General features: G+C 40.8%; 38 protein-coding genes and 1 tRNA gene (1 of these 39 cut by a window edge). 17 read left to right on the top strand and 22 right to left on the bottom strand.

The window, feature by feature from the left end; all coding sequences use genetic code 11:
• Positions 1 to 447 precede the first annotated feature (447 nt).
• The 4 genes from ACU0NF_RS08540 (at position 448) to ACU0NF_RS08525 (ending at position 3942) form a co-directional block, all read left to right on the top strand.
• Positions 448 to 588: a hypothetical protein gene (locus tag ACU0NF_RS08540; protein WP_228259869.1), complete on the top strand. Its 141-nt coding sequence runs from the start codon at positions 448 to 450 to the stop codon at positions 586 to 588.
• 539 nt (positions 589 to 1127) lie between these two features.
• The gene (locus ACU0NF_RS08535) at positions 1128 to 1328 is read left to right on the top strand and encodes a hypothetical protein (RefSeq protein WP_131386580.1); all 201 of its coding nucleotides are present in this window, start codon (positions 1128 to 1130) and stop codon (positions 1326 to 1328) included.
• A gap of 662 nt (positions 1329 to 1990) precedes the next feature.
• The gene (icd, locus tag ACU0NF_RS08530) at positions 1991 to 3244 is read left to right on the top strand and encodes an NADP-dependent isocitrate dehydrogenase (protein ID WP_131386578.1); all 1254 of its coding nucleotides are present in this window, start codon (positions 1991 to 1993) and stop codon (positions 3242 to 3244) included.
• 194 nt (positions 3245 to 3438) lie between these two features.
• Positions 3439 to 3942 carry a M23 family metallopeptidase gene (locus tag ACU0NF_RS08525; protein ID WP_445660816.1) on the top strand — a complete coding sequence of 168 codons (504 nt, stop codon included), beginning with the start codon at positions 3439 to 3441 and terminating at the stop codon, positions 3940 to 3942.
• On the opposite strand, the gene ACU0NF_RS08520 is transcribed toward ACU0NF_RS08525, so the two are convergent.
• On the bottom strand, positions 3915 to 5135 hold the full coding sequence (locus tag ACU0NF_RS08520) for a YbfB/YjiJ family MFS transporter (protein ID WP_445660815.1): 1221 nt from the start codon (positions 5133 to 5135) through the stop codon (positions 3915 to 3917). The genes ACU0NF_RS08525 and ACU0NF_RS08520 overlap by 28 nt on opposite strands.
• A 228-nt stretch (positions 5136 to 5363) precedes the next feature.
• Here ACU0NF_RS08520 and ACU0NF_RS08515 point away from each other — a divergent pair, with 228 nt between their 5' ends.
• Entirely contained in the window at positions 5364 to 7340 is a 1977-nt protein-coding gene (locus tag ACU0NF_RS08515) for an acyltransferase family protein (RefSeq protein ID WP_445660814.1), read from the top strand.
• Between the two features lie 52 nt (positions 7341 to 7392).
• Here ACU0NF_RS08515 and ACU0NF_RS08510 read toward each other — a convergent pair whose 3' ends face one another.
• Positions 7393 to 8823 carry a pyridoxal phosphate-dependent aminotransferase gene (locus tag ACU0NF_RS08510; RefSeq protein ID WP_445660813.1) on the bottom strand — a complete coding sequence of 477 codons (1431 nt, stop codon included), beginning with the start codon at positions 8821 to 8823 and terminating at the stop codon, positions 7393 to 7395.
• 228 nt (positions 8824 to 9051) lie between these two features.
• On the opposite strand from ACU0NF_RS08510, the gene msrB reads away from it, so the two are divergent.
• The 3 genes from msrB to ACU0NF_RS08495 all read left to right on the top strand — a co-directional run bounded on the left by msrB (position 9052) and on the right by ACU0NF_RS08495 (position 10472).
• Complete coding sequence (msrB, locus tag ACU0NF_RS08505) at positions 9052 to 9471, top strand: peptide-methionine (R)-S-oxide reductase MsrB (protein ID WP_445660812.1); 420 nt, start codon at positions 9052 to 9054, stop codon at positions 9469 to 9471.
• Positions 9468 to 9950, top strand: coding sequence for a glutathione peroxidase (locus tag ACU0NF_RS08500; protein WP_445660811.1), 483 nt, complete (start codon positions 9468 to 9470; stop codon positions 9948 to 9950). The genes msrB and ACU0NF_RS08500 overlap by 4 nt, the downstream gene beginning before the upstream one ends.
• 72 nt (positions 9951 to 10022) lie before the next feature.
• A complete protein-coding gene (locus ACU0NF_RS08495; RefSeq protein WP_445660810.1) occupies positions 10023 to 10472 on the top strand; it encodes an energy transducer TonB in 450 nt (149 codons plus the stop codon).
• Between the two features lie 42 nt (positions 10473 to 10514).
• On the opposite strand, the gene dapC is transcribed toward ACU0NF_RS08495, so the two are convergent.
• The 6 genes from dapC to ACU0NF_RS08465 all read right to left on the bottom strand — a co-directional run bounded on the left by dapC (position 10515) and on the right by ACU0NF_RS08465 (position 17569).
• A complete protein-coding gene (gene dapC / locus ACU0NF_RS08490) occupies positions 10515 to 11684 on the bottom strand; it encodes a succinyldiaminopimelate transaminase (RefSeq protein WP_445660809.1) in 1170 nt (389 codons plus the stop codon).
• Between the two features lie 24 nt (positions 11685 to 11708).
• Entirely contained in the window at positions 11709 to 14375 is a 2667-nt protein-coding gene (gene glnD / locus ACU0NF_RS08485) for a [protein-PII] uridylyltransferase (RefSeq protein ID WP_445660808.1), read from the bottom strand.
• 30 nt (positions 14376 to 14405) lie between these two features.
• Positions 14406 to 15620 carry a formate-dependent phosphoribosylglycinamide formyltransferase gene (gene purT, locus ACU0NF_RS08480; protein ID WP_445660807.1) on the bottom strand — a complete coding sequence of 405 codons (1215 nt, stop codon included), beginning with the start codon at positions 15618 to 15620 and terminating at the stop codon, positions 14406 to 14408.
• 126 nt (positions 15621 to 15746) lie between these two features.
• Positions 15747 to 16376, bottom strand: coding sequence for a hypothetical protein (locus tag ACU0NF_RS08475; RefSeq protein ID WP_284066412.1), 630 nt, complete (start codon positions 16374 to 16376; stop codon positions 15747 to 15749).
• Between the two features lie 100 nt (positions 16377 to 16476).
• Entirely contained in the window at positions 16477 to 16824 is a 348-nt protein-coding gene (gene ygaH, locus ACU0NF_RS08470; RefSeq protein WP_284066413.1) for an L-valine transporter subunit YgaH, read from the bottom strand.
• Positions 16814 to 17569 (bottom strand): AzlC family ABC transporter permease, encoded by a 756-nt coding sequence (locus tag ACU0NF_RS08465; RefSeq protein WP_284066414.1) that lies wholly within the window; start codon positions 17567 to 17569, stop codon positions 16814 to 16816. The genes ygaH and ACU0NF_RS08465 overlap by 11 nt, the downstream gene beginning before the upstream one ends.
• 101 nt (positions 17570 to 17670) lie before the next feature.
• Here ACU0NF_RS08465 and ACU0NF_RS08460 point away from each other — a divergent pair, with 101 nt between their 5' ends.
• The gene (locus tag ACU0NF_RS08460; protein WP_131383702.1) at positions 17671 to 18153 is read left to right on the top strand and encodes a hypothetical protein; all 483 of its coding nucleotides are present in this window, start codon (positions 17671 to 17673) and stop codon (positions 18151 to 18153) included.
• A 263-nt stretch (positions 18154 to 18416) separates the two neighbouring features.
• Positions 18417 to 18575 (top strand): hypothetical protein, encoded by a 159-nt coding sequence (locus ACU0NF_RS08455; RefSeq protein WP_445660806.1) that lies wholly within the window; start codon positions 18417 to 18419, stop codon positions 18573 to 18575.
• A 134-nt stretch (positions 18576 to 18709) separates the two neighbouring features.
• On the opposite strand, the gene ACU0NF_RS08450 is transcribed toward ACU0NF_RS08455, so the two are convergent.
• Positions 18710 to 19411 carry a Crp/Fnr family transcriptional regulator gene (locus tag ACU0NF_RS08450; RefSeq protein WP_131318701.1) on the bottom strand — a complete coding sequence of 234 codons (702 nt, stop codon included), beginning with the start codon at positions 19409 to 19411 and terminating at the stop codon, positions 18710 to 18712.
• Between the two features lie 96 nt (positions 19412 to 19507).
• Between ACU0NF_RS08450 and ACU0NF_RS08445 the strand changes: the two genes are divergently transcribed.
• On the top strand, positions 19508 to 20044 hold the full coding sequence (locus tag ACU0NF_RS08445; protein WP_131318703.1) for an Mpo1 family 2-hydroxy fatty acid dioxygenase: 537 nt from the start codon (positions 19508 to 19510) through the stop codon (positions 20042 to 20044).
• A 63-nt stretch (positions 20045 to 20107) separates the two neighbouring features.
• Here the strand turns inward: ACU0NF_RS08445 and ychF are convergent, their stop codons facing one another.
• The 8 genes from ychF to ACU0NF_RS08405 form a co-directional block, all read right to left on the bottom strand.
• On the bottom strand, positions 20108 to 21199 hold the full coding sequence (ychF, locus tag ACU0NF_RS08440) for a redox-regulated ATPase YchF (RefSeq protein WP_131318705.1): 1092 nt from the start codon (positions 21197 to 21199) through the stop codon (positions 20108 to 20110).
• 112 nt (positions 21200 to 21311) lie between these two features.
• On the bottom strand, positions 21312 to 21971 hold the full coding sequence (locus ACU0NF_RS08435) for a methionine ABC transporter permease (RefSeq protein WP_131267831.1): 660 nt from the start codon (positions 21969 to 21971) through the stop codon (positions 21312 to 21314).
• Positions 21952 to 23022, bottom strand: a complete 1071-nt coding sequence (locus ACU0NF_RS08430) for a methionine ABC transporter ATP-binding protein (RefSeq protein ID WP_445660805.1) — start codon at positions 23020 to 23022, stop codon at positions 21952 to 21954. The genes ACU0NF_RS08435 and ACU0NF_RS08430 overlap by 20 nt, the downstream gene beginning before the upstream one ends.
• A gap of 11 nt (positions 23023 to 23033) precedes the next feature.
• A complete protein-coding gene (locus ACU0NF_RS08425; RefSeq protein WP_445660804.1) occupies positions 23034 to 23870 on the bottom strand; it encodes a MetQ/NlpA family ABC transporter substrate-binding protein in 837 nt (278 codons plus the stop codon).
• A gap of 4 nt (positions 23871 to 23874) precedes the next feature.
• Positions 23875 to 24705, bottom strand: coding sequence for a MetQ/NlpA family ABC transporter substrate-binding protein (locus ACU0NF_RS08420; RefSeq protein WP_445660803.1), 831 nt, complete (start codon positions 24703 to 24705; stop codon positions 23875 to 23877).
• Positions 24706 to 24720: 15 nt separating this feature from the next.
• Positions 24721 to 26145, bottom strand: a complete 1425-nt coding sequence (locus tag ACU0NF_RS08415; RefSeq protein ID WP_445660802.1) for an LLM class flavin-dependent oxidoreductase — start codon at positions 26143 to 26145, stop codon at positions 24721 to 24723.
• Positions 26145 to 27368 carry an SfnB family sulfur acquisition oxidoreductase gene (locus tag ACU0NF_RS08410; protein ID WP_445660801.1) on the bottom strand — a complete coding sequence of 408 codons (1224 nt, stop codon included), beginning with the start codon at positions 27366 to 27368 and terminating at the stop codon, positions 26145 to 26147. The genes ACU0NF_RS08415 and ACU0NF_RS08410 overlap by 1 nt, the downstream gene beginning before the upstream one ends.
• 11 nt (positions 27369 to 27379) lie before the next feature.
• Positions 27380 to 28582: an SfnB family sulfur acquisition oxidoreductase gene (locus ACU0NF_RS08405; protein ID WP_445660800.1), complete on the bottom strand. Its 1203-nt coding sequence runs from the start codon at positions 28580 to 28582 to the stop codon at positions 27380 to 27382.
• 380 nt (positions 28583 to 28962) lie between these two features.
• Between ACU0NF_RS08405 and ACU0NF_RS08400 the strand changes: the two genes are divergently transcribed.
• On the top strand, positions 28963 to 29727 hold the full coding sequence (locus ACU0NF_RS08400; RefSeq protein ID WP_445660799.1) for a glutathione S-transferase family protein: 765 nt from the start codon (positions 28963 to 28965) through the stop codon (positions 29725 to 29727).
• Positions 29728 to 29800: 73 nt separating this feature from the next.
• Here ACU0NF_RS08400 and ACU0NF_RS08395 read toward each other — a convergent pair whose 3' ends face one another.
• The gene (locus ACU0NF_RS08395; RefSeq protein WP_445660798.1) at positions 29801 to 31483 is read right to left on the bottom strand and encodes a beta strand repeat-containing protein; all 1683 of its coding nucleotides are present in this window, start codon (positions 31481 to 31483) and stop codon (positions 29801 to 29803) included.
• A gap of 388 nt (positions 31484 to 31871) precedes the next feature.
• Here ACU0NF_RS08395 and ACU0NF_RS08390 point away from each other — a divergent pair, with 388 nt between their 5' ends.
• On the top strand, positions 31872 to 32342 hold the full coding sequence (locus ACU0NF_RS08390; protein WP_445660797.1) for an Lrp/AsnC family transcriptional regulator: 471 nt from the start codon (positions 31872 to 31874) through the stop codon (positions 32340 to 32342).
• A gap of 119 nt (positions 32343 to 32461) precedes the next feature.
• Here the strand turns inward: ACU0NF_RS08390 and ACU0NF_RS08385 are convergent, their stop codons facing one another.
• Together ACU0NF_RS08385 and ACU0NF_RS08380 are read right to left on the bottom strand one after the other, a co-directional pair.
• Entirely contained in the window at positions 32462 to 33211 is a 750-nt protein-coding gene (locus ACU0NF_RS08385) for a YebC/PmpR family DNA-binding transcriptional regulator (protein ID WP_445660796.1), read from the bottom strand.
• 113 nt (positions 33212 to 33324) lie between these two features.
• Positions 33325 to 33888 carry a 1-acyl-sn-glycerol-3-phosphate acyltransferase gene (locus ACU0NF_RS08380; RefSeq protein ID WP_445660795.1) on the bottom strand — a complete coding sequence of 188 codons (564 nt, stop codon included), beginning with the start codon at positions 33886 to 33888 and terminating at the stop codon, positions 33325 to 33327.
• Positions 33889 to 34691: 803 nt separating this feature from the next.
• Here ACU0NF_RS08380 and ACU0NF_RS08375 point away from each other — a divergent pair.
• The 3 genes from ACU0NF_RS08375 (at position 34692) to ACU0NF_RS08365 (ending at position 38368) form a co-directional block, all read left to right on the top strand.
• Positions 34692 to 34768: transfer RNA gene (locus ACU0NF_RS08375), tRNA-Ile, on the top strand.
• Positions 34769 to 35224: 456 nt separating this feature from the next.
• Entirely contained in the window at positions 35225 to 37429 is a 2205-nt protein-coding gene (locus ACU0NF_RS08370) for an OsmC domain/YcaO domain-containing protein (RefSeq protein ID WP_445660794.1), read from the top strand.
• Positions 37430 to 38143: 714 nt separating this feature from the next.
• Positions 38144 to 38368, top strand: coding sequence for a hypothetical protein (locus ACU0NF_RS08365; RefSeq protein ID WP_445660793.1), 225 nt, complete (start codon positions 38144 to 38146; stop codon positions 38366 to 38368).
• A 124-nt stretch (positions 38369 to 38492) separates the two neighbouring features.
• On the opposite strand, the gene bioB is transcribed toward ACU0NF_RS08365, so the two are convergent.
• Together bioB and queG are read right to left on the bottom strand one after the other, a co-directional pair.
• On the bottom strand, positions 38493 to 39482 hold the full coding sequence (gene bioB / locus ACU0NF_RS08360; protein WP_445660792.1) for a biotin synthase BioB: 990 nt from the start codon (positions 39480 to 39482) through the stop codon (positions 38493 to 38495).
• A gap of 284 nt (positions 39483 to 39766) precedes the next feature.
• Positions 39767 to 40879 (bottom strand): tRNA epoxyqueuosine(34) reductase QueG, encoded by a 1113-nt coding sequence (queG, locus tag ACU0NF_RS08355; RefSeq protein WP_445660791.1) that lies wholly within the window; start codon positions 40877 to 40879, stop codon positions 39767 to 39769.
• Positions 40880 to 40902: 23 nt separating this feature from the next.
• On the opposite strand from queG, the gene ACU0NF_RS08350 reads away from it, so the two are divergent.
• Positions 40903 to 41724, top strand: partial view of an NAD(P)H-hydrate dehydratase gene (locus ACU0NF_RS08350; RefSeq protein WP_445660790.1) — the 5' portion only. It continues 666 nt past the right edge of the window; only the first 822 of its 1488 coding nucleotides appear in the window; its start codon is at positions 40903 to 40905; its stop codon lies beyond the right edge, outside the window.

The following is a 41724-nucleotide window of genomic DNA, read 5'->3' as shown; positions in this document are numbered from 1 at the left end:
ATTCAGCATTGTACGAGGCATAGCGAGAGTAAAATTGGGTTTGGCGATTTAATTTTACTACCTCGCTATTTTTTTAAGCAACAAATGTCAACAGACCCTAGTCTGCTTAATATTTCCAGAGTTCATCATGCTATAGGATTTTTCTTTTTTTATTGCTAGTCACTGCATAAACTCTTTGCCTGCATTTTATGATCAATTCCATTTATGAAACTTTCTTAAATTTTGGCAATCAGATGCGACTTCACTCCCGACACAGGTTGCTCATTGTGGCTTCTGAAATCCAAAAGACTGCGATAGATAATCTTGGTGCATTCAAGAGTTAAGCTTTCATTGTGTATATAATAATTTACATATAGTACAAAAAATAATCAAAAGTGGTTTGGAAAGCTACAAATTTGAATGATAGTTTAATATTCATATATCTATTTTAATAATGTGAGGTGAGTAATGAAAATGTTGGCCTTATTGAGTGCAGGTATAGTAGCGAGCTATTGTTATAAAACCGTGAAGACTAACCAGCAGAATTCATTAAAATCTAATTTTGATGAAATTATAAAACAATCTTTACTCAGAGATTTCATGGCCTAAGCAAAATTAAGTTTAATAAAACTGTTATATAAATGATTGAATTAAAGAACGGGTTATGAATTTTGCAATAGAATTTGTTAAATGTTTAAAATTTGGACAAGTAATTAAAAAATATAACTTAATTGGAACATTTGGAAACAGAGCAGTTATATAAAACCTACTTATTAAATAGGTTCTCAATGATATCTTTCTTTTATTCCAATAACTTGAAAACAAAAATTAGAAAATTGTGAATTAAAAAGCCTACTTAAGTTGAGAGAGTTAAGTAGGCTTTTTATTAATTTTAAAATTGAATTTTAATGTAATATTTTCCACCTAAATCCATCCCACTTTTTATATATTTTTTTGACTTGGATCTATGTCACTTTTAAGTCACTTGTAGTGGATCGATTTAAATGAATACCAGTATCTGGGCAGTTTTATTAGCTACCCATCTATTCTAAAGTGTGAGTTACATAAATGATAATTCTTAACTATTGAATAACGTGGTTAAGTGTTTAACGATAATATTCTCTTGGTTAAATAAGTGATGGATCGCGATGATAGATGATGAAAAGCCCTTGGATTTCGATGACGATGAAGAACCTCTAGATCTTGAGGATGAAGAATTTATCGATGACAAGAAAGAGGATGAGATGTACAACACGATTACCAAAGATGGTTCAAGTGTTGATCCTGCTGATGATGAGGGACATCCTAATCGCCCTGAAGATGGCGATCTCATCGAAGATGAAGAGTAATCAATTTTGTGTAGAACATAAGCCCAATTCAATATTGGGCTTTTTATTGTCTGTAAAATGAACATAAAAAAGCTAAGATAACAGCAGTTTTACGCTTGCCACTTTAGAAATTAACAACAAAAAATGCCCATATAAATGCGATGTACCGTGTAAAACTTATAGCATTGAAATTTCTGGATCTTCAAATAATAGTATGGAGCTTTTGGATTGCTTTAGTATTACCCCAACTGGGTTGCATTAGAAAAACGATCCGACAATTTTGACTGATGGTGGATATATTTATATATCACCATCGCTAAAATCTAGGTTACTTTGAAAATACCGGTTTTACACCCAATGCGAATAGATTGAAAAAGATTAGAATTATTTTCATATACAGTCAGTTATAGTCTATGTTGAGTAGATAAATGTAGATTGCTAAAGAATTAAAAATTAAGACATAATTCAAAATAATGATTTTATAAAAAAGATTACTTTAAGAATGCTCAATACTGGAGCATTGAGTTTTATTTTATGGAGAAATGGCGTTATTTCACCTATAAATCTCGGAACCATGTAAATTCGATTAAAGTAATGTGTGTGAAGATAAGTTGAAAGTATTGCATGTTGGCGATTATTTTCTAGATTCGCCAGAGAGAATAACAATAGGGAGAACAAGTACAATGGGTTATCAGAAGATCATAGTGCCTGTGGATGGTAGTAAAATTACCGTAAAGGCAGACTTGTCACTGAACGTTCCTAACAATCCCATCATTCCCTTCATTGAAGGCGACGGTATTGGTGTGGATATTACACCAGCAATGAAAGCAGTGGTTGATGCTGCAGTTCTAAAAGCTTACGCTGGCAAACGTTCAATCGAATGGATGGAAGTTTATTGCGGCGAAAAAGCGGACAAAATCTACGGTACTTACATGCCGGAAGAAACATTTGAAGCGCTTCGCGAATTTGTTGTTTCTATTAAAGGTCCATTAACAACACCGGTTGGCGGTGGTATCCGTTCTCTCAATGTTGCTTTGCGTCAAGAATTGGACCTGTATGTATGTGTACGTCCAGTGCGCTGGTTCGAAGGAGTTCCTTCTCCAGTTCAACATCCTGAACTGACTGACATGGTGATCTTCCGTGAAAACTCTGAAGATATCTATGCCGGGATTGAGTGGAAAGCGGATTCACCAGAAGCCAAAAAAGTCATCAAATTTCTGAAAGAAGAAATGGGCGTGACTAAAATCCGTTTCGAAGAAAACTGCGGGATTGGAATTAAGCCGGTATCTAAAGAGGGCACTCAACGTCTTGTTCGTAAGGCAATTCAATTTGCGATCGACAATAATAAGCCTAGCGTGACTCTCGTGCACAAAGGCAACATCATGAAGTACACCGAAGGCGCGTTCAAAGAATGGGGTTATGAAGTCGCCCTTGAACGTTTTGGTGGTGAACTGCTTGACGGTGGCCCATGGGTACGCATCAAGAATCCTAAAAACGGCAAAGACATTATCATTAAAGATGTGATTGCTGATGCGTTCTTGCAACAAATCCTGATGCGTCCTTCCGAATATTCAGTCATTGCGACGCTGAACCTGAACGGTGATTACATTTCTGATGCGCTTGCAGCTGAAGTGGGTGGTATTGGCATTGCTCCGGGTGCAAATATTGGTGGTGCAATCCAGATGTACGAAGCCACTCACGGCACTGCACCTAAATACGCAGGCCAGGACAAAGTAAACCCAGGTTCAATTATCCTGTCTGCTGAAATGATGCTTCGTGACATGGGCTGGACTGAAGCGGCCGACTTGATTATCAAAGGAGTTTCTGGGGCGATTGCTGCAAAAACGGTTACTTATGACTTCGAGCGTTTAATGCCAGATGCGACTTTGTTGCGTTGTTCAGAATTTGGTCAAGCAGTCATTGAAAATATGGAATAAGTTTAAATCCTGAACCACATGTTAGAAAGCCTGCACTTGCTGCAGGTTTTTTATATTTACAGAAATCATATTTCATTCAATAGAACTAAAAATCTAATATGAAATGGATTAAATCACTTTAATTCTTGAAATTAATGCATCAGCATCGAAAAATATTCACAAAGATTTTCTGCTTCAGTTTAATGATTACATTCATGCTGCTTTCAGGTTGTCAGCCACCGCCCTCTGGTGAAGCAGCAGGCATGCGTTATCCCATTTTATACATGCAATTGCAAAAAATGGAGTTGCCGGCCCAACTTGCAATGCCGGTTGAGAATATTAAACCTCGCCAGATTAATGACACATGGGGAGCTGCGCGTAGTGAAGGGCGTCAGCATGAAGGTATTGATATTTTTGCTAAGCGAGGAACACCGGTACTCAGTGCAACACAAGGAATTGTCTCTCGGGTCGGCACTAACAATTTAGGCGGTAAAGTGGTTTGGGTTACAGGCCCGAATTTAAGCCGGCATTATTATGCACATTTAGATGAGTATGCTGACCAGATTCAAGAAGGTGACTGGGTGGAAGTCGGTGAGGTCATTGGTTATGTAGGAAATACAGGCAATGCTAAAAATACCCCGCCACATTTGCATTATGGCATTTATGTGGATGGGCAAGGGGCAATCAATCCTTATCCATATTTAGTGTCATCTTCTTGAAAAGTGGTCACTTCATTGCTTTGTTCAGTGGCTTTGGATTTAGCTGAACATGTATGCCAAACCAATTGTAGCGTTCCCAATAATAAAACCAGAGCAGCCAGAATAAACTGTTGCTGGTAGGTCACCCCGAAATGTTGCAGTGTGCTAAAACTTAAGCCACCAATTAGCTGTACCGAGGCAAAACACAGCGTGGCAATACTCCAGAGCTTTTTATAAGCCAGGCCATAAAGCTGTAAAATGGTATAAGAGGTTAAAAAAACCACTGCCGGATTGAGCATTCCTGTAAGAAAAGAGGAAGTAAAAGTCAGAAAAGGACTTAACTTTAAAACCGCAATAAAAATAGCCAGAATATAAAGGCTGTAAAGTATTTTTAGTGCACTGAAATTTCCAAATTTTTTAGCCAGTATATAAGCTGAAAAAGCGCCCAGCGCACTGCCTAAGCCATAGAGTATCCAGTTAAGATTGATCCAAAACAGATTCAGTCCCAGCTCATGGTCGAGATAGTCAATCCAAAACAGGGAATGAGGGATATAGGCAAATGCACTGCAAGCGTACACGATCAGCAAACTATAAAAAAGATTGTTAAGTTTTACTTTGCTGGTGGTGGCGATGGTTTGTGCAGATAAACGATGCTTAAACTTTTGCAGCAAAATACTTAGGCAAATACAGATAATAAGCGCGAATCCACATAAAATCAGCCAGGCTGTTTGTATCGAAATCCGGTCTAGATAAGGCAAGAAAAGTGTAGCCAATAAAACCCCAAGCCCAATACCGCTAAACCCGATAAAATTGATTTTAAAACGGTCCTGAATGTCGCAGCATTGTGCCACCACGCTAGGTGACAAGATCATCAATAATCCGCCACTTATTCCCGAAATCACACGCCAGAAGATATACCAAGGCTGAGGAAAATCTGCAAAAGCACAGCACATTAAACTGAACATGCCTGCGATTGCAGCACTTTGGATATAGAAGGTCATGATTTTAGTTTGGGGAAGTTTCATGGCCCAAAATGCACCTATCAGATAGCCGAGTAAATTGGCACTGCCCAAAAGACTGGCAAAACCCACTGACCAGTCAAATGCTTCGCGAGTGCTGGGTAATAAGGCAGTATAGGAAAAACGCAAAATGCCAATTCCCAAGCACATGCTTAAGCATAAAAAAATACTGAGCTTGATATTATTTGAGGACATCCGTGTACTCGTAACTATTTTATATTGATTCAGCCCTATAAATAGCATGAGTAAAGAACAATAAATAGGTTCAGAACTTACAAACCCTATAAAAATAGCTGCTTGGGTCATTTAGCAATATTGAATGCTGGTCTTATCAAATTGGGTCACATAAACCCTTTAGTTTGAAAATTGAATTTTTTCAGTATAAGCATACAATGCCGCTACTTTATTGTACTTTTTGGCATTATGAATTTCTCCTATCGCGCTGATATTGATGGCTTAAGGGCGATCGCTGTTTTATTGGTGATTTTTAACCATATCGGATTATCTTTCTTTTCTGGAGGATATATTGGTGTGGATGTCTTTTTTGTAATTTCAGGTTATTTAATTACCCTCATTTTAACCCATGAGATCCAATCCAAACGATTTTCCATCGCACGCTTTTACAAAAAACGTGTGGTACGTCTAGCACCTGCTTATTTTACCGTACTCAGTGTCGTGAGTATCATTGCATGGCAGGTCATGCTACCTGGTGAGTTGACCCAATATTTTGACAGTGTCATGTATGCCACCCTGCTCATGGCGAATATTTATATGCGCAATGAAGTGGGAGATTATTTTAGCCAAGGTGCTGAAGGTATACCGTTACTGCATCTATGGTCGCTGGGGGTAGAAGAACAGTTCTATATTTTCTGGCCTTTATTGTTATTACTGCTTGTTGGAAAGGTGTCGCGTAAATATACCTGGGCTGTAATCACCACATTAATTGTCACTTTACTGTTTTATGCCCAGCACAAGTTGACGCAAAATGCAGAGAAGGCCTATTACAGTATGCCGGTACGTGCTTTTGAGTTGCTGATTGGTGCGTTGATTGGCTTTCTGCCACAGCTCAAACTGCCGAAAAAACTGGTACAAAGCCTGGTCTGGGTCAGTTTAATCATCTTGTTTGCGACAGCCGTGTATTTTGATCAACAAACGCCGTTTCCTGGCGCAATGGCGCTCATACCATGTCTGGCAACAGCACTGATTATTTATCTGGGCCAATGCTCACCGTCAAGCAATGTTTTACTGAGCAATCGTTTAAGTACCTGGATTGGAAGAATTTCTTATCCTTTATATTTATGGCACTGGCCGATTATCGTGTTATTCGGCATTTATATGCAGCCATTAAATACTGAAAATCAGGTAGTGATTGTACTCTTGTCGATCATGCTGGCATTTTTGACCTATCAACTGATTGAAAAACCGAGCAAACGTTTTGTGATGGCAGCGAATTACAAGGTGATTATTATCGGTTTTCTGCTGCCAGCCATATGTTTTATCGCTATTGCCAAGATAGTCGATATCAAGGAAGGTTTCCCAGACCGGTTTCCACAGTCTGTCCATAACAAGCAGGAGGCACTCAATTCATTTGCGCATGTGATCCGAAATAAATGTATGGATATTGCGGATCCGAAAGCTTTACCAGACTCGGATGATTGTGTATTGGGTGATGCTAAATCTAACATCGATTTTTTATTAATCGGTGATTCTCATGCCAATGGTTATACCGCGATGCTGGATGTATGGGCCAAAGATGCGAATTTGCGCGGCTATGACGTCACGCAAAGTTCAACTTTCTATTTACCCGGGGTGCAGCGTTCAGAAGCGAATTTTAACCGCTGGAGAAAACTCGACAAGTTCGCGTTCAGAAATGATGCCATTACTGCCCATCTTGCTCAAACACATTACCGAACCATTATCTTGGCAGGTTCCTATGTGCCGTATTTTAATGATAAAGTGAAACTGGAAGATGGTGTCCATCATTCCAATGCAGAAATATTTAAAAACGGTTTTATGAAAGCTTTGAAGATTGCTTCTCAGTCCAGTGATCAGGTGATTCTGCTGAATGATGTACCGCGCCTGGATCAAGACGGGGTGCCGGCAGACTGCAATTTGCGCAATGAAATTTTAAATACGCATGTCTCATGTACTGTGTCGAGAAAAAATTATGAGGCCCAGTTGGCTGCTTTTAATCACATTGTTGCCGAAGCAAAACTGAAATACCCTGACCTGAAAATCATTGATCCAACCAAGGTTATCTGTAATCAGCAGATGTGTAAAATTATGATTAATAATGTGCCTTTATATCGAAATAAAGACAGCAATCATATTAATGATCAGGGTTCTCGGCAATTAGGCATTGAATATTTAAAACAGTATGGCAATCCGCTTAAAAATTAAAAGCAAGCATAAAAAAACCGCGTTATAAAACGCGGTTTTTTAATATTTGAAATTAACGCATTTTTGCCAAGAAACGACCTAAACGAGTAATCGCTTCACGTAATTCATTTTCGGCAGGCAAGAACACCACACGGAAATGATCCGGAGTCGGCCAGTTAAAACCGGTTCCTTGCACCAGTAACACTTTTTCAGCACGCAACAAGTCGAGCATGAATTTTTCATCATCTTCAATTGGATAAATTTCCGGGTCCAATTTAGGGAAACAGTACATGGCACCTTCAGGTTTTACACAAGATACACCCGGAATCTCATTTAACATTTCCCAGGCAATATTGCGTTGTTCATATAAACGACCACCCGGACGGATCAGGTCATTAATCGACTGGTAACCGCCTAAAGCAGTTTGAATTGCGTATTGCGCCTGATGGTTGGCACATAGACGCATCGAAGCGAGCATGTCCAAACCTTCAATATAGTCTAGCGCACGTGATTTATCACCGGTAATGGCCATCCAGCCTGAACGGTAACCTGCAATACGGTACGCTTTAGACAAGCCATTGAATGAAATACATAACTGGTCACCGGCAAGTGCAGCAACAGAAACATGCTCAATGCCATCATAAATAATTTTGTCGTAAATTTCGTCAGCGAACAAAATTAGGTCATATTTTTTCGCTAAAGCAACAATTTGCTCAAGCACATGACGTGGATAAACAGAACCAGTTGGGTTATTTGGATTGATAATCACGATACCACGTGTATTTGGGGTGATTTTGCTTTCCATATCCGCAATGTCAGGATACCAGTAGTTTTCTTCATCACATTTATAGTGAATGGCTGTACCACCCGACAAGTTTACCGCAGCAGTCCATAAAGGATAATCCGGCATTGGAACCAGCATTTCATCGCCATCATCCAGCAAGCCTTGCATTGCCATGACAATCAGTTCAGACACGCCATTACCGATATACACATCATTGACCTGCATATTCAAAATGCCTTTTTGCTGGTAATACTGACAAATCGCTTTACGCGCAGGGAAAATCCCTTTCGAGTCTGTATAACCCACGGCATTGGGTAAGTTTAAAGCCACATCATTAATAATTTCTTGTGGCGCTTCAAAGCCGAATGAGGCGGGATTACCGATATTAAGTTTAATAATTTTGTGACCGGCTTCTTCCATTTCATTGGCCGCTCGTAACACAGGTCCGCGAATGTCGTAGCATACATGCTCGAGCTTAGACGATTTCTTAATTTCGCGAGGGGTTTGGAAAGTGTTCGGCATTTTGATGTTCTCGGAAGGAGTGGAGGTCACTTTTGCATAACGATATAAATAACTTTTAAATGTCTCAGTTGTTACTAAATCAAGATTGTGTTCATCCCGAAGTAAAGCAACAATTTTTTCGTGCGTAAATCCTGCCTGTTGATACTGTTTAATCAAAGGAAGCAAATTTTTAAAAATAACGCTCTTTTTTTGCGACATTTTTTAATCCTGAGCAAGCTTATGACAAAGATTAACACTAAATTTGCTCACAAAAAAGCATTTCTTAAATAAACTGCTCACTCTATTTTTAACTATTGCTTACTTTTTGCTTTTTAGGGAAATTATAGGTCTTTTGTAAAATGTTAATGAAAGACTAGAAATTTAAATATGAATGACGTAAATATAGGATTATTTTATTTTAAATAGCAAGAAAGAAGGTACGTAGCCATGGGAAAACTCAATAAATCAGACCGAGAATGGCAAAGAGAGTTATCACCTGAAGAGTTCCGTATTACACGTCAAAAGGGAACAGAGCCTGCATTTACAGGTAAATACTGGAACACAAAACAAGATGGTACTTATGTCTGCCGTTGTTGTGGTGAGCCGTTATTTAGCTCAGAAACAAAATACGATAGTGGCTGTGGTTGGCCAAGTTTCTATAAAGCCTTAAATAATTCTGCAATTGAAGAACATACTGATACGACACACGGTATGGTGAGAACAGAAATTGTTTGTCATCATTGTGGCGCACATTTAGGCCATGTTTTTGAAGATGGTCCACAGCCAACAGGGTTACGCTATTGCGTAAATTCAGCTTCATTAGAATTAAAAACACAAGAAAAAAATGACGAGGAAACCTATCCATGACCAACATTTATCAGTTTGAGGCTGAGTTGTTAGATGGAAAAAATAAATCATTTGCTGATTATGAAGGCAAAGTTTTATTGATTGTAAATACTGCCAGTAAATGCGGTTTTACCCCCCAGTTTGCAGGTCTTGAAAAGTTGTATGAGAAATACAAAGATCAAGGCTTGGAGGTTTTGGGATTTCCCTGTAACCAGTTTGGCGGACAAGACCCCGGATCCAATGATCAAATCGGGGCTTACTGCCAAAAAAATTATGGCGTAACCTTTCCGATGTTTTCAAAGGTCGATGTTAAAGGTTCAGAAGCGCATATTTTATTCCGTTATTTGACCAATAACAGCAAAGGAATTCTAGGCAATGGGATCAAATGGAATTTCACCAAATTCTTGATTGGTAAAGATGGCAAAGTGTTAAACCGTTTTGCACCAACCACCAAGCCTGAAGACCTGGAAAGTGAAGTGCAAGCGGCTTTAGCCAAGTAATTTTTTCTGATTTGGAAAAATATATAGGGCGATCCATGGATCGCCCTTAATTCATTTATATTGTGTAGGCGAATGTCAAAAAAGCAATTTTTCCCTAGTTTAACTGCTTTGGTATTGGTGAGTACGCCAAACCCAGTATTTGCAAATGATCAAAAAATTGATGCATTGTTGCAAGATTTAACTACGCCACAAAAAAACTATGTGCCGTCAGCATTGGATTATAAGATTGATCCAAAACTGCTGAAGAAAAGTTATGAGGTCAATTGGTTAATTCCGCCAAAATTTAATTTTACGGCAACAGAATTAAAGGCTGCTCAATCACCAGTAAAAGTGAAAATGACCGTGATAGCCAGTAGCGGAATAATTGCCAAAGTCGAAATATTGAAAAGTACAGGCTCAAAAGTACTGGATGCTAAAGTGATTGATGCGTTAATGCAGGCAAAACTTGAATCTATTGCAATGGTTGACCGAAATATCACTTACAGCTTAATTCATGAACTGGAAATAAATAATCCACTGTAAAAACAGTGGATTATTATGAATCAGATTATATTACTTAATAGATTAGAGAATGGCTTTTAGGCGCTGAATTGCTTCTTCACATTGGGCAATATCCGCAACCAAGGCTAAACGCACATGGTTTTCACCCGGATTGCCTTGTTCGGTATCACGCGACAGGTAACGTCCAGGAAGCACTTTAATATGCGCTTTTTCCATCAGCATTTTGGCAAATGCTTCATCATTGTCGACTTTTAACCAGTAATAAAAACCTGCATCTGGTTTTTTGAGTGGCAGTAAATGACCCAGTTCTTTTTGGAACAGATCAAACTTAGCCCGATAAAGTTTACGGTTTTCTTCCACATGTACTTCATCGTCCCAAGCAGCAATAGACGCCAGCTGATGTTGAACCGGCATTGCTGCACCATGATAAGTACGATATTGCAAATAAGGCTTAAGTAAGGCTGCATCACCAGCAACAAAACCTGAACGCATGCCCGGCAAGTTTGAGCGTTTAGAAAGTGAGTGGAACACAACACAGTTTTTATAGTCATCACGTCCAATCTCAGCGCAGACTTCCAGTAAGCCGACTGGTGCTTCATCAAACCAGAGTTCTGAATAACATTCATCTGAAGCAATCACAAAGTCATATTTGTCGGAAAGTTCAATCAATTTCTTGAACTGTTGTTTAGACAATACCGCACCGGTTGGATTGCCTGGTGTGCAGACAAACAGTAATGCTGTTTTTTCCCAGACTTCCGCAGGCACGGCATCAAAATCACCGAGGTAATTGTTTTCTTCGGTACAGTTAATGAAATACGGTTTTGCACCGGCAAGCAAAGTTGCACCTTCATAAATTTGATAAAAAGGGTTTGGCATTACCACATACGGCGCATCTTCACGGTTCACCAAAGCTTGAACAAAAGAGAAGATTGCTTCACGTGTTCCTGAAACAGGAAGAACATTGCTTTCAGCACTCATACTGTTCAGCTTGAAACGACGGGTCAGCCAGTTAGCAATGCTTTGGCGCAGCTCTGGCAAACCTTTACTGTTCGGGTAAGTCGATAAATGCTTAAAGTTGTCAATAATTGCTTGTTTTACAAACTCTGGTGCAGGATGCTTCGGTTCACCAATCGATAATGGAATGAGTGGTAAATCGGCAGGTGTAATATCCTGAAAAAGTTTATTTAACTTTTCAAAAGGATAGGGGTGCAATAATGACAAACTTGAGTTCATGAAATCGATACCGCTTAATTTAAGTTAATGTTGTCCAGAGACTTGATTCGAGGCTTCATCGAGTGCTGATTTTAATTGCACAGCAAAAGTTGCAGCTTCTGAATCGGACATTGGAATGCCATCTTTTTTAGTGACAAAGAAAATATCTTCTGCGCGTTCACCCAGCGTTGCAATTCTAGCAGAGTGAATATCCAAACCTTGCATCATAAATAGACCGCCTATTTTTGCCAGTAAACCGGGATGGTCAAGCGTTGCTATTTCCACCATGTTTTGCTGTAACGCAGCATTCAGGGTAATGTCGACGGTATTTTCAATATCGAAATGGCGTAACTGGCGTGGAATACGACGTTGCATTAAACCCGGATATTTATCTGATTGACTGAGGGCTTTGACCAAAGCTTCAATCACGGTCTCTTCGCGTTCAGGGTCGGTCAGCAAGGTACCAAAACGGTCGAGAACCACATAAGTATCTAAACTAAATGCAGTGCTTGCAGTAATAATTCGCGCATCTTGAACATCCAGATTCATCCGGTCAAATACAGCAACGGTGGTGGCAAATAAATTGGGCTGATCTTGAGTGTAAATAAAGATCTGCACTGCATCCTGGGCAAATTGGCGATGGGCACGCATTAACACCAAAGGTTCAGTGTTGTTGCCATGTTGCAAGATGGCACGGGTATGCCAGGCAATTTCATCTGCCGATTCTTTAATGAAATATTCATCGCCCAGTTCCTGCCAAATGGTTTCGACATCATAGAGAGAGAAGTCATTGACCAGCAGTTCACTGGCAGCAAATTTGGTGTCTTCAATCAGCATTTGATAATCGACAGGACGCCCAAGACCGGTGCGAATCACATCACGGGCATGGGTATAAAGCTGGCGCATCAGCGATGAACGCCAGGTATTCCAGAGTTTCGGATTGGTCGCGTTAATATCTGCAACAGTTAATGTGTACAGATAATCCAGATGTTCCATATCACCGAGTTTTTCAGCGAAGGCTTGCACCACGTCTGGATCGGAAATATCTTTTTTCTGCGCAGTCATGGACATGAGCAAATGACTTTGAATCAGCCATGCGACCAGGTTGCATTCACGCTCGGTAAAGCCATGTTTGCGACAGAACTTGATTGCATCTTCTGCACCCAGTTCACTGTGATCCCCGCCACGACCTTTGGCAATGTCATGGAACAAAGCGGCCAAATAGACAATATCGCGACGTGCCAGACGCTGGAACACTGAACTCACCACAGGGAAATCTTTGGCAAATTCGGGTTCTTTAAAGCGGTTTAAATTGCGCAGTAAAAGTAAGGTATGTGCATCTACAGTATAAATATGGAATAGGTCATATTGCATCAGACCCATAATCTGGCCAAATGCAGGAATATAATTACCCAAAACACTATATCGTTTCATCGCAACGAGCGTCTCATAAAGACGATGCGGTGAGCGAATGATTGCCATAAACAGGGCTTGATGTTCAGGATTATCCCGATAGCTTTGATCAATGCGTTTTGCAGCAAGAATCAGAAGACGCAAGGTACGTGCACGAATACCTTCAATTTCCGGACGATTGGCCAATAAATAGAAGATTTCTAGAATTGCGCTTGGGCGTTCCGAGAAAATTTTGTGATGCTGTACCGCAAGTTTGCCATCCACCAGCTTGAAGTTTGCGTTGATTTCTTCAATTTTGCGTTCATAGTTGGGCAAACGTGGCGTAATCACTGATTCATTAAAGTAAGCCAGCAGCATTTCATTCAGTGTGGATACTTGCTGCGCGCTACGATAATAACGCTTCATGAATTGTTCGATTGGATAGTTTTGTGAATGATGTTCTTCACGGGTGTAGCCGAACAGGGCTGCAATATCGCGTTGATAATCGAACAATAAACGGTTTTCATCGCGTTTGGTTAAGCGGTGTAAATGATGGCGAATTTCCCACAGGAAACTTTCCGCTTCTTCTAAAACACCAAGTTCAAAATCTGAAATAAAACCTAAATGCACCAGGTCATAAATACGGTTGACGCGGAAATGGCGTTTTGCAATCCAGCCAATTTGGTTGATGTCACGAATACCGCCCGGGGCATTTTTAATATCCGGTTCGAGATTACTTTCGGTATTGTTATGTTGAGCATGGCGTCGTGCCTGCTCATCCATTTTGGCATCAAAAAAAGTCTTGTCTGTCCAGGTTTGTGACACGATCCGGCGCGGCCATTTGGCTAAATGTGGATTGCCAATAATCAGGCGTGACTCAATCAGGGCGGTGGCAACGGTTAAATCACTGGTGGCCTGTTCTACACATTGGGAAATGGTACGTACACTAATGCCCGGTTTGAAATTACCCACGTCCCATAATGATGAGATAAAGGTTGAAATCAGTTTTTCCTGATCGGGTGTGATCTCATCTTCCGATAAAATCATGATGTCGACATCAGAGTACGGCAACATTTCCCGACGACCATAACCGCCAACAGCAAATAAACCTAAATCGGTCTGATCCAGTTCGGCATGTTTCCAGAGAAACTGTAAGGCTTCATCAATCAAATTGGATCGGGCCGAAATGACTTCACGAATCGACTGTCCATTTTCAAAACCTTCCTGAAGCTGCTTTTCAACATCTGTGCGCCATTGATTGATCGCTTGAATGTCATGGTTACTTTTAACGTAATTTAACAGTGGAGAGGTATTGATCATGAACAGGGGTCCGTAAATAAGGTGACAGGTTTAGTTTTGCTGAACACTGACTTGAGTCGCCGTGTGTAGTGCGAGTTCACGTGCCTGATCGGTTGTTTCAGCACGTGCCGTTGCAACACCCATGCGACGACGTTTAAAACCTTCGGGTTTACCAAAAAGGCGTAAATCTGTATCCGGATTAGATAAAGCAAGATTTAAGCCAGAAAAAGACAGATTGTGATCATCAACACCCGCATAAATAACTGCACTTGCTGCAACGCTATGGCGTGTTGTATTCACAGGCAGGCCTAAAATGGCACGTGCGTGCAGTTCAAATTCGCTCTGGAATTGCGATGCAAGTGTCACAAGCCCCGTATCATGCGGACGTGGTGATACTTCACTAAACCATACTTTATCGCCTTTGACAAACAGTTCGACTCCGAAAATACCGCAACCGCCCAAGGCTGCTGTTACTTTATGTGCAATCCGTTTAGATTCCTCTAAAGCTGCTGGAGTCATAGCTTGAGGCTGCCAGCTTTCGACATAATCGCCAGCATTTTGACGATGTCCGATCGGGTCGCAGTATTGAGTTTCGATTTCACCCGTTTCTGCATTTTTAGCGCGAACTGTCAGTAAGGTAATTTCAAAGTCGAAATCAATTTGTGATTCCACAATGACTTTGCCTTGATTCACACGACCGCCAGTTTGGGCATATTCCCAAGCGGCATCGACTTCATCAAAGCTTTTAACGCGAGATTGACCTTTACCTGAAGAGGACATCACCGGTTTAACAAAATTTGGATAGCCAATGTCATCGCAAGCAGCACGGAAAGACTCAATCGAGTCGGCAAAACGATAAGCAGAAGTTGGTAGGCCCAGTTCTTCAGCTGCCAAACGACGGATTCCTTCACGGTTCATGGTCAGGTTGACTGCTTTGGCTGAAGGAATAACGGTGGCAATATTTTGTTCTTCGATATCGACCAAAACCTGAGTCGCAATCGCTTCAATTTCAGGAATAATTAAATTGGGTTTAACTTGTTCGATCAGTTGTTTAAGTTCTTCGGCATCTGCCATATTTAAAGTATAAGAATAATGGGCAACTTGCATGGCAGGTGCGTGATCATAACGGTCTGCAGCGTGAACTTCCACACCCAGACGTTGTAGCGAAATCACCACTTCTTTACCCAACTCTCCTGAGCCTAAGAGCAAAACTTTAAATGCAGAAGCTTGAAGGGGAGTACCAATAGTCACGCTCATGTAAATCATCCATGCTTGATTTTATGGGCTTTTAGCATAGCAGAACTGATTGGAGGATTAAGCCTGGATTCACATAAAATAATGATATTGTCCAACAATTTTATTTATAAAGTTTATAGAGATTTACATCTTAAATCAGGCAGATTGCTTGAACCGATCTGGAACAGGGTTTAAATGATAAATACGGTTTTGCGGGTTCAGTTTTTCCATTTCTAAAATTTGATGCTGGCTTAAATCCAGCCAGCTTAGGAGTTTCATTGTTTTATAGCGTTGCCAGCAGAGATATGGAACGGCAAAAGGAAGGATGAAGCCAAGGGTGAATAATCCAAGCCCCATCAGACAAAGCATTAAGGCATCCTGCAGCACCTTGCCCAACTGGAAATGACCGACAGAAAATGCTGCAAGGGAAAAGAGTAGAAAAAGCAGTGCAAATAGAAAGCCAAACAATTGAAGTGCATTCGGTAATACACGATGTTTAAAACTCCAGTAGCCAAATATCAGATTCTGCGGATGCAAGTGTACGATCTGCTGGGTCTGATTCAGCATGGCAATAATCTGATTTTTGCCATTATTTTCAAAATAAATGGCCTGGACTAAATCTGCTGGTTCAGCATGTACTTCTATAAAATGACCAGCAAAGTTCTGAGCATTAATAAAGCATTCAAAATAACACGCAGGAAAGCTGTATCGGGAATATGGTAATGGTTCATCCCGCCGTTGATGAATAAAGATTTTCCCTTCAATAAGCTGTTTGGATTCAAACATGCAAGATGATCCTTCTTTTTGTTTTTATATTCAATATAAAAGGCTTATACACTCAAATTAGCATAAGCCTTTGTTTATCTTAAGATGAATTTTTAATTTTTTAAAAGTGAAAGGGCAGATAAGTATAAATCAAACCATAAGTCACGGCCGCTGTTAAAGTCGCAGGTACAATCTGCTTAAACTTAAAATACAGCCCGGTTAAGGTTAAAAAACCGATCAGCATGGCAAAGCTTTTATTCGGCGTTTCCATCAGCGGTGGAAGGGTAGCAACCACCAGCATCGAACTAATTGCAGCAATACCAATACTGCCTAAGGCAATTTTGATCCAGACTGAACCACGCTTTTGAGAGTTTTGCTGATGTTTTTGAATGACATAAAAAGGACCAAACCGCGATGCAAAATTGGCAATCCCGACGATGATGCCCACCAGAATAATTTCAAGATTCACGCGCTTCTCCAAATTCATCATCGTGTTGTTTCAAAATATAGTGCTTAAATAAGCCTGCCAAAATACCGGATAAAATTCCAATGAAAATCGCCGCCGACAAATTAATGAAATAGCAGGCGATGGCTGAAACAATTAAACAGACAGCGACGATTAAAGTATGTTTCTTTTCAAATGCAGCAAGCAGGAAACTTAAGAACAGTGCAGGAAGCAGGAAATCCAATGCGGCTTGTAAAAATTGCGGCAAATGGCTGACCTGATCTGCAAATAATCCACCCAAGAACGAACCTAAAGCCCAAGACATCCAGCTGAATAGACTCACGCCTAGCATCCAGGACTCTGACCATTCCTGCCGACGTTGCGAGAGTTTAATCATCCCGGAAGCAAAGACTTCATCGGTCAGACCCCAAGCCCAAAATGCTGTCTTTTTTAAGTTTAATTTATCTTGAATCAGGTTTTGCAGCGCGGGGCCGTAGAGTAGATGACGAATATCTAAAGCAATCACGGTAAGCGCTGTCATCCAGATGGATGTACCGCTGCCGAGTAAAGCCACCACTAAAAACTGGCTGGCACCGGCATACATGGAGCAGGATAAAAACAGGGCTTCCCAAGGGGTAAAGCCAAATTGTGTCGCGGAGACACCGAAAGCAAAAGAAACCGGAAGATAAGTAAAAATAATGGCTTGACTATCTTTAGCGCCTTGCCAAAAACCAGCAGCTTGTACTGGAGGAATTTTGTGCTCAGACACGACACACCTAAGAAAAGTTAGACAAAGGGGAGAAAATGATGATTGAGTATTCTACCCGAATTCACTAGCATAGTGCCGAAATGTTTGTATAGGCAGCGGATATGTTTGCGTCCAAATCACGTGCAATAGGGATGATTTCTGTACTGTGCAGTATTTTTGCATTGCAGGCTTGTGGTAACCCATCTGAAGAACCCGAGCAGAAAGTTGAAATTAAGGCTGCACCAAAGCTTAGCAATGATGCAACCACGTATGCCCATGAAGCCTGGAAGTTTATCAATCAAGTCGATGGCTTGGTGTACGCAAAACAGTTGGATGTGCTTGAAGAACAGGTGCGTAAACCTGCCCGCAAGTTAAGTACCGACTGGCGTATTAATGTCAAAATGACCGACTCCGTGACTGAAGGAAAATATGCTTTGTGCCGTAAAGCATTGACCAGTCTGGAAATATGGGCGCGTGAAAGCATCGACCAATCCAGTGCGGTGGCACAAAAGCAAGCAGATTACGAACGAGATAAACAACAGTGCAAGGGTGCGATAGATAATCCTGAACTGGGAAATACTGACCCGAAAAAGAAAGGGGTTTAAGTCAGATGAAACGAGGCGAATGCCTCGTTTTTTTTCATGCAGTTTTTTTAAAGTTTATTTTTACTTATAGTTAAAAAGAATTAATAAGAGAATAAAACGATAACATGATAAATATATAGAATTATCATTAAATGATAATGTGTGTATAATAAATTGCATTAATGTTGTTATTATTTTGATAAAAATCTAAATAACTTCCATGTAGTAAATAAATAAGGCTGAAAAAGATGTTTAATAAAGTGTTTTTATCAATAAGTGTGGTTTTGACTCTAACTGTTTGTCAAAGCGTTCCAGCCGCGCTTGCTTCACATGCTGCAGATCAGGTTCAAGTGATTCATTCATCTTCTTCAAATATCCAGCAAGAAGTTGCACCTTGTACCAATGGTTTTGATGCCGTGAATGTATGTGAGTTACTTTCATAAGCGGTAAATATGAATGAGCAGACCAGTACATTCACTTTTTATGCGTATGTCATGCTTAGCTATAGATGAGTGAAATACTGCAACGGTATTGCATTTCAATCATTCAGATATTATTAATATCTAATATTTTTTGTTCAAAGCTCTGGAAATGCATGCGCGATTCGATGCAATTTAGCCAGATCCAAAATTTCGATTTTCCGAAAAGAAAGCCGCAAAATATTCTGCTTCTCTAAAGCCTGCAGTTCCTGGTTCACGGTTTGTCTGGAACAGGTCAGCATTTGCGCCAATTGTTCTTGGGACAAATGAATGGTGTTGGTTTCAATCATTAAATGACTGCCATAGCCATTTAAGATAAACATTAAGCGTTGTGCTAAACGCTGGGTCATGTTTTGGGTCTGAATCGAAATGAGTTCTAAAAAAGCAAAACGTAACTTTTGACTGGTCAATTGCGCAATGTGATACCAAAAAACCGGATGTGCTGCGAGCAGTTTGTGAATGGCGAGACTTGGAATATGCAAGATCAGACTTTTTTGAATGGCGATGGCATCGTGCGAGCGAGGTTGGGCATCGACCAGTGAGATTTCGCCAAACCACATAATCGGTTCCACAATTGCCGCTACGGATTCTTTGCCTTCAATATCAATATAGCCTAAGCGAACAGCGCCTTCTAAAACGGCATAGATGCCATTAAATGTATCTCCTGAATGGAAGATAGCTTGTTCCTTGGCAAAATGCTGTTGCACCGCATGGCTCACAATAAATTCCTTAAACACTGAAGGCAATTGTGAAAACCATGCGTTCTGTTCTAAATGAGCAATATAAACGGAGGATAGCACTTCAATTCCTTTTTGATCTGAGTTGTCATTTAGCCGACAACTTTGCCTTTGGTTTTTTTATATAGTCGAAGCATGAGTGTAACAAGGAAGAACAACATGACCAAATTAGAACAGCTGCTCAGCCAGTATGCAGCGTATCACCTAGATCATAAAAACATTTTGACGCATTTTGTGGGCATTCCTTTGATTGTCTTTGCCATTGTTTGTTTAACCGCAAGAGCAGGTGTGATGCTGTCAGGAATGGAGTTGACCTTAGCGTCGGTAATCCTGATTGCAAGTGGCATATATTACCTGAGTTTAGACCGCATTTTGGGTCTGATCATGCTAGTCATCTATGCGATCGCTTATCCATTCGCTTACAAGATTGCACAGCTCGATACCAGTCTTTGGCTAAGCTTAAGTATTGGCATCTTTGTCGTAGGATGGGCATTTCAGTTTGTGGGGCATTTTTATGAAAAGAAAAAACCGGCATTTATGGACGATATTATTGGCTTAGCCATCGGCCCATTATTTGTTTTGGCGGAAATGGTATTCATGCTCGGTTTTCGTAAAGGCCTAGAGCAACGTATACTAGACCACGCTCATTTGTTACGCGCTAAAATGGATAACAAGCAGATCTCAGCCTTAAACTAGTTGAATTAGTGTATAGCCATAAAAAAAGCCCCGAATGAGTCGGGGCTTTTTTCGTTTTAACGATTAAACATTAAAACGGAAGTGTAAAACGTCACCGTCTTGAACGATGTAAGTTTTACCTTCTAAACGCCATTTACCGGCTTCTTTCGCGCCAGCTTCGCCGTTGTATTGTACGAAGTCATCATAAGCGATACATTCAGCGCGGATGAAGCCTTTTTCAAAGTCAGTATGAATTACGCCAGCAGCTTGAGGAGCGGTTGCCCCCACTTTAACCGTCCAAGCACGAACTTCCTGTACACCTGCAGTGAAGTAAGTTTGTAAGCCAAGTAGTGAATAACCTGCACGAATGACCGCATTCAGACCAGGTTCTTCCATGTCCATTGCTTCAAGGAATTCAGCGCGGTCTTCATCTTCAAGCAATGAAATTTCAGCTTCAATCTGGTTGCACAGTGGAACCACAATCGCATTTTCAGCAGCAGCAAGTTCACGAACAGCATCCAAATGGGGATTGTTTTCGAAACCATCTTCAGCAACATTGGCAATGTACATGGTTGGTTTTAAAGTCATTAAACCAAAACCACGAACCAGTTTACGCTCATCATCATCAAGGTCAGCTGCGCGAGCCGGTTTGCCTTCATCCAATAATGGCTGGATTTTTTCTAAAATCGCTTTGGTTGCAATCGCTTCTTTATCGCCACTTTTTGCAGATTTTGCTAAACGCGTGATGGCTTTTGCAACTGCTTCAAGGTCAGCAAGTGCAAGTTCAGTGTTGATGGTTGCGATGTCATCCAGCGGATCAATCTTACCATTCACGTGAATTACGTTTTCATCTTCAAAACAGCGAACCACGTGTGCAATCGCATCGGTTTCACGGATATTGGCAAGGAACTGGTTACCCAAGCCTTCACCTTTAGATGCACCCGCAACCAAACCGGCGATATCCACAAATTCCATTGCAGTTGGAACCACACGTTGCGGTTTAACGATTTCCGCAAGTTTGTCCATGCGCAGGTCAGGCACAGGTACGATACCGGTGTTTGGTTCAATGGTACAGAAGGGGAAGTTTTCTGCAGCAATCGCAGCTTTAGTCAATGCATTGAAAAGTGTAGATTTACCAACGTTCGGCAAGCCGACAATACCGCAATTAAAACCCATGAAATGACTCACAAAGTATTATTTAAAAATTGTGGCTGATTTTACATGAAAGCCACCACAAAGTCAGGTCATGGCTTTCATGTTTATTGAAAACAACTGAAATGTATATTGTTTAAATTTTACGTTTATCCAGCTGGTTGGCAAGGGTGTCGCCCGTTGCCTGAATCAGCATGACCAAAACAATCAGCACCACAATAACCGCAAGCATGATTTGCATATCAAAACGCTGATAACCATAGCGGTAGGCAATATCGCCCAAACCGCCTGCACCAATGGCACCGGCAATCGCGGAGGAGTTAATCATGGTGACTAAGGTTACGGTAAATCCGGCCACAATACCGGGCAGTGCTTCGGGCAGAAGTACATGCCAGACAATCTGTTTGCGGTTACAGCCCATGGCTTGAGCTGCTTCAATTAAACCTTGATCGACTTCGCGCAAACTGACTTCGGCTATACGGGCAAAGAAAGGTGTCGCGGCAAGGGTCAGTGGAACCACGGCTGCCCATACGCCATAACTGGTGCCAACAATAAGTCGAGTCAGTGGAATCAGCGCGACCATTAAAATCAGGAAGGGGATTGATCGGGTAATATTGACGATCCATCCCAAAGACTGGTTAATGCTTTTCGAGGGATAAATGCCATGTTCCGAGGTGTTGACCAAAATCACGGCCATCGGCAAACCAATCAGCAAGGCAAAAAATGCGGAAACACCGACCATCAATAAGGTATCGATGGTGCCCGTAATCAAAAGATCAATGAGTTGGTCGTGCATAGCCCAATACCTCTAGATGCGCAATTTGGTTTTTTAATTGTTGTTGGAGTTGCTGGAGATCAATCTCTAGATCAGCTACACCCACGATTAACGTGCCGACCAAATGATTTTGAATGGTATCGATGTGACTTTGATACAAATGTACCGAATGCCCAAAGCGATTTAAAATTTGTGCAAGGTCAGGAGAATGTTTGGCTTCACTGGCATATTTCAGTTTTAAAATAGTATGTGAAACCGTATTGTCCTTTTCAGGATAAAGCGCAAAGGGCAAATCCAGTTGTTCCAGATTGAGTAGCTCTTGGGTAATCGGTTGTTCAGGATTGGAAAATACTGACCAGACCTGTCCGGATTCCACGATTTCGCCTTTCTCAATTACTACCACTTGATCGCAGATTTCACGGATCACCTGCATTTCATGGGTAATCAGCACAATGGTAATGCCGAGTTTCTGATTGATTTCTTTGAGCAGGGAAAGCACCACCGAGGTACTTTCTGGATCCAGTGCAGAAGTGGCTTCATCGCAGAGCAAAATTTCAGGATGGCTGACCAAGGCGCGGGCAATTCCGACGCGTTGCTTTTGCCCACCAGAAAGCTGTGACGGATAATGTTGTGCCTTATCGCTCAGCCCAACCAGCTCCAGTACTTCATTGACGCGTTGTTGAATGTCCGCCTTGTTAAAGTTTGAAATTTTTAACGGCAGGGCGACATTTTCCCAAACGGTTTTTGCCGACATTAAATTAAAATGCTGGAAAATCATGCCAATTTTTTGGCGCAACTGAATTAAATCCTGATGATTTAATGTCGCTATTTCCTGTTGATGGATATGAATGCTGCCTTCATTAGCCTGTTCCAATCCATTCAAGGTGCGAAGCAGGGAGGATTTGCCCGCGCCACTTTTACCAATAATGCCCAGAATCTTGCCTTGGGGAATATCCAGATTAATATTCTTTAAGGCATGTACCTGTTTGTCCTGTACATCATAAAATTTATTCAGGTGCCGGATTTGAATATGCGGCACTGAAAAATCGATTTGTGAACCAAAACTCACCATGGTTATTCTCCTTATTTCCAGCCTTCAAACCACATGCCTTGCCCAAAATCTTCATTCAAAATTTCACGAACTTTGGCAGAGTTTTGGAATGCTTTTACAAAGGTAGCCAGCTTTTGGTCCTGATCTGAATAGTCTTTACGCGTCACAAATAAAATGGCGTATTTTTTATCTACCGGGTCAATCATCAGGGCTGAATTGGGGTCAGCAACTTTCGCCATTTTTAAATAATGCGGAAAGCCCATGATCAGGTCCGCTTCGTTATAGGCGTGCGCTGTTTGTGGGCCTTCAACTTCAATAAGCTTGAGCTGTTTCGGGTTGCTGGCGATGTCTTGCAGTGTGGTTAATTCATTGTTGACATCTTTTACCGAGAGCAAACCTGCACGGGCCAATAGGGTCAAGCCACGCGATAAGTTCACCGGATCATTCGGCACCACCACTTTGGCCTGATTGGGAATTTGATTCAGCGACTGATATTTTTTTGAATATAAGCCGACATGACTGCCTGAACCTTTGCCAAAAGCATGCAGCTGATAACCGGTTTCACGCACGGCATTGGCCAGGAACACACTCTGCTGAAAAAAGTTGGCATCAATATCGCCGTTTTGAACCGCAACATTGGGTGCTTGCCAGTCTGAAAACTCGATCAGTTCGACATCAATGCCTTGGGCTTTGACATCGCCCGCCACACTTCTTAAAAGTTCGGCATAGGGTGGGCTAATGCCAATTTTTAGGGTATTACTGTGTTGATTGCTATTGATCCAGCGGTAGCCTGCAAGCCCGGTCACCAGCGCAATCACCACTGCTGTAATGACCCAAAGTTTGGTATTGTTTTTGACGGTATTTGACATGATCTTATTTCCAGCCCGGGAACCAGAGTTTGGCACCAAAGTCTTGGTCCAGAGCCTGTTTCACTTTTGTAGAGTTCTGATAGATCTCGACAAATTTTTTCAGCTTGTCATTTTTATCTTGGTAATCATCACGCACGGCAAACAAAATGGCATAACGTGTGTCAGCGTTAGAGTCAAATAACAAGGCTTGTTCAGGATCGGCGGTTTTAGCCAGACGTAAGTAGTGCGGGTAGCCAAAAGCCAGATCGACCTCATCAATAGCACGTGCCGTTTGTGGACCTTCTACTTCAACAAACTGCAGATTTTTAGGGTTGGTCGCAATGTCTTTCAGGCTAGATAAATAGTTTTCTGGATTTTTAAGTGTGATCAGTTTTGCCTGTTGTAAAAGCAATAGGGCGCGTCCCTGATTCACAGGATCATTGGGAACCACCACTTTGGCATTGTCTTTTAACTCATCAAAGCTTTTGATTTTCTTTGAATACAAACCGACATGCGTAGCCGCACCTTTGGCGAATGCCTTGATTTTAAAGTCGGTTTCTTTTTTCGCATTATCCAAAAAAGGCTGGTGCTGGAAGAAGTTGGCATCAATATCACCGTGATTCAAAGTGATATTGGGCGTATTCCAGTCGGAAAATTCCACCAGTTTGACGTTTAGACCTTGTTGCTTGGCCTCGGTAGCTGCCACCTGTAAAGGCTTGGCAAAGGATGGACTAATGCCAATCACCAGTTCATCAGAAGCGGATTTCTTTTGTTGATTCCAGACCACCAGTCCAATAATCACGGCGGCAATAATCACCCCAATAATGGTGAATTTAGTTTTCGCTGTTTGTGCCATGTTGCACCTCAAAATTTATGCGGATTGTTTTTGCTTTAAGTTGGAATTCGAAGTTGAGGCGGAGCTTTGACATCGAAATTTCTGAACAGGGTGTGAGGCAGATAGATGGTCGCCTTGCTGAAAAAGTTTGTGTCTTAAACTGCCGTGTTCATATGCTGTTTTATAACGGCCACGTTGCTGTAATTCAGGAATCACCAGTCGAATAAAATCATGGTGTGATTCAGGTGCAACGGTTCGGGTCAGGTTAAAACCATCGATTCCTGTTTCATCCATCAGTTGAATCAGTTTTTTTGCCACGGTTGCACCACTGCCGACAATCAGGGGATAGCGTCCACCGAGTACATGCTGTGCTTTTAAATCATTTTTAGTGATTTTTTGTTCCTTGAACTTATTGTTTACTGAAGCAATGCTGTTGGTCTTTTGATAGGGAATCGCTTCGTCATCGGCAAATTTAGACAGATCAATCCCGACCGAACTGGAGAAGTGGGCGAGACCCGCTTCAGGACTGGCATAAGCAATATATTCATCCAGTTTTTGTTGTGCCAGATCATCAGTTTCAGCCGTCACCACAGTAATGCCGACAAAGATTTTAATGGCTTCTGGATCGCGTCCTTGTTCGGTCGCTTGCTTCCGAATTTGATCGACCTGCTTTTTAATTTTTTCAGGTTGATCGCCACCAATGAACATGCCTTCTGCATGCTGGGTCGCAAATGCTAAACCACGAGGGGATGCACCTGCCTGGAATAAAACCGGGGTGCGTTGTATTGAAGGTGCAACCTGAAATACGCCCTGACTTTGGTAAAACAGACCTTGATGCTGAACCGGATGAACTTTGGCTGGATCGGTAAAAGTACGATTCTGCTTGTCTTTTAGGACTGCATCGTTTTCCCAGGAACCTTCCCAGAATTTATAGCAAAGCTGTAAAAATTCTTCGGCTTGCTCATAACGCAGGTCGTGGTCTTTCAAGCCTTTTTCACCAATCAGCCGTTGGGCACTATCTAAGTAACCGGTGACAATATTCCAGCCGATACGACCTTGGGTGAGATGATCCAGACTGGCAAAACGGCGTGCAAATTGATAAGGCGATTCATAGCTTAAATTGACCGTGATGCCAAAACCTAGATTTTGCGTCACGGCAGCCATAGCTGAAACTAAGGTGGTCGGATCATGGCTTGGCAGTTGAATAGACTCTTTTAAAGTCAGCTCAATGTCATTTTGGTAGACATCATAAACCCCGGTAATGTCGGCAATAAACAAGCCATCAAAAAGGCCTTGTTCTAGGGTTTTAGCCAAGTCCGTCCAGTAACTGAGTTCATTAAAACGATGTGATTCATCCCGTGGATGGGTCCATAAGCCATGGTTGATATGACCGACACAGTTCATGTCGAAAGCATTGAGCAGGATTTTCTTCGCTATATTTGGCGTTGAGGCTGTTGTCATTACAATGTCCCCCGACGTGGCGGCAATACACCGTTTAACAGGTGATTGGCAATGAAATAATATTTCCATCGCGACGCATCATGCAGGGTATGTACACGAGCATTACGCCAGAAACGGTCTAGACCATCTTCACGTTGGCTACCACGGCTACCAGCCAGTTCAATCAGTTTTGATGACGCTTTCAATGCTGTTTCAGTACTGTGTGCGCGAACCTTTGCGACATCGATTGAAGCTTTGGCAATATTTTCAACGGTCGGTTGTGGCTTGGCAGCATCAATAGAACGTGCGGCTTGTTTCAGTAACACTTCCGATGCACGGACATCGGCAGCGATGCGGCCCAATTCAAACAGGGTGAGCGGATCGTCCGTGGCTTTATCGATACCTGAATCAATCCATGGACGTGCTTGACGTACACGGACTAAAGTTTCTTCAAATGCAGCACGTGCAATACCGGTTTCAATCGCAGCATGCATGATTTGAGCAAAAGGTCCTGAAATGGTCGGTTGTGAATAGGCTGTATCGAATGGAATGACATCATCGGCTTCCACGAAAACATGATTGAATTTAACCGTGCCGCTACCGGTGGTGCGCTGTCCAAAACCAGACCAGTCATCGACGAATTCCAGGCCTTCACTTTGACGCGGAATAAAAACCAGGAATTCACGGCCATGCTCATCTTTGACCAAGGTCGGAATGCGATGTGCAAATAAGCTGCCGGTGCAATAAAACTTTTCACCATTTATGATAAAGCCGCCGTCGACTGGACTGATTGCAGTTTGCTTTTGTGCAGCAGTTTTGGTTTTAAATTCTGCCAATGCATTACCAAAACGTGCACCTTTTAAAACCTCGGCATACAGTTTTTGTTTTTGTTGTTCTGTACCTGTATTGCGTAAAATTTCTAGGCCATAAAAATGATTTTGTGGAATTTGTCCAATTGAACCATCGACCCCACTCATGAGTGCAATGACTTGAGCGACTGTATAGCTTGAGACTTCTGCGCCACCATACTGTTTCGGCACAGTCATTGCCCATAAGCCGGATTGGCTGTACGCCTCAATTTCTTCAAAGGGCAGAAGACGTTCAGCATCACGTTGCACAGCATGATATTTAAACTGTTCTGCTAGCGTGCGCGCGATTTCCAATGCTTCAGCATCAGACTGAATAATATGTGCATGCGCCAATTGTTGTGCTTGAGACTGGCTAAGTTCTTGATATGAAGTCATGTTTTTATTCCTTAAATCCAGGCGTGACGGGCTGGAAGTTTATGATTGAGGTAATAGTCACCTAAAGCATGTAATTTCCAACGTACCGGGTCATGTAAGGTATGCACACGGGCATTGCGCCAATGTTGATCCAGATTATGTTGACTTAAACTTGAACGGCTGCCGCCGAGTTCAAGGAGTTTTTCAGAAATGTGTAGTGCAGCATCATTGGCATAAATTTTCGCTTCAGCCACCAAAATAGAGGCTTTGGCAGCTTGTTCATCTGTGATTGTATCGAGTTGATCCAGTTCATCTAAATACTCCGCCGCTTCATCGAGTAACAAGATGGCAGCATCGAGTAATACATTCGACTTGCCGACTTCTTGCAGGGTGTAATGTTCAAAGCTGGCTTTTTCGACATTGGCATCCACAATCGGACGGGCTTTCTGTACCGCACTTAGCGTGTCGGAAAATGCCGCTTCTGCAATGCCGACATCAATCGCCACTTGCATCAGCTGTGAGAAAGCACCCCGATAGTTTGGTGCATTGCCGAGTAGGCGTTCATCAAAAATTAAAAATGGATCGACTTCAACATGATGGAGTTTAACTGTGCCACTAGAGGTGGTGCGCTGACCAAAACCATTCCAGTTATCTATCACTTCAACGCCAGTCGCTTGATGATTGACCACCACCAAAACCACATGACCTTCAGGGTGAATGGCCTTGATTGCGAGCCAGTGTGCGAAACTGCTGCCAGTAGAATAAAACTTTTCACCATCAAGAAAATAATGACCATCTTCAATGGTTAAAAGCGTATTTAATGTTTTGGTATCTTTTGTGTTGCGTTCCGGACCACCATTGGCCAAGCGTTTGCCTTGTAAAATTTCATTAAAAATAAACGTTTTTTGTTGTTCCGTACCCATAATGTTAATCATGTTGAGCAGGGCAATCTGGTTTTGTGGAATTTGCCCCACGCTGGAATCGGCTTTATTTATAATGCGAAAAACATGCGCCAAAGTTTTATTGGAGACAAATGCACCACCAAAATTTTGTGGAATGCGAATTCCGCCCAAGCCTTTTTGACTGAATAAATCAATTTCAGCAAAGGGTAATTGACGTTTTTGATCACGTTCATTACGACCTTCCAAAGCAAAATCTGCAACCTGGTATGCTGCATTAATTGCATCTTGGCCATTTTTAACCACATGAACATTGTCAGAAATTAAATGAGACATAACGACACCTTAAATAGATATCGAAACGCTACAAGTAATCGAATTCAAAATTAAGCAATTGCTTTTGCAAAGCTTATGAAAAATGATCTTTAGGATAAAAAGTGCTAGTTTTTGAAACAAAATGAATATGTTAAGTGTTTAAAAATCAACATGATTTGGTTTTGTTTGTGTTTTATTTTGACTTTAATTTAGGGGTTTATCTGCTTTAAAGATAATCAAGACAAAAATATGTATAAAAATAAACAATCTGGCAATGGGTAATGTCCTTACGCTTTTGAATACAAAGTCCATTGTATTTATAGGGCAGGGTGACTAAAGTATCCGACTAAGGTCGTTGGTTATTTTTATAACCTGAACTAAAAAATAACTGCGGAGATGTTATGCGAACTTTATACCAGTTTCCTTTATCTCATTTTTGTGAGAAAGCTCGCTGGTTACTCGATCATAAAGAGTTGGAGTATGTGGCTCATAATCTGATCCCGGGTGTGCATCGTGCATTTGCACAATTAAAAACCGGACAAAACCGTTTACCGATTTTACGTGACCAAGACCGCTGGATTGCCGATTCAACTGAAATTGCATTGTATCTAGATGAAGTTTATCCAGAACATTCTTTGCTACGGGCTGATTTACAAAAGCGCGAGCTGGCTTTAGGAATTAATCAGCAAGCCACAGAATTGGGGATGCATGTGCGTCGCTGGGGCTTGGCGCATACATTATCCCAAAGTGAAGAATCACTCGATATTTTGATTGGTGAAAAAGGCTATTTACGTCAATTTGAAAAATATTCAAAACCGGTTATCAAAGCATTGCTTTCAAAAGGCTACCAACTGAATGCTGATAAAGTGGCTGAGTCTAAACAACGAATGGATGCTTTAATTGAGCTTCTGAACCAGCGCCTGATTGAAAATCATGGTCGCTATTTTGTTGGTGAGCGTTTAGGTCTGGCTGATATTGCTGTCTGTTCGATGCTCGCTCCACTTCTGGAAATTCCCGGTACACCGTGGGAAAAAGAGCATGGCGAAGTGTGGTCTGAAGAATTTAAAAAATATAAAGAGACTTTAACTGAATTGCCGATTGGGCAATATGTGCTGCGTGTCTATAAAACTGAACGCAATGCCCGAGTGGACTGGCGTGGTGTTTAAACCGGATTTATAAAAATACGCGCTCTATAGCGCGTATTTTTTTGCTCACTTAATGACTTGCTATAAAACCGACCTAACCAAATACAACCGGCTGTTCGAGTTCTAAACTTGGGCTTGCTGGCGGTAGAGATGCTGCATCGTAACTTGGCAGCGTACTGTTACCCAAAATTTGTTGAGTTGAGTCAGTAATAGCAGGGGCAATATTGCCTAAATCAATGTTGCCTAAACTACTGTTGCCTTGGAATAAATCAGCAACGCTGAGTAAAGCTGTTGGGGCGTCGCCAGTCAATTGACCCACATCTTCGCTGAGGCCACCAAAATCAAAACTGTTTGAAGCAGATGAAATACCTTCGATAATACCACCGAGATCCAGACTGCTGTCATTATTGAGATTACCCAATAATCCACTCCAGTCCATACCATTCAAGCCACCTTCACTTAAACTGCCAAGCAAGTCGGTGAGGGCTGCAACGTCAATATTGCCTGAACCACCAATCAGTCCACCGACCAGCTGTGCAATCTGGGCGATATCAATCTCGCCATTACCGCCAATCAGGTTACCGACCAGACCGGCAATTGCACCAATGTCGATGTTACTTGAACCCCCAATTAAGCCACCGACCAGTTGAGCAATCTGGGCGATATCGATATCGCCATTACCGCCAATCAGGTTGCCGACCAGACCGGCAATTGCACCAATGTCGATGTTACTCGAACCACCGATTAAGCCACCGACCAGTTGAGCAATCTGAGCGATATCAATATCGCCATTACCGCCAATAAGGTTACCGACCAGACCGGCAATCGCACCAATGTCGATGTTACTCGAACCACCAATCAGTCCACCGACCAGTTGAGCAATCTGGGCGATATCAATATCGCCATTACCACCAATCAGGTTACTGACCAGACCGGCAATCGCACCAATGTCGATATTGCTTGAACCACCGATTAAACCACCGACCAGTTGAGCAATCTGGGCGATATCGATATCGCCATTGCCACCAATCAGGTTACCGACCAGACCGGCAATCGCACCAATGTCGATGTTACTCGAACCACCAATTAATCCGCCTACCAGTTGAGCAATCTGAGCGATATCAATATCGCCATTACCACCAATCAGGTTACCGACCAGACCGGCAATTGCACCAATGTCGATGTTACTCGAACCACCGATTAATCCGCCCACCAGTTGAGCAATCTGAGCGATATCTATATCACCATTGCCGCCAATCAGGTTGCCGACCACACCCGCAATCGCACCAATGTCGATATTGCTTGAACCACCGATTAAGCCACCCACCAGCTGTGCGATTTTAGCAATATCGATATTGCCGCCGATCAAGCCACCGACCAGTTGAGAAATGGCTCCAATATCAAGCTTGCTATTATTGCTACTCAGCAGCCCATCCAATAGATTAGTAATTTGAGCAATACTAAAACTACCGCCATTTGATTGAGTCAAACTGCTGATCAGGTTTTGAATATTTAGACTAGAAGCATTTGAACCAGAAAACTGACTTAATAATGTGCTGAGGTTTGTTGTACTTAGATTACTTCCAGAGAGGAGGTTATTTAATAATGAGCTAACTGAAGGTTGAGTAGTAGATCCCGTCAGATTGCTAATAATATTGCTGAGGGTGCCTGATGTACTTCCACCGAATAAGCCACCTAATAGGCTTTGAGTTTGCGTTTCGGCAGTTAAGACAGGACTCAACTTGGTTTTTATCAAGCTTAGAAGTAGAGAAGCCATGACCATTCCTTGTGTAATATATTTTTTTTAAATGCGCTGTTTTTATTTTGCTAGAGCGCTTTTCTTTTAATCTATTTCTATACACATGTAAAAGATAGGCGGTCATCGTATGCGGATACTCGAACAGATCAGCTCAATCTTAAAGTTAGTCCTAAATTTAAATGATTTAAAAATAAACATTTAATAAAAAATACCATTGGTCATTTTTTATAATTAAATGACCAGTGGTAATCTTACGCAGCATGAACCAAAATTTTATTTATGAATTGAGTAAGCTTTTGGGAAATATTTTCGGAATATTAAAATTTTGTGAAAATAAATAATTATTGTATAACAGAGAGGGCGCAATATTTTGCGCATCTATTGATTATTGAGAAAGAGCATAAAAATGGAATTGGATCGTTTTGATAAACAAATCCTGGAAATTTTGAATCAGGAAGATGTGAATTTAAATGAACTTTCAGAACGGATTAATCTTTCCGTAAGTTCTGTGCATCGGCGGATCAAGCATCTGATTGAAGCCAATATCATGACCCATTTAAAGCGTGATATTAACTATGCCAAGTTGGGTTTTAGCCTGCATGTTCTATTACAAGTGTCTTTAAACAAACATGATACCGATACTTTTGCCAAGTTTTTAGAAGAATTAGAAAATATTCCGGAAGTAATTAATGCTTTTTTAGTGACAGGTCAATCTGCCGATTTTATTGTCGAAGTGGTCGCAAAAGATATGGAAAATTATAGTGAAATTCTTTTAAAACGGATTGGTAAAATTGAGCATGTCATGGCGCTGCATTCAAGCTTTGTGATTAAAGAATATAACGTGTTGAACTGTAGTGGCTTACTCAACCGGGTGTAACAGATTTTATTCAATCTGTAATTTTAGTAATTGAGCCTCTCATTCATTTCTTGTTTTGAAGATAAAAAACGCACCATACGGTGCGTTTTTTATAACAGATGTAAAACGGGTCAATGCAATCAAGCATCCAACTGTTCTAAAACTTCATCTGAAAATTCTACATTGGTATAAACGTTTTGAACATCATCAAGATCTTCAAACATATCAATCATTTTCAAGATGAGTTTTGCTTGATCGATATCTGTGATTTCTGCTTTAGTGGATGGGCTCATCACAACTTCAGCGTTGTCAGACTTAAGACCGGCAGCAGATAAAGCATCCTGTACATCACCGAATGATTCAGGTGTGGTGATGACCAAGATTTCATCTTCATCCACTTCAATATCTTCAGCGCCTGCTTCTAAAGCTACATCCATGATTTTATCTTCTAAAGAAACATCTTCAAAAGTAATTTCACCACGTTTGGTAAAGAGGTAAGCCACTGAGCCTGCTGTACCTAAGTTACCATTGGTTTTGGAGAAGCAATGACGAACGTCAGGTACAGTACGGTTTAAATTGTCTGTCATTGTTTCGACCAGGACAGCTACGCCACCAACACCATAACCTTCATAAGTGACTTCTTTTAACTCGTCGTTATCATCACCACCCGCACCACGTTGAATAGCACGGTTGATCACATCACGTGTCATATTTACAGACAGTGCTTTTTCGACAACAGCACGTAGACGCGGGTTACTTCCCACATCTGGGCCGCCGAGTTTTGCAGCAGTTGTTAATTCACGAATATATTTGGTAAAAACTTTACCACGGCTCGCATCTTGTTTTGCTTTGCGATGCTTAATATTGGCCCACTTGGAATGACCCGCCATGCGAAATATGCTCCTTGTAGATCGGCTTTATGCCTAATCGAATGTGTTAAATTCTACCATAAGCCCTTTTTTCTTAGAAAGGGCTGGCTTTTGAGTTTTTATACAAATATCACTTAGTTTTTAGATTCTGGTATCACAATATCCAAACCCACCTTGTCTTTATAGAGCTGTTTAAGCAAAGCTAGGTCATGATTGATTTCAGTTGGGTATATTTTGCCTAAAATGCCGCCTTGCTTGGTATTGGAATTGGCATACATTAAAACGATAGGAACACCGGCTGCTTTGGCAATATGCCAAAAGCCGGTACGAATCGGTCTTCTAGTTTCACCTGTTTTCGCACGGGTGGCTTCAGGCGCAATCACCAGATTGAATTTTTCATTTTGCTGAAAATGCTCAACCATAACAGACACGATATCTTTATTGGCTTTACGATCGACTGCAATCCCGCCAATGGCTTCTAATAATGGTTTCATCGGTCCCTTAAATAATTCTTTTTTAATCAGGGTATGAATTTTCATATCAAAAATTTGGAACAGGGCAAGCGAGAGAACTGCATCCATCATCGATGTATGTTCAAAGCCAACAATGACTTGTTTATTCTCAAGTACATCTGGTTCAACATGATAAGTCCATCCCGCAAGTTTAAATGCAGATTCACCAAGAAATTTTTTTAACATAGGAGGAAATTAGATAATTCGAAAGTCAGCTAATTTCTGCCTGTTCGTATTTATAGTCAAGAGGTGATGTGTTTAAAATGAACAAATAAATAGATGGGTATATAGTTAATAAAATGGCGATATTAATTGTTTTTATATATAAATAAACATGAATAAATAGTTTAAATATATTAGTTAATATAAATTAAGACTTAATAATGGCTTGGAAGGGCTGTTCAGATCAAAAAATACCTATTAGACTTTTGTCGAAGATAAAAGTTTTTGAACACGTTGTTCAACTTCGCTTCGGTTTAATGAGGATTGAAAAGAATGATGTATTTTTCGACTTTTCTATTGGCATTTGGATTATTTATGCTGGTTATTGTATGGTCTTTAATCGAAATTCGCTTGGAATCTCGTAAAAAACATAATTTTGGTTCTGAAGTGAGCTGAAAATTAAACTTTTTAAAAAATTAATTGCTCGGTTTATTTTTTAAATCTCTATTAAAAAATAAGGGTTGAATGATTAATTAAGACCTTATAAGTATAATAAAGTCATTATTTCCCTTTTTGTGTAATTTTCAATATCAGCCTTTTAGAAGCGGCAGGAAAGCCGTTCTGTTGAATAAATATATTCCTAAAAATAGAAAAATGATCTGTTTTTAATTTTAGTGATAAATAAAGAATTTATGAAAAAAAACAAGCTATAAAAACAATTGTTGCGTTAGTGTGCAAGTGTAAGCAAAAATGCTTGTTTTTTGAAAAAATCTTCGTTAGTATTGCCTCGCTTGAACTTGTTGATATATAACAATTTCGGCTTATCAGGGCCTATAGCTCAGTTGGTTAGAGCAGCGGACTCATAATCCGTTGGTCGACAGTTCAAGTCTGTCTGGGCCCACCAAATTTTATAATCATATGAACTCATATGAAATCTAAACCCTTAATTCTAAAAGAGTTAAGGGTTTTTTATTGCTTTGTTTAATTTCATATAACTTCGCATGGGAATACCTCCTGTATATCCTCAATCATAAATATAACGATTGATACATGTTCTAAAACTCAGTTTATGTATCTCAAAGTAGAAATGATTAAGAACCAATCGAAGGCTTTATCTAAGTTATTCTTGTTTTAAGCATTTTTTATAAATCATCTGTAAAGACAGACAAAAGTTATCAATCTAAGCAAATCACTCTATAATATCGCTCATCATTACAAGTATCAGCTCTTCGGTGTGGTCACCAAACGGATGATGCGAGTTAGTCTTTTTTAAGTCAATTCTTTCCGTGATTCGGCTTATGTTTCAATATTTAGAATCTTATGGGTCCACAGTGGCACATAAGAATATTTAGGTGCCAACATGGAAATTAAGGTCAATTATCTCGACAACCTTCGACAAGAAGCCAAGTTCGATGATTTTACGGTAATTGCCGACCAACCAATTCGTTATAAAGGTGATGGTTCAGCACCCGGGCCATTCGATTATTTTCTTGCATCATCTGCTTTATGTGCCGCTTACTTTGTCAAGGTGTATTGTGCAGCGCGTGATATTCCGACTGATAATATTCGTCTGTCGCAAAACAACATCATAGATCCAGAAAACCGCTACAAACAAATTTTTAAAATTCAGGTGGAACTACCTGCGGACATTTCAGAAAAAGACCGCCAGGGTATTTTGCGTTCAATCGACCGTTGTACGGTTAAAAAAGTGATCCAAACAGGTCCTGAATTTATCATTGAAGAAGTGGAAAGCATTGATGCTGATGCACAAGCTTTGTTGATGCCAAGTTTAACATCTGAAAGCAGTACCTTTATTCCCGGTAAAGATCTGCCATTAGAAGAAACTATTGCCAATATGTCGGGTATTTTGGCTGGTCTCGGCATGAAGATTGAAATCGCTTCATGGCGTAACATCGTGCCGAACGTGTGGTCTTTGCATGTTCGTGATGCACAATCGCCAATGTGCTTTACCAACGGTAAAGGTTCAACCAAAGAAAGCGCTTTGGCATCTGCGCTCGGGGAATTCATTGAACGTCTCAACTGTAACTTCTTCTACAACGATCAGTTTTGGGGTGAAGACATTGCCAATGCTGAATTTGTACATTATCCAGATGAAAAATGGTTTAAGCCAGGCCCACAAGGTCAATTACCAAAAGAAATTTTGGATGAATATACTTTAGAGATTTACAATCCTGAAGATGAACTGCTCGGTACGCATTTGTACGATACCAACTCAGGCAATACTGAGCGCGGAATCTGTTCATTGCCATTCGTGCGTCAGTCCGATGATGAAGTGGTTTATTTCCCCTCGAACCTGATTGAAAACTTGTATCTAAGTAATGGCATGAGTGCCGGCAATACCTTGGCCGAAGCACAAGTACAGTGTTTGTCTGAAATTTTTGAACGTGCGGTGAAACGTGAAATTTTAGAAGGCGAGATTGCACTTCCAGATGTACCAGAAGATGTATTGGCGAAATATCCAGGCATTGTGGCAGGTATTAAAGGTCTGGAAGAACAAGGCTTCCCGGTCTTGGTTAAAGATGCTTCATTGGGCGGGAAATATCCAGTGATGTGCGTGACCTTAATGAATCCACGTACTGGTGGTGTATTTGCCTCTTTTGGTGCGCATCCAAAACTGGAAGTGGCTTTAGAGCGCAGCCTGACTGAGCTATTGCAAGGCCGTAGTTTTGAAGGTCTGAATGATCTGCCAAAACCCACCTTTAGCAGCAATGCAGTCACTGAACCGAATAACTTTGTAGAGCATTTTATTGATTCAAGCGGTCTAGTGTCTTGGCGTTTCTTTAGCTCAAAATCCGATTATGAATTTGTTGAATGGGATTTCACTTCTGAAGGTGAAAATGCCAATGCGGAAGAAGCGGCAACCATGTTTGGCATTCTCGAAGAGATGGGCAAAGAAGTCTATATGGCGGTGTATCAGCATTTAGGTGCAACTGCTTGCCGGATCTTGGTGCCGGGTTATTCGGAAATTTATCTGGTTGAAGATCTTATCTGGGACAATACCAATAAAGCGCTTCAGTTCCGCGAAGACATCTTAAATATCCATCGTTTGGATGATGAACAGCTTGAAGCTTTGGTTGAGCGTCTAGAAGAATGTGAGTCTGATGATTACACCGATATCGTGACCTTGATTGGTATTGAATTTGATGACAATACCGTTTGGGGGCAGCTGACTATTCTGGAATTTAAGCTTCTTATTTATATTGCCTTACAGCAATTTGAAGAAGCGAAAGACTTGGTTGAACAGTTCCTGCAATACAACACCAATACGGTTGAACGCGGTTTATTCTACCAATGCTTAAATGTTGTTCTTGAAGTTGAACTTGATGATGACATGGATTTGGATGATTATGAAAGCAATTTCCGTCGTATGTTTGGTGATGAACGTATGGATGCCGTGATTGGTTCTATGGATGGCAGTATCCGCTTCCATGGTTTAACTGAAACCAGTATGAAACTGGAAGGCTTAGACCGTCATTTACGTCTGATCGACAGCTATAAAAAGCTCCATGCAGCACGCAAGAAGTTCGTAGCTGGATCAAAATAGAAATGATGCAGGAGAGGGCAATCATGAGTATTAAGAGGTTGCTTATATGTTTTTGATATAAAAAGAAATACATTTAAAAAATATTATCCTGTTTTCTATTCTAAGCATCTGCGTATCAGCAATAAGCCGAATGAATCAAATCATTCGGCTTATTTTTATTATTTACCAGCTAAATTTTTAAATACAGCAGGCGAGTGAATGCTTCTCTTCTTTGTATATCTACCAAATATTGAATTTCATAAACCTTTTTATTTATAAGGGTTTTAATGATTGTACTTAACTTGGGATCAAGAATAAGTCATTATTTAAATGAGTTTAATTCTCGCTTATTTTGTAATTTACCTTAAAAATTATTGCAAATTTATTTGAATTTTCAAAAAAATGTGGTAATAAATAGCTGTGATGTTTTTTTAATCACATTGTAGTTTTCAGGAAGAAATGTATTTAAAAAAATGACTTTTAAAAACAATCAAAAAAGGAGTTTAGAAAATGCTTCAATTGCTTATGAAATTATTTTGTTTACATGTCTATGAATATGAGCACATGGAAGAAATTGGGGAACATTATAAGGAATGCAGAAAGTGTGGAGATAAGCCGCTTTAATTGAATTCTATGTATAACAAAGAAGTGGGCTTTTGCCCATTTCTTTGTTTTTAGCACAAAATTGGTAATAATTGCCAAGTAAAACTTTTTACTTAGGCAAGGCTAAGGCCAATGAACAAAGACTTTAAAGCAAAAACTTACATTTTGGATGAGCATCTGCAAGATACATTAACCTGGTTGTGTCATCATCAAGACAGTTTTGACTCATTCACTTATGATGCCATTACTCAAGAATTGACGGTGCAGCATGCCAATGGTACAGACATCATTCGGATGGGAGATTATCTGAATGCGAGTTATGGCATTTTAATTACTGCACATAACTTTGTAGGATAGTGTGGCAGATTAATGTGGCAAAGTAATGTCGCAGAAAAAATTGTCAGAATAATATGGCAGCATCACTTTTCCGCAGAAAAAAAAGCCCATTCCGGGCTTTTTATCAACGATCAGAATAAACCATTTAACCTGCCATGGCATCGACTGACAATTCTTTAATACTTGGTTTGGCTTTTTCTGCTACCAAGCCTAACTTATCAAATAACTGTTTGTCTTTACCTTCACCCGCATTCGGGGTGGTCAAAAGCTTTTCACCCGAGAACAATGAGTTGGCACCCGCCATGAAGGCCAAGGCTTGATCGGCATCAGACAAAGACTCGCGACCTGCAGAGAGACGAATATAACTCTTTGGCATAATAATTCGCGCCACAGCAATAGTACGAATCCATTCCGTTATATCAAGCTTTTCTACATCTGCAAGCGGAGTGCCTTCAATCGGGACGAGCATGTTGATGGGCACAGATTCTGGGTGAATCGGCAACGTTGCGAGTTCGTACAAAAGACCAATCCGATCTTTACTGTTTTCACCTAAGCCCACAATACCGCCACTACAGACTTTCATGCCCGCTTGACGGACATGGTCCAAGGTATTTAAACGATCATCATAAGAGCGTGTGGTAATCACATTGGGGTAATATTCACGAGAGGTGTCGAGGTTATGGTTGTAATAGTCTAAACCCGCTTCACTCAGGCGTTCCGCTTGTGACTGATTAAGCATTCCTAAAGTCATACAGGTTTCTAAGCCGAGTGCTTTCACTTCACTGACCATTTCTAACACATAAGGCATATCGCGTTCATGGGGATTACGCCAAGCTGCACCCATACAAAAACGTGAAGAACCTGAAGCAAGCGCTTCTTTGGCTTCTTGAATCACTTTATCGACAGCTATACGTTTTTCAGCTTCAAGTTTTGAATCATAACGTGCTGATTGTGAGCAATACTTGCAATCTTCAGGGCATTTACCGGTTTTAATTGAAAGCAATGTACTGACTTGAATGGTGTTTGGATCAAAGTGTTCACGATGAATGCGCTGTGCTTCAAAAACTAAATCTAAAAAAGGCTGATTATATAAAGCCTGAATTTCTTCACGTGTCCAGTCATTACGTACGTTCATTGGTGAAAATCCATAATCATCATTATTTATTATTTTTTATCATACCCAATTTGTGTGAAATCGAAAGGCATAAAAAGCCAAATTTGATGGTATCTATCGATTAATTTGAAATGAATTCGATAATTATAAGATTGTATATTTAGTTACAAAGTAACTTTAATTGCTGTAAATATAGTTGCAAAGTTTTTTGTGTTATTTTTTAGTTTGCAGTGAACTGGACGCTAATTTTTTTATAAGAATAAAACTTTGCGCATATCTAGAAAAGTGAAATTTAAGAAAATATCTTATAATAAGTTAAGCCCTTGATTAGATTTAATCAATTGTTCCTGAATTGCCCAATCAATATGGACTTGCACAATCTCATCATGTAACTCACGGCTTTGCTTTAAAGTTTCAATTATTTCATGGGAAAATGGGGCGTTGCCTAAACCAATCGCAATATTTCGCATAAAGCTTTGATAACCCGTGCGCCGTATTGGACTGCCTTCGGTATTGGCTAAAAAGGTCGCTTCATCCCAGTGCCACAAATCCAGCAAATTGATCTGATCTAAACCATGTCGTGGATTAAAATCTTCAATCGTGGCTTTTTTGGCAAAACTATTCCAAGGACAAATCAATTGGCAATCATCACAGCCAAAAACACGATTGCCAATACCTCGACGTAATTCTTCAGCAATGATGCCTTTATATTCAATGGTCAAATAAGCAATGCATTTACGTGCATCGAGCATATAAGGTTCAACAATGGCCTGAGTTGGACATATGTCAATACAGGCTGTGCAAGAGCCACAATGCTGGGTGGCAGGTAAATCGAAGGGCAAATCCAGCGAAGTAAACAGTTCACCCAAAACAAAAAAGGAACCTGATTTTTTCTGAATCAGTAAAGTATGTTTACCTGTCCAGCCCATGCCGGCATTTTCTGCCAAAGATTTTTCAAATACTGGCGCAGAGTCAGCAAAAGGGCGTGATTCAAAATCTCCAACCTTTTCACGAATGATGCTGGCTAAATTTTTTAAGCGGCCGCGCATGGTTTTATGATAATCGCGACCACGGGCATAGCGCGCAATGATGGCTGCATTGGGTTCATCAGGTACATAACGTGGTTTAGGCGTTTCCACCAGATAGTTCATTCGTACACAAATAACGCTTTTGGTGCCGGGAACCAGTAAAGTTGGATCAGCGCGTTTTTCCAGATTTTCTTCCAGAAATTTCATGTCGCCATGATAACCACGCTTTAAATATTCTTGAAGACGCGGTAATTCTTCTTGAGCATCAGGTTTGGCAATGACACAATCACTGAAGCCTAACTGCAAAGCTTGAGCTTTAATCCACGCTTTTAGCGCTTCAGGATCATATTGATCTAAAGGTATTTTCTGTGACGGTGTAGATGTTGCCATAATTTAACAAGAAGGGAAGAACAATGCGTCAGCAAGTTTATCATAGCCCAGTTTATTTGAGCCAAAGTATTCAAGCATGGGAGCAACGCTGGTTTGCCAAGCAAAACAGTTCTTATGGCTTAATGCAGCAAGTGGCCTGGATGATTGCGCAGTGCTTACTTCCTATTATTCAGCAACATCAAATAAAAACAATCGCGCTGTGTTGCGGTCAAGGCAATAATGCAGGTGATGGATATTTAACGGCTAAATATTTAAAACAAGCCGGTTTTCATGTCGAGATTTATGCCGCTGAATTAGGATCTTCAACAGATTTACATCATGCGTATCAAGAAGCGCTAGCTGCAAAAATAAAAATTCATTCAGGTTTTGAGTTTCAAAAACAATATGACTGCTATATCGATGCCTTATTTGGTATTGGCTTAAATCGTGAACTCAGTCCGGATTGGCAACAGGTTATTCAAAGCATCAATGCGCAATCTGCTTTAAAAATTGCCATTGATGTTCCGAGCGGCTTGCAGGCCAATAGCGGTCAGCCATTACCGTGTGCGATCAAAGCCGATTACACCTATTCAGTTTTAGGTTTAAAAGCAGGGTTATTTACTGGCCAAGGCAAAGAGTTTGCAGGGCAGGTTGATGTCATTTCCCTGATTCCGACAGATGAAGATTTAAATCCAGTCGCGCAACTTTCAGCACCCTCTATTTCACTTCCGCAACGTGAAGCTTTTGGACATAAGGGTAGTTATGGCCATGTACTGGTTGTTGGCGGACATGCGGATATGGGCGGTGCGGTGATGATGGCGGCAGAATCTGCCTTTAGTGCAGGAGCCGGAAAAGTCACGATTGTC

The sequence above is a fragment of the Acinetobacter sp. F16 genome, from assembly GCF_052712855.1.
Note: the sequence above shows the minus strand (reverse complement) of the source record. Positions and strands in the feature narration are given on the sequence as shown.

Coding starts and splice junctions, on each gene's coding strand:
- ACU0NF_RS08420 (WP_445660803.1), bottom strand. CDS start 24,705: ATGGCACAAACAGCGAAAACTAAATTCACCATTATTGGGGTGATTATT.
- ACU0NF_RS08495 (WP_445660810.1), top strand. CDS start 10,023: ATGTCAAAAAAGCAATTTTTCCCTAGTTTAACTGCTTTGGTATTGGTG.
- ACU0NF_RS08520 (WP_445660815.1), bottom strand. CDS start 5,135: ATGTCCTCAAATAATATCAAGCTCAGTATTTTTTTATGCTTAAGCATG.
- ACU0NF_RS08425 (WP_445660804.1), bottom strand. CDS start 23,870: ATGTCAAATACCGTCAAAAACAATACCAAACTTTGGGTCATTACAGCA.
- ACU0NF_RS08400 (WP_445660799.1), top strand. CDS start 28,963: ATGCGAACTTTATACCAGTTTCCTTTATCTCATTTTTGTGAGAAAGCT.
- ACU0NF_RS08525 (WP_445660816.1), top strand. CDS start 3,439: ATGCTGCTTTCAGGTTGTCAGCCACCGCCCTCTGGTGAAGCAGCAGGC.
- ACU0NF_RS08380 (WP_445660795.1), bottom strand. CDS start 33,888: ATGTTAAAAAAATTTCTTGGTGAATCTGCATTTAAACTTGCGGGATGG.
- ACU0NF_RS08510 (WP_445660813.1), bottom strand. CDS start 8,823: ATGTCGCAAAAAAAGAGCGTTATTTTTAAAAATTTGCTTCCTTTGATT.
- ACU0NF_RS08415 (WP_445660802.1), bottom strand. CDS start 26,145: ATGACAACAGCCTCAACGCCAAATATAGCGAAGAAAATCCTGCTCAAT.
- ACU0NF_RS08430 (WP_445660805.1), bottom strand. CDS start 23,022: ATGGTGAGTTTTGGTTCACAAATCGATTTTTCAGTGCCGCATATTCAA.
- ACU0NF_RS08410 (WP_445660801.1), bottom strand. CDS start 27,368: ATGACTTCATATCAAGAACTTAGCCAGTCTCAAGCACAACAATTGGCG.
- ACU0NF_RS08390 (WP_445660797.1), top strand. CDS start 31,872: ATGGAATTGGATCGTTTTGATAAACAAATCCTGGAAATTTTGAATCAG.
- glnD (WP_445660808.1), bottom strand. CDS start 14,375: ATGATCAATACCTCTCCACTGTTAAATTACGTTAAAAGTAACCATGAC.
- queG (WP_445660791.1), bottom strand. CDS start 40,879: ATGGCAACATCTACACCGTCACAGAAAATACCTTTAGATCAATATGAT.
- ACU0NF_RS08370 (WP_445660794.1), top strand. CDS start 35,225: ATGGAAATTAAGGTCAATTATCTCGACAACCTTCGACAAGAAGCCAAG.
- ACU0NF_RS08460 (WP_131383702.1), top strand. CDS start 17,671: ATGTTTGCGTCCAAATCACGTGCAATAGGGATGATTTCTGTACTGTGC.
- msrB (WP_445660812.1), top strand. CDS start 9,052: ATGGGAAAACTCAATAAATCAGACCGAGAATGGCAAAGAGAGTTATCA.
- ACU0NF_RS08405 (WP_445660800.1), bottom strand. CDS start 28,582: ATGTCTCATTTAATTTCTGACAATGTTCATGTGGTTAAAAATGGCCAA.
- icd (WP_131386578.1), top strand. CDS start 1,991: ATGGGTTATCAGAAGATCATAGTGCCTGTGGATGGTAGTAAAATTACC.
- ACU0NF_RS08515 (WP_445660814.1), top strand. CDS start 5,364: ATGAATTTCTCCTATCGCGCTGATATTGATGGCTTAAGGGCGATCGCT.
- ACU0NF_RS08535 (WP_131386580.1), top strand. CDS start 1,128: ATGATAGATGATGAAAAGCCCTTGGATTTCGATGACGATGAAGAACCT.
- dapC (WP_445660809.1), bottom strand. CDS start 11,684: ATGAACTCAAGTTTGTCATTATTGCACCCCTATCCTTTTGAAAAGTTA.
- bioB (WP_445660792.1), bottom strand. CDS start 39,482: ATGAACGTACGTAATGACTGGACACGTGAAGAAATTCAGGCTTTATAT.
- ACU0NF_RS08445 (WP_131318703.1), top strand. CDS start 19,508: ATGACCAAATTAGAACAGCTGCTCAGCCAGTATGCAGCGTATCACCTA.
- ACU0NF_RS08395 (WP_445660798.1), bottom strand. CDS start 31,483: ATGGCTTCTCTACTTCTAAGCTTGATAAAAACCAAGTTGAGTCCTGTC.
- ychF (WP_131318705.1), bottom strand. CDS start 21,199: ATGGGTTTTAATTGCGGTATTGTCGGCTTGCCGAACGTTGGTAAATCT.
- ACU0NF_RS08435 (WP_131267831.1), bottom strand. CDS start 21,971: ATGCACGACCAACTCATTGATCTTTTGATTACGGGCACCATCGATACC.
- ACU0NF_RS08540 (WP_228259869.1), top strand. CDS start 448: ATGAAAATGTTGGCCTTATTGAGTGCAGGTATAGTAGCGAGCTATTGT.
- ACU0NF_RS08365 (WP_445660793.1), top strand. CDS start 38,144: ATGAACAAAGACTTTAAAGCAAAAACTTACATTTTGGATGAGCATCTG.
- ACU0NF_RS08475 (WP_284066412.1), bottom strand. CDS start 16,376: ATGTTTGAATCCAAACAGCTTATTGAAGGGAAAATCTTTATTCATCAA.
- ACU0NF_RS08500 (WP_445660811.1), top strand. CDS start 9,468: ATGACCAACATTTATCAGTTTGAGGCTGAGTTGTTAGATGGAAAAAAT.
- purT (WP_445660807.1), bottom strand. CDS start 15,620: ATGATTTACATGAGCGTGACTATTGGTACTCCCCTTCAAGCTTCTGCA.
- ACU0NF_RS08385 (WP_445660796.1), bottom strand. CDS start 33,211: ATGGCGGGTCATTCCAAGTGGGCCAATATTAAGCATCGCAAAGCAAAA.